Origin of the sequence: Escherichia sp. E14S1 (assembly GCF_004211995.1) — a bacterium.
GTDB lineage: Bacteria > Pseudomonadota > Gammaproteobacteria > Enterobacterales > Enterobacteriaceae > Escherichia.
The window spans coordinates 173,014-230,684 of sequence record NZ_RHJQ01000005.1 but is presented as its reverse complement, the minus strand read 5'-3'; the positions used below and the strand labels follow the sequence as shown (position 1 = coordinate 230,684).

General features: G+C 54.7%; 40 protein-coding genes, 1 tRNA gene and 1 pseudogene (2 of these 42 only partly in view). 23 read left to right on the top strand and 19 right to left on the bottom strand.

Annotated features, from left to right (window positions below; translation table 11 throughout):
* The 3 genes from nfrA to D9734_RS07060 form a co-directional block, all read left to right on the top strand.
* On the top strand, positions 1–1,523 hold the 3' portion of the coding sequence (nfrA, locus tag D9734_RS07070; protein WP_130206383.1) for a bacteriophage adsorption protein NfrA. The gene continues 1,450 nt to the left of window position 1, outside the view; the window shows 1,523 of its 2,973 coding nt (coding positions 1,451–2,973); its start codon lies off the left edge, out of view; it ends in the stop codon at positions 1,521–1,523.
* A complete protein-coding gene (locus D9734_RS07065; RefSeq protein WP_130206381.1) occupies positions 1,524–2,414 on the top strand; it encodes a DUF4434 family protein in 891 nt (296 codons plus the stop codon).
* A 227-nt stretch (positions 2,415–2,641) separates the two neighbouring features.
* The gene (locus D9734_RS07060; protein WP_130206379.1) at positions 2,642–3,319 is read left to right on the top strand and encodes a hypothetical protein; all 678 of its coding nucleotides are present in this window, start codon (positions 2,642–2,644) and stop codon (positions 3,317–3,319) included.
* 103 nt (positions 3,320–3,422) lie between these two features.
* Here D9734_RS07060 and emrE read toward each other — a convergent pair whose 3' ends face one another.
* A complete protein-coding gene (gene emrE / locus D9734_RS07055; RefSeq protein ID WP_001070440.1) occupies positions 3,423–3,755 on the bottom strand; it encodes a multidrug efflux SMR transporter EmrE in 333 nt (110 codons plus the stop codon).
* 93 nt (positions 3,756–3,848) lie between these two features.
* Between emrE and D9734_RS07050 the strand changes: the two are divergent.
* A pseudogene (locus D9734_RS07050) lies at positions 3,849–3,992 on the top strand (integrase); the annotation flags it as partial.
* 42 nt (positions 3,993–4,034) lie between these two features.
* Here the strand turns inward: D9734_RS07050 and D9734_RS07045 are convergent.
* Positions 4,035–4,111 (bottom strand) — tRNA-Arg (locus D9734_RS07045).
* A 57-nt stretch (positions 4,112–4,168) separates the two neighbouring features.
* Here D9734_RS07045 and D9734_RS07040 point away from each other — a divergent pair.
* The 4 genes from D9734_RS07040 to D9734_RS07025 all read left to right on the top strand — a co-directional run bounded on the left by D9734_RS07040 (position 4,169) and on the right by D9734_RS07025 (position 6,192).
* A complete protein-coding gene (locus D9734_RS07040; RefSeq protein WP_130206377.1) occupies positions 4,169–4,411 on the top strand; it encodes a hypothetical protein in 243 nt (80 codons plus the stop codon).
* A gap of 71 nt (positions 4,412–4,482) precedes the next feature.
* Entirely contained in the window at positions 4,483–5,349 is an 867-nt protein-coding gene (folD, locus tag D9734_RS07035; protein ID WP_130206375.1) for a bifunctional methylenetetrahydrofolate dehydrogenase/methenyltetrahydrofolate cyclohydrolase FolD, read from the top strand.
* Position 5,350: 1 nt separating this feature from the next.
* Positions 5,351–5,563, top strand: coding sequence for a ribosome-associated protein YbcJ (ybcJ, locus tag D9734_RS07030; protein WP_130206373.1), 213 nt, complete (start codon positions 5,351–5,353; stop codon positions 5,561–5,563).
* 107 nt (positions 5,564–5,670) lie between these two features.
* A complete protein-coding gene (locus D9734_RS07025) occupies positions 5,671–6,192 on the top strand; it encodes a metal-dependent hydrolase (protein ID WP_112036600.1) in 522 nt (173 codons plus the stop codon).
* Between the two features lie 35 nt (positions 6,193–6,227).
* Here D9734_RS07025 and cysS read toward each other — a convergent pair whose 3' ends face one another.
* Positions 6,228–7,613, bottom strand: a complete 1,386-nt coding sequence (cysS, locus tag D9734_RS07020) for a cysteine--tRNA ligase (protein WP_000912345.1) — start codon at positions 7,611–7,613, stop codon at positions 6,228–6,230.
* 173 nt (positions 7,614–7,786) lie between these two features.
* Here cysS and ppiB point away from each other — a divergent pair, with 173 nt between their 5' ends.
* From ppiB to purK, 5 genes are all read left to right on the top strand, one after another.
* Complete coding sequence (gene ppiB / locus D9734_RS07015; protein ID WP_000256002.1) at positions 7,787–8,281, top strand: peptidylprolyl isomerase B; 495 nt, start codon at positions 7,787–7,789, stop codon at positions 8,279–8,281.
* Positions 8,282–8,283: 2 nt separating this feature from the next.
* Positions 8,284–9,006, top strand: a complete 723-nt coding sequence (gene lpxH / locus D9734_RS07010; RefSeq protein ID WP_130206371.1) for a UDP-2,3-diacylglucosamine diphosphatase — start codon at positions 8,284–8,286, stop codon at positions 9,004–9,006.
* Between the two features lie 111 nt (positions 9,007–9,117).
* Positions 9,118–9,447 carry a hypothetical protein gene (locus D9734_RS07005; RefSeq protein WP_130206369.1) on the top strand — a complete coding sequence of 110 codons (330 nt, stop codon included), beginning with the start codon at positions 9,118–9,120 and terminating at the stop codon, positions 9,445–9,447.
* A gap of 95 nt (positions 9,448–9,542) precedes the next feature.
* On the top strand, positions 9,543–10,052 hold the full coding sequence (gene purE, locus D9734_RS07000) for a 5-(carboxyamino)imidazole ribonucleotide mutase (RefSeq protein WP_001295318.1): 510 nt from the start codon (positions 9,543–9,545) through the stop codon (positions 10,050–10,052).
* Positions 10,049–11,116: a 5-(carboxyamino)imidazole ribonucleotide synthase gene (gene purK, locus D9734_RS06995; protein ID WP_130206367.1), complete on the top strand. Its 1,068-nt coding sequence runs from the start codon at positions 10,049–10,051 to the stop codon at positions 11,114–11,116. Before purE ends, purK begins: the two co-directional genes overlap by 4 nt.
* Before the next feature lie 36 nt (positions 11,117–11,152).
* On the opposite strand, the gene D9734_RS06990 is transcribed toward purK, so the two are convergent.
* From D9734_RS06990 to allA, 5 genes are all read right to left on the bottom strand, one after another.
* On the bottom strand, positions 11,153–12,454 hold the full coding sequence (locus D9734_RS06990; protein WP_130206365.1) for a uracil/xanthine transporter: 1,302 nt from the start codon (positions 12,452–12,454) through the stop codon (positions 11,153–11,155).
* A gap of 106 nt (positions 12,455–12,560) precedes the next feature.
* A complete protein-coding gene (gene hyi, locus D9734_RS06985) occupies positions 12,561–13,337 on the bottom strand; it encodes a hydroxypyruvate isomerase (RefSeq protein ID WP_130206363.1) in 777 nt (258 codons plus the stop codon).
* A gap of 12 nt (positions 13,338–13,349) precedes the next feature.
* The gene (gene gcl, locus D9734_RS06980) at positions 13,350–15,131 is read right to left on the bottom strand and encodes a glyoxylate carboligase (RefSeq protein ID WP_130206361.1); all 1,782 of its coding nucleotides are present in this window, start codon (positions 15,129–15,131) and stop codon (positions 13,350–13,352) included.
* A gap of 89 nt (positions 15,132–15,220) precedes the next feature.
* Positions 15,221–16,036 carry an HTH-type transcriptional repressor AllR gene (gene allR, locus D9734_RS06975; RefSeq protein WP_000141275.1) on the bottom strand — a complete coding sequence of 272 codons (816 nt, stop codon included), beginning with the start codon at positions 16,034–16,036 and terminating at the stop codon, positions 15,221–15,223.
* Positions 16,037–16,113: 77 nt separating this feature from the next.
* Positions 16,114–16,596, bottom strand: coding sequence for an ureidoglycolate lyase (gene allA / locus D9734_RS06970; protein ID WP_130206359.1), 483 nt, complete (start codon positions 16,594–16,596; stop codon positions 16,114–16,116).
* A 229-nt stretch (positions 16,597–16,825) separates the two neighbouring features.
* Between allA and allS the strand changes: the two genes are divergently transcribed.
* Together allS and mnmH are read left to right on the top strand one after the other, a co-directional pair.
* Positions 16,826–17,752, top strand: coding sequence for an HTH-type transcriptional activator AllS (gene allS, locus D9734_RS06965; RefSeq protein WP_130206357.1), 927 nt, complete (start codon positions 16,826–16,828; stop codon positions 17,750–17,752).
* Between the two features lie 68 nt (positions 17,753–17,820).
* Positions 17,821–18,915, top strand: coding sequence for a tRNA 2-selenouridine(34) synthase MnmH (mnmH, locus tag D9734_RS06960; RefSeq protein WP_130206355.1), 1,095 nt, complete (start codon positions 17,821–17,823; stop codon positions 18,913–18,915).
* A gap of 343 nt (positions 18,916–19,258) precedes the next feature.
* Here the strand turns inward: mnmH and ybbP are convergent, their stop codons facing one another.
* Positions 19,259–21,673 carry a putative ABC transporter permease subunit YbbP gene (gene ybbP, locus D9734_RS06955; protein WP_130206353.1) on the bottom strand — a complete coding sequence of 805 codons (2,415 nt, stop codon included), beginning with the start codon at positions 21,671–21,673 and terminating at the stop codon, positions 19,259–19,261.
* Positions 21,670–22,356: a putative ABC transporter ATP-binding protein YbbA gene (gene ybbA / locus D9734_RS06950; protein WP_032237096.1), complete on the bottom strand. Its 687-nt coding sequence runs from the start codon at positions 22,354–22,356 to the stop codon at positions 21,670–21,672. The genes ybbP and ybbA overlap by 4 nt, the downstream gene beginning before the upstream one ends.
* On the opposite strand from ybbA, the gene tesA reads away from it, so the two are divergent.
* The 3 genes from tesA to cnoX are packed head-to-tail and all read left to right on the top strand — an operon-like array spanning position 22,327 to position 24,664.
* On the top strand, positions 22,327–22,950 hold the full coding sequence (gene tesA, locus D9734_RS06945; RefSeq protein ID WP_001295836.1) for a multifunctional acyl-CoA thioesterase I/protease I/lysophospholipase L1: 624 nt from the start codon (positions 22,327–22,329) through the stop codon (positions 22,948–22,950). The two genes, ybbA and tesA, sit on opposite strands and share 30 nt — an antisense overlap.
* A complete protein-coding gene (ybbO, locus tag D9734_RS06940) occupies positions 22,940–23,749 on the top strand; it encodes an NADP(+)-dependent aldehyde reductase (RefSeq protein ID WP_130206351.1) in 810 nt (269 codons plus the stop codon). The genes tesA and ybbO overlap by 11 nt, the downstream gene beginning before the upstream one ends.
* Before the next feature lie 60 nt (positions 23,750–23,809).
* Positions 23,810–24,664 carry a chaperedoxin gene (cnoX, locus tag D9734_RS06935; protein ID WP_001295322.1) on the top strand — a complete coding sequence of 285 codons (855 nt, stop codon included), beginning with the start codon at positions 23,810–23,812 and terminating at the stop codon, positions 24,662–24,664.
* A 62-nt stretch (positions 24,665–24,726) separates the two neighbouring features.
* Here cnoX and fetB read toward each other — a convergent pair whose 3' ends face one another.
* Both fetB and fetA read right to left on the bottom strand, forming a co-directional pair.
* Complete coding sequence (gene fetB / locus D9734_RS06930; protein ID WP_130206349.1) at positions 24,727–25,506, bottom strand: iron export ABC transporter permease subunit FetB; 780 nt, start codon at positions 25,504–25,506, stop codon at positions 24,727–24,729.
* Entirely contained in the window at positions 25,493–26,170 is a 678-nt protein-coding gene (gene fetA, locus D9734_RS06925; RefSeq protein ID WP_130206347.1) for an iron ABC transporter ATP-binding protein FetA, read from the bottom strand. The genes fetB and fetA overlap by 14 nt, the downstream gene beginning before the upstream one ends.
* Positions 26,171–26,315: 145 nt before the next feature.
* Between fetA and D9734_RS06920 the strand changes: the two genes are divergently transcribed.
* Positions 26,316–27,233: an SPFH domain-containing protein gene (locus D9734_RS06920; RefSeq protein ID WP_000904498.1), complete on the top strand. Its 918-nt coding sequence runs from the start codon at positions 26,316–26,318 to the stop codon at positions 27,231–27,233.
* On the top strand, positions 27,230–27,688 hold the full coding sequence (locus tag D9734_RS06915) for an NfeD family protein (protein ID WP_130206345.1): 459 nt from the start codon (positions 27,230–27,232) through the stop codon (positions 27,686–27,688). The genes D9734_RS06920 and D9734_RS06915 overlap by 4 nt, the downstream gene beginning before the upstream one ends.
* Positions 27,689–27,839: 151 nt before the next feature.
* Here D9734_RS06915 and D9734_RS06910 read toward each other — a convergent pair whose 3' ends face one another.
* Positions 27,840–28,202, bottom strand: a complete 363-nt coding sequence (locus D9734_RS06910) for a hypothetical protein (RefSeq protein ID WP_001001643.1) — start codon at positions 28,200–28,202, stop codon at positions 27,840–27,842.
* 365 nt (positions 28,203–28,567) lie between these two features.
* Between D9734_RS06910 and D9734_RS06905 the strand changes: the two genes are divergently transcribed.
* From D9734_RS06905 to D9734_RS06895, 3 genes are read left to right on the top strand one after another with little or no spacing between them, the layout of a single operon-like run.
* The gene (locus tag D9734_RS06905) at positions 28,568–29,584 is read left to right on the top strand and encodes a YadA family autotransporter adhesin (protein WP_130206343.1); all 1,017 of its coding nucleotides are present in this window, start codon (positions 28,568–28,570) and stop codon (positions 29,582–29,584) included.
* A 53-nt stretch (positions 29,585–29,637) separates the two neighbouring features.
* The gene (locus tag D9734_RS06900) at positions 29,638–30,060 is read left to right on the top strand and encodes a hypothetical protein (RefSeq protein ID WP_130206341.1); all 423 of its coding nucleotides are present in this window, start codon (positions 29,638–29,640) and stop codon (positions 30,058–30,060) included.
* Positions 30,057–30,260, top strand: a complete 204-nt coding sequence (locus D9734_RS06895; protein WP_024257417.1) for a hypothetical protein — start codon at positions 30,057–30,059, stop codon at positions 30,258–30,260. Before D9734_RS06900 ends, D9734_RS06895 begins: the two co-directional genes overlap by 4 nt.
* Positions 30,261–30,263: 3 nt before the next feature.
* On the opposite strand, the gene cueR is transcribed toward D9734_RS06895, so the two are convergent.
* From cueR to D9734_RS06865, 6 genes are all read right to left on the bottom strand, one after another.
* Positions 30,264–30,671: a Cu(I)-responsive transcriptional regulator gene (gene cueR / locus D9734_RS06890; protein ID WP_130206339.1), complete on the bottom strand. Its 408-nt coding sequence runs from the start codon at positions 30,669–30,671 to the stop codon at positions 30,264–30,266.
* Positions 30,668–31,843 (bottom strand): HlyD family type I secretion periplasmic adaptor subunit, encoded by a 1,176-nt coding sequence (locus tag D9734_RS06885; protein ID WP_130206337.1) that lies wholly within the window; start codon positions 31,841–31,843, stop codon positions 30,668–30,670. The genes cueR and D9734_RS06885 overlap by 4 nt, the downstream gene beginning before the upstream one ends.
* Positions 31,840–34,002 (bottom strand): type I secretion system permease/ATPase, encoded by a 2,163-nt coding sequence (locus tag D9734_RS06880; RefSeq protein ID WP_130206335.1) that lies wholly within the window; start codon positions 34,000–34,002, stop codon positions 31,840–31,842. Before D9734_RS06880 ends, D9734_RS06885 begins: the two co-directional genes overlap by 4 nt.
* Before the next feature lie 3 nt (positions 34,003–34,005).
* Positions 34,006–55,674: an Ig-like domain-containing protein gene (locus tag D9734_RS06875; RefSeq protein WP_130206333.1), complete on the bottom strand. Its 21,669-nt coding sequence runs from the start codon at positions 55,672–55,674 to the stop codon at positions 34,006–34,008.
* Between the two features lie 108 nt (positions 55,675–55,782).
* Positions 55,783–57,138 carry a TolC family outer membrane protein gene (locus D9734_RS06870; RefSeq protein WP_130206331.1) on the bottom strand — a complete coding sequence of 452 codons (1,356 nt, stop codon included), beginning with the start codon at positions 57,136–57,138 and terminating at the stop codon, positions 55,783–55,785.
* A gap of 342 nt (positions 57,139–57,480) precedes the next feature.
* Positions 57,481–57,671 carry the 3' end of an APC family permease gene (locus tag D9734_RS06865; protein WP_130206329.1) on the bottom strand. The gene runs 1,102 nt beyond the window's last position, so only the last 191 of its 1,293 coding nucleotides appear in the window; its start codon lies beyond the right edge, outside the window; the stop codon is at positions 57,481–57,483.

Genomic DNA, 57,671 nt, shown 5'->3' with positions numbered 1-57,671 from the left:
ACCGCCTGGCGAAGTGTTATCGGGAAACACTTCCCGGCGTGGCGTTATATGCATGGCTTCAGGCGGAAAAAAGGCAACCGAACGCCTGGCAACACCGCGCAGTGGCTTATCAGGCATACCAGGTGGAAGACTACAACACCGCCCTGGCAGCCTGGGAGAAAATCAGCCTTCACGAAATGAGCAATGAGGATCTGCTCGCCGCCGCCAATACCGCTCAGGCGGCGGGAAATGGCGCGGCTCGCGATCGCTGGCTTCAACAGGCAGAACAACGCGGGCTGGGAAACAATGCCCAATACTGGTGGCTGCATGCGCAACGTTATATCCCAGCTCAGCCAGAACTTGCACTGAACGACCTCACTCGCTCAATTAACATTGCGCCTTCTGCCAATGCTTACGTCGCGCGGGCAACGATTTATCGGCAACGTCATAATGTCTCAGCGGCAGTGAGCGATCTGCGCGCCGCGCTTGAACTGGAGCCCAATAACAGCAACACCCAGGCGGCGCTCGGCTACGCCCTGTGGGATAGTGGTGATATCGCGCAGTCGCGGGAGATGCTGGAACAGGCGCATAAAGGACTACCGGACGATCCGGCACTGATCCGACAACTGGCCTACGTGAATCAACGTCTGGATGATATGCCTGCGACGCAGCACTACGCACGGCAGGTGATTGATGACATTGATAATCAGGCGCTGATTACACCGCTAACGCCGGAACAAAATCAACAACGCTTTAATTTCCGTCGTTTGCATGAGGATACCGGTCGCCGCTGGAGTTTTAATTTTGATTCCTCTATCGGGTTACGCTCAGGGGCAATAAGCTCGGCAAGCAATAATGTCGGCGGTTCGGCGCCAGGTAAAAGCTATCGCAGTTACGGGCAGCTGGAAGCGGAGTACCGCATCGGGCGCAATATGCTGCTGGAAGGCGACCTGCTCTCGGTTTATAGCCGCGTCTTTGCCGATACCGGAGAAAACGGAGTGATGATGCCGGTGAAAAATCCGATGTCCGGCACCGGATTGCGCTGGAAGCCGCTGCGCGATCAGATCTTTTTCCTCGCCGTTGAACAGCAGTTCCCACTAAACGGGCAAAATGGCGCCTCCGACACCATGCTGCGTGCCAGCGCCTCGTTCTTTAACGGCGGAAAATACAGCGATGAGTGGCACCCGAACGGTTCTGGCTGGTTTGCGCAAAACCTGTATCTCGATGCGGCGCAATATTTTCGTCAGGATATTCAGGCGTGGACGGCAGATTATCGAGTTAGCTGGCACCAGAAGGTAGCGAACGGGCAGACTATTGAACCTTACGCTCACGTACAAGGTAACGGCTATCGGGATAAAGGTACTCAGGGCGCGCAGGTGGGCGGCGTCGGCGTTCGCTGGAACATCTGGACCGGCGAGACGCACTACGACGCCTGGCCGCACAAAGTCAGTCTCGGCGTCGAATATCAACATACCTTTAAGGCGATTAATCAACGTACAGGGGAGCGCAACAACGCGTTTCTCACCATTGGAGTGCACTGGTAAATGCGTAAGTTAATTTTCGTATTGCTGACACTTTTGTTGGTCAGTCCTTTTTCCTTTGCGATGAAAGGTATTATCTGGCAGCCACAAAATCGCGATAGTCAGGTCACCGACGCCCAGTGGCGTGGGTTGATGAGTCAGTTGCATTTGCAAGGATTCGACACCCTGATTCTGCAATGGACCCGTTACGGCGATGCGTTCACCCAGCCAGAACAGCGGGCATTATTGTTTAAGCGTGCCGCAGCTGCGCAACAAGCTGGCCTGAAGCTGATTGTTGGTTTGCATGCCGATCCGGAATTTTTTCTGCATCAGAAGCAGTCGTCCGCGGCGCTGGAGAGCTATCTTAATCGCTTGCTGGTCGCCGATCTCCAGCAGGCCAGATTATGGAGCGCCGCACCCGGCGTTACGCCGGATGGCTGGTATATCAGCGCAGAAATTGACGACCTGAACTGGCGCAGCGAAGCCGCTCGCCAGCCATTGCTGAAGTGGTTAAACAACTCACAACGGCTGATCAGTGATGTTTCGGCGAAACCGGTTTATATCAGTAGCTTTTTCGCCGGAAACATGTCGCCCGATGGCTATCGGCAACTGCTGGAACAAGTGAAATCTACTGGCATCCACGTCTGGGTTCAGGATGGTAGCGGCGTCGATAAACTTACTGCCGAACAGCGTGAGCGTTATCTGCAGGCCAGTGTCGATTGCCAAACTTTCTCCCCCGCCAGCGGCGTTGTTTATGAACTGTTTGTCGCCGGTAAAGGTAAAACCTTTGAAGCAAAACCAAAACCGGATGCAGAAATTGCTTCGCTGTTAGCGAAACGTTCCTCCTGCGGCAAAGACACGCTCTATTTTTCCCTGCGCTATTTGCCTGTCGCTCACGGCATTCTTGAGTATTAATGATTTAAGGGAGCAACTTTGCTTGCTCCTTTCCTTTTCACTTTCCTGGTCAGAATCCTGTAAATATTAATTGGACACAAATAATCGGTGTAGCCACTACTCAGAGGCATTATATAATCATATTCATGCCACCATATAATCTTTAAATAAGAACAATTACTCATCAGTTGCATTAGTATATTTCTTTACACGGAAATATACTTTTATCTAATACACAAAGAGAGTCAATGATGAGTAAAATTACAGGTGTTTTAGTTGATAACCATATCTATGATATTAAAAATGATATGAAGGGTGGTTACAATTTTCCTAATAGCCTGTTCCCAGGCGCCACCTTCAAGATGGTCATTGATAATGACCCCGTTAATAATGACAAGGTAATATGGAGCTGTAGCACTGATGCAGGCAATAATGCTCTGGCGGTTAGTCAGGATGGCACAGTGACTTTTCCGAATGTAGATGAAAGGTGCGTTTGGAAGATTTTTGCTATTTTTGCCACTGATAAAATAACGAATAAATCCGCCGGCGCTTATACTTTTCTCGTGAAGCGTTTTTTCAAATACAGCATTGAAAATTATAAATCAGTTAAAAATATTTTACCGTGGATTGAAAACATGAACGGAGAATTTCCTGAAGCGCAGGATATCGACAGTTACGATTATAATGATCATAATTCAGGACATATTATCAAGCGAGAAGTTAACGCAGGACTTTTCCAGGAATGGGGCAATGTAGCTAATAGTGGATGGAACACAAATAGTGAGTGTGCAGGTATTTGTAGAATTTACGCTTTTAATAAAGAAAACAATACTTATTATTGGCTGAAAAATGATGGGTTCAGACAGGAATTGAGCGGGGGGTTCACTGCTCAGGCAGTTGCATCCTACAGTGAACCCATCGACTGATTGTGCTTTTTGTCCACTATCACTTGAATTATTGCAGCGTAAAAAAGCAGCCCGTATAAACATACGGGCTGATGCATTTTATTAAATTTGAACGAAACTATTTTTAATGTGGTGCGCTTCGTGACAATAAGTTAATTACCAACACTCCGGCACAAATCAACATCATGCCTATAATGGCTGGCAGGTCCAGCCGTTGGCCAAAAAATCCCCAGGACAGTAAACTAATCAGGACGATACCGACTCCTGACCAGATAGCATAAGCAATCCCTGTAGGAATATAAGCCAGCGTCTGAGCTAATAACCAGAATGATGCACAGTAACAAATAATTGTACCAACAGAGGGCCATAACCGTGTAAACCCCTCTGAAAACTTCATTAAGGTTGTACCAATGACCTCTGCAAGTATTGCACCACCAAGATAAATATAAGGGTTCATAGCCTATTCTTTCCTGTTAATACCGAAGAGAATTGTACTACAGTTTGAACTTAACTCACTGGTTTCTGCTGGTGCATTCATTGACGTTCTTCATCAGTGCTTCAGGAAATGGGCGGATGGGAATCCATAGAAATGGTGCGTAGATATGCTCACCTTGCGCCTAATCATTTGACAGAGCACGCGAGGAAAACTGACGACATTTTTGGTGATGATGTCCCAAAGATGTTCCATGTCTGAAATTATGGGGAAATAAAGAAGGCGTAACTGATTGAATTGTAATGGCGCGCCCTGCAGGATTCGAACCTGCGGCCCACGACTTAGAAGGTCGTTGCTCTATCCAACTGAGCTAAGGGCGCATTACACCGCGAGATGCTGTAATCGCGTGAATTATACGGTCAACCCTTGCTGAGTCAATGGCTTTTGAACCGGTTGCTGAACAAGTGTACGGCGGTGTCTATTTATCTCACCATGAGAGCAAGGAAACACATATCCGCCCTCAGTCTGGGACAGGTAAACCTGTTTTCATTGATAAAGAGTACAATTTTCTTACGTTACGAAAAATTGTGCGTTTATATGAGCCGGGTAACTATCAAACCAGCAACTCTCTGTTGCCAAAAAAACAGCGGATTACAGATAGTCCAGAAAACGAAACCTGACAGCGCGCCCCGCTTCTGACAAAATAGGCACATCCCCTTCGACCTACGTAACAGATGGAATCCTCTCTCTGATGGCAGCAAAGATTATAGATGGTAAAACGATTGCGCAGCAGGTGCGCTCTGAGGTTGCTCAAAAAGTTCAGGCGCGTATTGCTGCCGGACTGCGGGCGCCGGGACTGGCCGTTGTGCTGGTGGGTAGCAATCCTGCATCGCAAATTTATGTCGCAAGCAAACGCAAAGCTTGCGAAGAGGTGGGATTCATCTCCCGCTCATACGACCTTCCGGAAACCACCAGCGAAGCAGAGCTGCTGGAGCTTATCGATGTACTGAATGCCGACAACACCATCGATGGCATTCTGGTACAACTGCCATTACCGGCGGGTATTGATAACGTCAAAGTGCTGGAACGTATTCACCCGGACAAAGACGTGGACGGTTTCCATCCTTACAACGTCGGTCGTCTGTGCCAGCGCGCGCCGCGTCTACGTCCCTGCACTCCGCGCGGTATCGTCACGCTGCTTGAGCGTTACAACATTGATACTTTCGGCCTCAACGCCGTGGTGATTGGCGCATCGAATATCGTTGGTCGCCCGATGAGCATGGAACTGCTGCTGGCAGGTTGCACCACCACCGTGACTCACCGCTTCACTAAAAATCTGCGTCATCATGTAGAAAACGCCGATCTGTTGATCGTTGCCGTCGGTAAGCCGGGCTTTATTCCAGGTGACTGGATCAAAGAAGGCGCAATTGTGATTGATGTCGGCATCAACCGTCTGGAAAATGGCAAAGTTGTGGGCGACGTAGTGTTTGAAGACGCGGCTAAACGCGCCTCCTGGATTACGCCTGTCCCCGGCGGCGTTGGCCCGATGACGGTTGCCACGCTGATTGAAAACACGCTACAGGCGTGCGTTGAATATCATGATCCACAGGGTGAGTAACATGGCGACATTTTCTTTAGGTAAACATCCGCACGTTGAGCTGTGCGACTTGCTGAAACTGGAAGGCTGGAGCGAAAGCGGCGCGCAGGCGAAAATCGCGATTGCAGAAGGCCAGGTAAAAGTCGACGGCGAAGTTGAGACGCGTAAACGTTGCAAAATCGTCGCCGGTCAGACTGTGAGTTTTGCGGGTCACAGCGTACAGGTTGTTGCCTGATCCCTTTCCCGGCCTGTATCAACAGGCCGGTTCTCTTTTCAGACTTTTGCCCTCTACGCCCCGTTCATCCATGCTGATAGCATCGACATTTTGCCGAAGCGACCATCATGCCAACCGTTATTACGCACGCAGCCGTTCCCCTATGCATTGGTTTAGGGTTGGGTTCGAAAGTCATCCCTCCGCGTCTGTTATTTGCCGGAATCGTCCTGGCGATGCTGCCCGATGCCGATGTATTGTCGTTTAAATTTGGCGTTGCTTACGGCAATGTTTTTGGTCATCGCGGGTTTACCCATTCGCTGGTGTTTGCGTTTGTTGTCCCGCTGTTATGCGTACTGATTGGGCGTCGATGGTTCAGGGCTGGGCTGATTCGCTGCTGGCTGTTTTTAACCGTCTCGTTGTTATCGCACAGTTTGCTGGATTCGGTAACAACTGGCGGCAAAGGCGTTGGCTGGCTGTGGCCGTGGTCAGATGAACGCTTTTTCGCTCCCTGGCAGGTGATTAAAGTCGCGCCGTTTGCGTTGTCTCGTTACACCACGCCGTACGGACATCAGGTGATAATTTCTGAATTGATGTGGGTGTGGTTGCCGGGGATGGTGCTGATGGGAATGTTGTGGTGGCGCAGGCGATAACCGGATGCGAGAACTCGCATCCGGCAATAGCGCAATTACTTACGACGCCAGGTGGTCCCTTGCGGGCCATCTTCCAGCACGATCCCCATCTCGTTAAGACGGTCACGCGCCGCATCTGCCGCCGCCCAGTCTTTCGCTTTACGGGCATCCAGACGCTGTTGAATTAACGCTTCAATCTCAGCCACTTCGCTGTCGTCTGCCTGCGCACCGCTTTGCAGGAACGCTTCCGGTTCTTGCTCCAGCAGGCCCAATACAGCGGAAAGTTTACGCAGGTGAGATGCCATTGCGTTCGCCGCTGCCATATCTTCTGCTTTCAGACGGTTCACTTCACGCGCCATATCAAACAGCACGGAATAGGCTTCCGGGGTGTTGAAATCATCGTCCATCGCTTCAATAAAGCGCGCTTCAAACGCTTCGCCACCAGCAGGAGCAACGGTTTTGTCTGTACCGCGCAGCGCAGTGTAGAGACGCTCCAGCGCCGCACGCGCCTGCTTCAGGTTCTCTTCGCTGTAGTTCAGCTGGCTGCGATAGTGGCCCGACATCAGGAAGTAACGCACGGTTTCCGCGTCGTAGTATTTCAGCACATCGCGCACGGTAAAGAAGTTACCCAGCGATTTGGACATCTTCTCGCGGTCAACCATCACCATCCCGGAGTGCATCCAGTAATTCACATACTGACCATCATGGGCACAGGTGGACTGAGCGATTTCGTTCTCGTGGTGCGGGAACATCAGATCTGAACCGCCGCCGTGGATATCAAAGTGGTTACCCAGCTGCTTGCAGTTCATTGCCGAACATTCAATGTGCCAGCCAGGACGGCCCGCGCCCCACGGAGACGGCCAGCTCGGTTCGCCCTCTTTCGACATCTTCCACAGAACGAAGTCCATCGGGTTGCGTTTGTCGTCGACCACGTCAACGCGCGCGCCTGCCTGCAGCTGGTCGAGATCCTGACGTGACAGCACGCCATAAGTCGGATCGGTCGGGACGTCGAACATCACGTCGCCGTTGTCAGCCACATAAGCGTGACCTTTGGCGATCAGTTGTTCAGTGAGTTCAATAATTTCTGCGATATGGTGCGTCGCGCGCGGCTCCATATCCGGGCGCAGAATGTTCAAAGCATCAAAATCTTTGTGCATTTCGGCGATCATGCGATCCACCAGCGCCACAAAGCTTTCGCCATTTTCATTGGCGCGCTTGATGATTTTGTCGTCGATATCGGTAATGTTACGCACATACTTCAACTTATAGCCGAGGAAACGCAGGTAACGCGCAACCACGTCAAAGGCAACAAAGGTACGCCCGTGACCGATATGACAGAGATCGTAAACGGTGATTCCACACACGTACATGCCGACTTCCCCGGCGTGAATAGGCTTAAATTCCTCTTTTTGGCGTGTCAGAGTATTGAAGATTTTTAGCATCGAAGATTCCGTTTAGACATGTGTGGGTAATTGAGTTGCGTATAATACCCATATTTCCCGCGCGAATCAGCATACATTGCGAGATGATCCGATCGTGCGGTTATGCTATAACACCACCCTATATATGACCCGAACCGGGTTGAAGCACCAATCAAACGGAACAGGATGCAAAAATGGTTACTTTCCACACCAATCACGGCGATATTGTCATCAAAACTTTTGACGATAAAGCACCTGAAACAGTTAAAAACTTCCTGGACTACTGCCGCGAAGGTTTTTACAACAACACCATTTTCCACCGTGTTATCAACGGTTTTATGATTCAGGGCGGCGGTTTTGAGCCGGGCATGAAACAAAAAGCCACCAAAGAGCCGATCAAAAACGAAGCCAACAACGGTCTGAAAAACACCCGTGGTACGCTGGCAATGGCCCGTACTCAGGCACCGCACTCTGCAACTGCCCAGTTCTTCATCAACGTGGTTGATAACGACTTCCTGAACTTCTCCGGCGAGAGCCTGCAAGGTTGGGGTTACTGCGTGTTTGCTGAAGTGGTTGAAGGCATGGACGTAGTCGACAAAATCAAAGGTGTCGCTACCGGTCGTAGCGGTATGCACCAGGACGTGCCAAAAGAAGACGTTATCATTGAAAGCGTGACCGTTAGCGAGTAATCGTGGCGACACTCTTTATTGCAGATCTTCATCTCTGCGTGGAAGAACCGGCGATCACCGCCGGTTTTCTGCGTTTTTTAGCGGGAGAAGCCCGCAAGGCCGACGCGCTGTATATTCTTGGCGATCTGTTTGAAGCCTGGATTGGCGACGACGATCCCAGCCCGTTTCATCGCCAGATGGCGGCAGCGATCAAAGCGGTATCCGATTCCGGCGTTCCCTGTTATTTCATTCATGGCAACCGTGATTTTCTGCTCGGCAAACGCTTTGCCCGTGAAAGCGGCATGACGTTATTGCCGGAAGAGAAGGTGCTCGAACTTTATGGTCGTCGGGTATTGATTATGCATGGTGACACGCTGTGCACTGACGATGTGGGTTATCAGGCTTTTCGCGCTAAAGTCCACAAACCCTGGTTGCAAACGCTATTCCTCGCCCTGCCGTTGTTTGTGCGCAAACGTATTGCCGCGCGAATGCGAGCAAACAGTAAAGAAGCCAACAGCAGTAAATCGCTGGCGATCATGGACGTTAACCAAAACGCGGTGGTCAGTGCGATGGAAAAACATCAGGTGCAATGGCTGATTCACGGGCATACCCATCGCCCGGCAGTGCATGAGCTCATCGCCAATGCGCAACCGGCTTTTCGCGTGGTACTCGGTGCCTGGCATACGAAAGGTTCAATGGTGAAAGTCACGGCAGATGACGTTGAATTAATTCATTTTCCCTTCTGAACACGAATGAATAGATTCTGAAAAAGCGCCGGACTAACGCAACCTGTATATCTTTTTCTGAGCCAGCAAGGTAATAAATCCCTGAGTGAAATAACAACAGAGAATATTATTATGCAACGCTGCAACGGATTTTTTATTTCTGGCATCGCCCTTACGGCAGGTGCACCTCTGTGTATTAGCTGGTTCGGTCTTGTCGGCTTCTATTTTGGCGCATTGTCACTGGTAGCTGCGGCGGTCATTTCGTGGATAGTCTATTTCTGGCTCATTTATTTAGTACTCACCCGCCCTCACAACCAACGCTTTGTAGAAAGATTTATATTGATTGTTGGTATTTGCTTTTTTCCGTGGAGCATTGTGCTGATATGGGCATTCTTTGCCAGTTCAGCCAGAGCGCATAATCAACACGCAGAGCAGACTAAAAACTCAACAACTGACGGTTAATTCCGCCTACGCAACCGTTTTCCTTGCTCTCTTTCCGTGCTATTCTCTGTGCCCTCTAAAGCCGAGAGTTGTGCACCACAGGAGTTTTAAGACGCATGTCTTCCCGCAATAATCCGGCGCGTGTCGCCATCGTGATGGGGTCCAAAAGCGACTGGGCTACCATGCAGTTCGCCGCCGAAATCTTCGAAATCCTGAATGTCCCGCACCACGTTGAAGTGGTTTCTGCTCACCGTACCCCCGATAAACTGTTCAGCTTCGCCGAAAGCGCCGAAGAGAACGGTTATCAGGTGATTATTGCGGGCGCAGGCGGCGCTGCACACCTGCCGGGCATGATTGCCGCCAAAACGCTGGTGCCAGTGCTGGGCGTGCCCGTACAGAGCGCCGCACTGAGCGGTGTCGATAGCCTCTACTCCATCGTACAAATGCCGCGCGGCATTCCGGTGGGTACACTGGCGATTGGTAAAGCGGGCGCGGCAAACGCGGCGTTACTGGCAGCACAAATTCTTGCGACTCATGATAAAGAACTGCACCAGCGTCTGAATGACTGGCGCAAAGCCCAGACTGACGAAGTGCTGGAAAACCCGGACCCGCGAGGTGCGGCATGAAACAGGTTTGCGTCCTCGGGAACGGGCAGTTAGGCCGTATGCTGCGCCAGGCTGGCGAACCGTTAGGCATTGCTGTCTGGCCGGTCGGGCTGGACGCTGAACCGGCGGCGGTGCCTTTTCAACAAAGCGTGATTACCGCTGAGATCGAACGCTGGCCGGAAACCGCATTAACCCGCGAGCTGGCGCGCCATCCGGCATTTGTGAACCGCGATGTGTTCCCGATTATTGCCGACCGTCTGACTCAGAAGCAGCTTTTCGACAAGCTTCACCTGCCGACCGCGCCGTGGCAGTTACTTGCCGATCGTAGCGAGTGGCCTGCGGTGTTTGATCGTTTAGGCGAGCTGGCGATTGTTAAGCGTCGCACTGGTGGCTATGACGGACGCGGTCAATGGCGTTTACGCGCCGATGAAACCGAACAGTTACCGGCAGAGTGTTACGGCGAATGTATTGTCGAGCAGGGCATTAACTTCTCTGGTGAAGTGTCGCTGGTTGGCGCACGCGGCTTTGACGGCAGCACGGTGTTTTATCCGCTAACGCATAACCTGCATCAGGACGGTATTTTGCGCACCAGCGTCGCTTTCCCGCAGGCCAACGCACAGCAGCAGGCGCAAGCTGAAGAGATGTTGTCGGCGATTATGCAGGAGCTGGGCTATGTGGGCGTGATGGCGATGGAGTGTTTTGTCACCCCGCAAGGTCTGTTGATCAACGAACTGGCACCGCGTGTACATAACAGCGGTCACTGGACGCAAAACGGTGCCAGCATCAGCCAGTTTGAGCTGCATCTGCGGGCGATTACCAATCTGCCGTTACCGCAACCGGTAGTGAATAGTCCGTCGGTGATGATCAACCTGATTGGTAGCGATGTGAATTATGACTGGCTGAAACTGCCGCTGGTGCATCTGCACTGGTACGACAAAGAAGTCCGTCCGGGCCGTAAAGTGGGGCATCTGAATTTGACCGACAGCGACACATCGCGTCTGACCGCGACGCTGGAAGCGCTGATCCCATTACTGCCGCCGGAGTATGCCAGCGGCGTGATGTGGGGGCAGAGTAAGTTCAGTTGAGCCATATCGGGTGGCTAATTCTCGTCACCCGTCACCTCATTTCAGCCGATGCCACGGAATCAGATTATCCATTAACACCGCCAACAAAATACTAACCAGCAATCCGTTACTTAATAATGGGCGAAGCGTTAATGGCAGATCCTGTAAATAGACAGGCGGTAATCCCATTAAAAAGATCCCAACAAATAACGGTAGTGCGAGTCGATAAACATTACGCGCCGTAAAGTTAATTTGTTGGCTAAAAAGTAGCGCAGAAAAGAGTAATGGCAAATAAGACACTAACATTACCGCACTCGTTACCGGCAGCGGAATACTGCTGAATAAGCGCGTCAGTGGCGGAGTCATCGCTACCAACAAACAAATCGCACTACCGTAGAGAAATGAACGACGTGTCGCATCGCCAGTTTGCGTTAATAAACCAATAGACGAAACGAACGGCGAAAAGGGAATAATAGCCATCGGCACCGTCACCAGCGTCATCACCCCTGTGACAACGAAACTTCGACGATAACGTCTGTTTCCCGCCCCTTGTTGTGGGTAAAAAATATCAGTACCCCGGACTGCGCCATAAGTATTGCTGATATTAACCAGACCGGTAATTACCGCCGTCACAATAATCCCTGGGGATAACTTGCCTCCGCTCCCCAAGGGAAACCATTGCCAGTGCAGTTCAGAATGAATGATTGGCGATGAAGGAAAGCAGAAACGCCAAAGTAGCCAACCTAGTATTGTCCCCACCAATACCCCATAACGTGCCAAACGCTGGGGAAGAAAAATAATCATCGCCAGCACCAGACACATTACCGCTACCGACAGAGCAAACGCTGGAAACTGAATTTTAAAATTTGGGTCGGCAATACCAAACGGCAAACCTAACATTCCCTTAAAGAAGATAGTGGTAAGCTGCGCGCCCAGCATCAACATAAAAACGACCATCACGGTTGGGGTGAACAAGCGTGCCAGACGGTGACCTAACCCACTAATACCAATTAAAATAGTCAGTACGCCGGAAATCGCAATTCCTGCTACCAGACTATTGGCAATATCATTGAGCGGTGTACCTCGCGATGATTCACCCAACGTGATGGTGAGGATCGTTCCCCACCATAAACCTCCAGGCCCTTCCATAATAGCGCGGCGATGACCGAAAAATGCCTGAGCGATACAGGCTAATGCGGTTGCCAGAAATGCATATTGCGTCAGTGTCAGCAAACAGCTTTGCGGTAGCTGAAATGCCGAAAGCAACGTTGGCGGAACCACTACGGTGTTACAAAAAATGAAGAAAAACCACTGAAAACCAGACAACATATTTTCGCGGTTAAATGAAATATTAAACATAGGAACACCTGTTAAAATCGCGCCAACTGCTATCATTTATCGAATACAGATAACTTCATTCCCCACCAGCCAGGTATTAAAAACCTTGTCTGCAGCATATTTTAATTTAGCAGTAAGGGGTAATCCACGCTAATCCCTCTTCCGTAGTGGTCTTCGGTTTATATTCACATCCTACCCACCCATCGTAGTTTGATTGTGCAATTACCGTAAAGAGATATTCGTAATTAATTTCTCCGGTTCCCGGTTCGCCGCGATGCGGATTATCAGCAATTTGCAGGTGACCAATTTTATCGGCCCACTGAGTCATGGTATTGGTTAATTCACCTTCCATCCGCTGCATGTGATAAATGTCATACTGAATTTTCAAATTGCAGCAACCAACACCATCAATCAATTTCAGCGCCTGCCGAGTACCGGTGAGATGGAAACCAGGAATATCAAAATGGTTAATAGGTTCAATCAGTAATAAAATATCTTCTTTCATCAGCATATTCGCGGCATAACGCAGGTTTGCTACAAGCGTTGCGTGAATCTGTTCACTGCTAAAACCTGCCGGCGTTTTACCGACCAGACAGTTAATTTTTTTATTACCCAGCGCACGAGCATAACGAATCGCTGCTGCTACGCCATCCCGAAACTCTTCTTCACGGCCAGGAATACAGGCAATACCCCGCTCGCCCGCCGCCCAGTCACCTGCCGGTAAATTGTGCAGCGTATGTTCGAGTTTATTACTCGCCAGCACCTGTTTTAATTCTTCAATGTCGTAGTCATAAGGGAACATAAATTCAACGCCACGAAAACCACACTGTGCAGCTTTCTCAAAACGGGCGAGAAAATCATATTCACCAAATAACATCGATAAATTAGCAGAGAAACGTAACATTATTTATCTCCCTTATTCATAGTGCATGAAGCAGGTTTCAGTCGGTGCATCCGCTGCGTTATCGGCGATATCTTCAAATTCCATGACGTTATCCAGTTCACTGCCCATCGAAATATTGGTTACACGTTCCAGCATAATTTCCACCACCACCGGGACACGGTACTGCGCCATTAAGGCTTTCGCCTGTTCAAAGGCAGGAGCAATATCTTCCGGTTTGAAAACGCGAATCGCTTTACAACCTAAACCTTCCGCTACTTTCACGTGGTCAACGCCATAACCGTTCACATCACTGGAGTTAATATTTTCGAACGCGAGCTGTACGCAGTAATCCATATCAAATGCGCGTTGTGACTGACGAATCAGGCCGAGATAGGCGTTATTCACCAGCACATGGATGTACGGAATGTTGAACTGTGCGCCAACGGCTAATTCTTCAATCAGGAACTGGAAGTCGAAGTCACCGGAAATCGCCACCACATTACGTTCTGGATCAGCAGCACACACGCCCAGCGCAGCCGGAATGGTCCAGCCCAGCGGGCCTGCCTGACCACAGTTGATCCAGTGACGGTCTTTAAAGACATGCAGCATTTGCGCCGCAGCGATTTGTGACAGGCCGATGGTGGTGACATAGCAAACATCACGTCCAAAGGCTTTGTTCATCTCTTCATACACGCGCTGCGGTTTCACTGGCACGTTGTCGAAGTGGGTTTTGCGCAGCAAAGTGCGTTTGCGCTGCTGGCACTCAGCAACCCACTCTTTACGGCATGGCAGACGTCCTGCTTTTTGCATCTCCTGCGCCACTTCAACCAGCAGCGTCAGCGCCGCTTTGGCGTCGGAGACAATGCCGAGATCCGGACACAGCACGCGGCCAATTTGCGTCGGTTCAATATCGATATGAACGATTTTGCGCCCTTCGGTGTATTTCTCTACCGAACCGGTATGACGGTTAGCAAAACGGTTACCGATACCAAACACCATGTCCGACGCTAGCAGCGTTGCGTTACCGTAGCGATGCGCGGTTTGCAGACCCACCATCCCGGCCATCAGTTCGTGATCGTCCGGAATACAGCCCCAGCCCATCAGCGTTGGGATCACCGGAACGCTGGTCAGTTCGGCAAACTGTTGTAACAGCGCCGCGGCATCGGCGTTGATCACCCCGCCCCCGGCAACAATCACCGGACGTTCGGCCTGAATTAACATTTCTACCGCTTTTTCGATCTGCATACGGCTGGCTGCAGGTTTGTAGACTGGCAGCGGTTCGTACATGTCAGGATCAAACTCGATTTCCGCAACCTGAACGTCGAACGGTAAATCCACCAGTACCGGACCCGGACGCCCAGAACGCATCAGGTGAAATGCCTGTTGCAGCACACGAGGCACCAGCGCCGCTTCACGAACTGTAACCGCCATTTTGCTGACCGGTTTAGCAATTGCTTCAATATCTACGGCCTGAAAATCTTCTTTATGCAGACGGGCTCTCGGTGCCTGGCCGGTGATGCACAAAATAGGAACGGAATCAGCAGAAGCGGAATAGAGCGCGGTGATCATGTCCGTGCCCGCAGGACCAGAAGTCCCCAGACAAACGCCGATATTCCCAGCCGTTGCGCGGGTATAGCCTTCCGCCATGTGCGACGCACCTTCCACGTGACGCGCCAGAATGTGACGAATACCGCCGTGCTTACGCATCGCTGAGTAGAACGGATTGATTGCAGCTCCCGGAACGCCGAAGGCGGTGGTGATACCTTCTTTCTCCAGCACATACATTGCCGCGTCAACGGCTCTCATTTTTGCCATTTTATTCCTACCTCTATTAATTGGAAAAATTTTCCAACTTTCAAATTTTGTCAAAAAAACCCGCTCCGCAGAGCGGGATGCGACAGACACTATGGATGTGCTTTCAGTCCCAACGCCGTGCTGATATCGCGGGCGGTGTCTCTGACCAGCTCACCCTGACTGACAAAACGATCTTCTGTCAGTCTTGATGAAGGCCCGGAGATGGAGATAGCGGCAACAACACTACCTACATCATCGTAAATTGCTGAAGCTATGCAATTCAGGCCTACAACATGCTCTTCTTTATCTACGGTATAGCCCAGTTCACGCGCTTGTTCCAGGTCCTTCAGCAAGGTAGGCATATCCACAAGCGTCGTTGGCGTAAACTGCTGCAAACCGGTTTGCAGAATGATGCTCATCAACTCCTCTTCCGCCAGCGGATAAAGCAGCGCCTTGCCCGCACCGGAAGCATGCAGCGGTAGACGACTGCCCAGCGGCGCACACATCCTGACCATCGATTTACACTCTAACTGACCAATTAATACCGCTTCATTGCCGTTACGAATCGCGACATTGACCGTCTCGCCGGAAAGCAGCATCAGGCGGCGCATAAACGGCCCGGCAACGGAGAGGACATCACGGTTATGGATGTACGCCGCGCCGACGTTAAAGACACCTAATCCTATATGCCACCAGCCTAACTGACTGTCCTGATAGACAAAATCCGCTGCCTGTAAAACCTTTAACAGGCGAAAGGTCGTCGAGAGCGGCAAATCCAGATTGAGAGAAATATCGCTAACCGACGAACTTCCCCCACTTTTTTCCAGATATTGCAGAATCGCAATTCCCCGCTCTAACGCCTGTGCGCCCTTCTGTGCCACAGGCTCCGCCTGTCCTGGCCTGCCGCGCCGTCTAACTTCCGTCATACCTACGTTAACTCCGACCTACAAGTGAGCATAAACAATGAACAATTAGTTTATCTTATGCAAGTCGGTTGCAGGCGTCACGCAAAACAGAGTTCCTGTTCAGGAATACTTTCAACATCACAGTTGTCACTGCCGCCGCGATCGATAGTCAGAAAATCGGTGACGCGCTGCCAGGCGAAAAGCGGGTGATGCCAGACGTTACGATGATAATTCACCCCCTGCTCACCGTTGGTGATAAACGCCCGCAGCGTTGACAGGTCTGGTTTATCGTCACCTGACGCCACGACCACTACAAACACTTCACCTTTCATCGGGATAAATGCCTGAGTACCCAGCGGGTGACGTTCGAGTTCGTGGATGGTCAGCGGCAGATTCGCCGGTTGCGCGCGGTTAATGCTGATAAGCGTACGGTCTTGCTCAAGAATCTCAACCAGCGCCAAATCGTGATAGCGCTCCACCAGGCCATTGTTAATATGGAAAAAATCCCGTTGCTGCGTTTCGATAACGTCGCCATAAGCACAGAAGGCTTCCTGACTTAACGGTAATACCTGAAGTTTCATCTTTTTGTCCTTGTAACATAATTCCGTTCAACCACCGCCGACCGGTCAGCCAGGTTTCAATAACAGGCAATCTAAAACCTTAAGAGAACAACATCAATACAAAAGTTGGAATATTTTTCCAAAACTAGATTTAGCCCACAAATCACGCAGGGTTATCATGTGAAAATACAGGTAAATCAACGAACAGGAAAATCACGCAACCTGCGGATTTAAAAGGGGATACCTGAAGATGTTTGATCCAGAAACTTTGCGGACTTTCATTGCTGTTGCCGAAACGGGAAGTTTTTCAAAAGCGGCAGAACGATTATGTAAAACCACGGCGACCATCAGTTATCGCATTAAGCTTCTGGAAGAGAATACCGGAGTGGCGCTGTTTTTCCGCACGACTCGCAGCGTAACGTTGACAGCGGCTGGCGAACATCTGCTTTGTCAGGCCAGAGACTGGCTGAGCTGGCTGGAAAGCATGCCGAGCGAGCTACAACAGGTGAATGATGGCGTGGAACGCCAGGTGAATATTGTCATCAACAACCTGCTCTATAATTCCCAGGCCGTCGCCCAGTTGCTGGCGTGGTTGAATGAACGTTACCCCTTTACCCAGTTTCACATCTCCCGACAAATCTATATGGGCGTCTGGGACTCGCTATTGTACGAAGGTTTTTCACTGGCTATCGGCGTCACGGGAACAGAAGCACTGGCAAATACTTTTAGCCTTGATCCCTTAGGTTCGGTGCAATGGCGCTTTGTCATGGCGGCAGATCATCCACTGGCAAAGGTTGAAGAGCCGCTAACAGAAGCGCAATTGCGGCCCTTTCCGGCGGTCAATATTGAAGACAGCGCCCGCACCTTAACCAAACGCGTCGCCTGGCGTTTGCCGGGACAAAAAGAGATTATTGTTCCTGATATGGAAACGAAAATCGCCGCCCATCTGGCGGGCGTTGGCATTGGTTTTTTGCCAAAATCACTTTGCCAGTCGATGATTGATAATCAACAACTGGTCAGCCGGGTAATCCCAACAATGCGCCCGCCTTCGCCATTGAGTCTGGCATGGCGTAAATTTGGCAGCGGCAAAGCGGTGGAAGATATTGTGGCCTTGTTTACCCAGCGCAGGCCGGAAATCAGTGGATTTTTAGAAATTTTCGGCAACTCACACAGTTAAAAATCAAGTTTCCTTGCGCGTTGGCGCGTAAAATAGCGCGCAAGCTGATTTGAGGTTCACTTTTTACTATGCAAGAGAGACACACGGAACAGGACTATCGTGCCCTGCTGATTGCTGATACGCCCATTATTGATGTTCGCGCCCCCATCGAGTTTGAGCAAGGCGCAATGCCCGCCGCTATCAATCTGCCGTTAATGAATAATGATGAACGCGCCGCCGTTGGCACCTGCTATAAACAGCAAGGGTCTGACGCGGCGCTGGCGCTGGGGCATAAACTGGTGGCGGGTGAAATTCGTCAGCAGCGCATGGACGCCTGGCGGGCAGCGTGTCTGCAAAATCCGCAAGGTATTCTCTGCTGCGCCCGTGGCGGTCAACGTTCACATATTGTGCAACGCTGGCTGCATGAAGCGGGGATTGATTATCCGCTGGTGGAAGGCGGTTATAAGGTACTGCGCCAGACTGCGATTCAGGCGACCATTGAACTGGCACAAAAACAGATAGTGCTGATTGGCGGTTGTACTGGCAGCGGTAAAACGCTGTTAGTGCAACAACAGCCGAACGGTGTTGATCTGGAAGGGCTGGCGCGCCATCGCGGTTCTGCTTTTGGTCGCACATTGCAGCCGCAACTTAGTCAGGCGAGTTTTGAAAACCTGCTGGCTGCCGAAATGCTAAAAACCGACGCCCGTCAGGATCTGCGCCTGTGGGTGCTGGAAGATGAAAGCCGGATGATCGGTTCGAATCACCTGCCGGAATGCCTGCGCGAGCGAATGACTCAGGCGGCGATTGCGGTGGTAGAAGATCCGTTTGAGATCCGTCTTGAACGCCTGAACGAAGAGTATTTCTTGCGTATGCATCATGATTTTACCCATGCGTACGGCGACGAACAGGGCTGGCAAGAGTATTGCGAATACCTGCATCATGGGCTTTCAGCGATTAAGCGTCGGCTGGGGTTACAGCGCTATAACGAACTGGCTGCAAGGCTGGATGCAGCGCTGACAACGCAACTCTCAACCGGCACAACCGACGGTCATCTGGCCTGGCTGGTGCCGCTGCTTGAAGAGTATTACGACCCGATGTATCGCTATCAGCTTGAGAAAAAAGCGGAAAAAGTTGTCTTTCGCGGTGAGTGGGCGGAAGTGGCTGAATGGGTTAAGACACGGTAATGGGCGGTATTCTGAAACGGCGATTGTCGTGAGAACAGAATGGTTGCACCAGAATACAGAAATAAAAAAACCGACATGACAGTCGGTTTTTTTATTTTTTCCGCCCAAGACTTGGTGGTTCCGGGCAGAAATGAAACAGTCCTCATCTAGCAAGTGAATTATAAGTCAGGATGCCTACATATTCAAACAGCTATGTTGGCGATACAATCCCGACGCTAGTAGCAAGACTGCCGGATGCGGCGTAAACGCCTTATCCGGCCTACACAATCTTGCAAAATCAATATATTGCACGATCCTCGTAGGCCTGATAAGCGTAGCGTATCAGGCAATCTAACGCTTGTCATCACCCCGCAAACTGCCTGAACAGCGCCTTACCCTTAACCAGTCGCGCGCCGAGCCAGCCGCCGCAAAGTGACAGCAGCAGTGCACCGCTGCACGGCAGCACAATCCACAACCGCCAGTCCGGTTCCCACGGGAAGTCGAACACTTTCGCCTGCAACACTGCCAGCGCCGTTTCCGCACCAGTTGCGGCCACCAGACCAGAAACAAACCCGAGCATGGCGAACTCACTCCACAATGTTGTGCGCAGCAGTTTTTTCCCCGCACCGAGTGTGCGCCACACCACCAGCTCCTGATGACGCTGACGCATTCCCACCTGCACCTGTGCCAGCAACAGCAACATACCGCAGGCGGTGACCAGCACTACCATCACTTCCAGCGCCCGACTTACCTGCTCCAGCACCTGACCGACCTGTTTTAAAATCGCGCCAATGTCTAACAGGCTAATGGTCGGGAACTGACGGTTGAGTTGCGTCAACATGCCGTTGTCATTCTCCCAGCGGAAACTGGTGAGCCAGCTTTGCGGCTGCCCATCCAGCGCCCCTTCCGGGAAAATAAAATAGAAATTAGGCCGCAGACTTTCCCAGTCCACTTTGCGCAGGCTGGTCACTTTAGCGCGGAACTCCTGGGTATCGCCCATAAAAGTCACGGTATCGCCGAGGGCAACGTTTAAGCGTTTCGCCAGCCCCTCTTCCATCGACACTTCATCGGCTTTTGGCGGCCAGTTACCGGCGACAATCGGATTATGATCGGGCCGCGTATTTTGCCAGGTAAGATTGAGTTCGCGGTTAAGCGCCTCATCGTCATTACCTTCTGTCGGCTTGTCGTTAATCGCCGTCAGCCGCGCACGCACCACTGGATAAAATGATTCCGGGACTATCTGATGTTCCGCGAGGAACGCTTTTAGCGGCGTAACCTGTTCTGTGGCGATGTTGATTAAAAAGTAGTTCGGGCTTTCTGGCGGTAGCTGCTGCTGCCAGCGGTCAAGCAGATCGCCACGCAACACCAGCAGCAGCGCCAGCAGCATAAAGGAGAGCGAAAATGCCGAAAGCTGGCTTAACGTTGACCACGGCTGACGTAACAGGCGGCTGACCGCCAGGCGCAGAGGCAGCGATTTCAGCGTCATGCGGCGAAGTACATACAGCAGCATCCAGCCCAGCACACCGCACAGCAAAGCCAGCACCACCGCGCCCGCCAGCACCGCCCACAGCAGCATACTGCCGCCCATCAGCCCGACGAGCAGCAGCACAACCACCACAGTGACAACCGGCAGATAAAACTTCAGCGGCCAGACGTTCGCTACCACATCATTACGTAGTACGCGTAAAGGCTGCGTTGCCAGCAACAGGCGGTACGGTCGTAGCCCCACCAGCAGCGAGATGACTGTCATGGTGCCGAGCGCCCACAGCCACGGCCAGAGGCTGGCAGGCGGTAGTGCGGCAGGCAGAACGGGCTTGAGCAGTACCATCAATACGCTTTCGAACAACAGGCCAATCGCCCCGCCGGTAACGGCTGAAAGCACCAGAATCATCAACCACTGACCGACGATTAACTTACGCAGTTGCGCTCGCCCTGCCCCCAGCGTTTTGAGGATCGCCACCAGATCGTAGCGACTGCGACAGTAATGATTCATCGCCACCGCCACCGCAGCCACTGCCAGCAGCAAGGTCAGAAGCGCCGAAAGCAGCAGGAACTGTTGCGAGCGTTCCATCGAGCGCCCCAGCGCGCCTTCGTCCTGTTCCAGACCGTACCAGCGTTGTTCGGGTTTAAGCTGGGGTAACAGCCATTTCTCATAGCCGTCGAGCTGATTCTCGCTGCCACCAAATTTATAGCGCCAGGTGACCCGACTCCCCGGCTGCACGGCTCCGGTTTTATCGACATCCGCCAGATTCATCATCAGGCGTGGGGCTATCTGGAAGGGGTTAAAACCGGAGTCCGGTTCCTGAATCACTTCTCCGGCGATCCGCAGCGTGGCATCGCCCACGTCGATGGTATCGCCGATTTTCAGGTTAAGCAGTGCCATCAGGCGTGGGGCCAGCAACACGCTGCCCGCCTGCGGTTTCAGGCCAGGGGGATTAGTTTGCAGATCGCCATACATCGGGTAGATCTCATCCACCGCTTTGACGTTCGCCAGCTGCGGTGTGTCGCCTGCAAATGTCATCGTGGCGAAAGTCAGCTGCTTGCCGACTTTCAGGCCGCGCTTTTGCGCTTCCTCCAGCCACGCTTGCGGCACTTCGCGCGAACTGCGCAACGCCCGATCGCCCGCCATAAACTCCCGGCTTTGCTGGCTTAAACCTTTCTCCATGCGATCGCTGATATTGCCCAGCGCCAGCACGCAGGCCACCGCCAGGCTTAGCGCCAGCCAGACAATTAATAGCGACGGCGAGCGCCATTCGCGCCAGAACCAACGTGCAATCATGCTTCCTCCTGCAACTGCCCGTTCACCAGCCGTAAGCAGCGGTCGCAGCGTGCCGCCAGTTGCAGGTCGTGGGTCACCATAATCAACGTGGTGCCATGCTCACGGTTAAGGGAAAACAGCAGGTCGGCAATTTTATCGCCCGTCTGGCGGTCAAGATTGCCGGTAGGTTCATCAGCAAATAGCACATCTGGCCGACCGTTAAAGGCACGCGCCAGCGCGACACGTTGCTGTTCGCCGCCGGAAAGCTGTGCCGGAAGATGATCAAGACGTTTGCCCAGCCCTAACTGTTCGAGCAATGCTTTCGCCCCGTTACGACTTTCCGCGCTACTCTCACCGCGCAGCAGCGCCGGAAGCTCGACGTTTTCCAGCGCGTTAAGGGTCGGAATTAACATAAATGACTGAAAAACAAAGCCTACATGCTTCGCGCGCAACTTTGCCCGCGCTTCTTCGTCCATATTATGTAGCGGTTGTCCTACCAGATTCACTTCGCCACTGCTACCGTCATCCAGCCCGGCGAGGATCGCCAGCAAGGTTGACTTACCCGATCCCGACTCGCCCACCAGCGCGATGGTTTCGCCACGTTTGACAACCAGCTCAACTCCGGTGAGGATGGAGAGTTCATGCTCCCCCTGACCGACGGACTTCTTAAGATGATGAACTTCAACAATGTTTTCCGCTGGCATTTGCCCTTCCTGTTCCTGGTCCTGTTAACTTTCCGTGCCGCCGCAGCGGACACGTTATTAATTCTGGGTGATAGCCTGAGCGCCGGGTATCGAATGTCTGCCAGCGCGGCCTGGCCTGCCTTGTTGAATGATAAGTGGCAGAGCAAAACGTCGGTAGTCAATGCCAGCATCAGCGGCGACACCTCGCAACAAGGGCTGGCGCGCCTTCCGGCTCTGCTGAAACAGCATCAGCCGCGCTGGGTGCTGGTTGAACTGGGCGGCAATGACGGTTTGCGTGGTTTTCAGCCACAACAAACCGAGCAAACGCTGCGCCAGATTTTGCAGGATGTCAAAGCCGCCAACGCTGAACCATTGTTAATGCAAATACGTCTGCCTGCAAACTATGGTCGCCGTTATAATGAAGCCTTTAGCGCCATTTACCCCAAACTCGCCAAAGAGTTTGATGTTCCGCTGCTGCCCTTTTTTATGGAAGAGGTCTATCTCAAGCCACAATGGATGCAGGATGACGGTATTCATCCCAACCGCGACGCCCAGCCGTTTATTGCCGACTGGATGGCGAAGCAGTTGCAGCCTTTAGTAAATCATGACTCATAAAGCAACGGAGATCCTGACAGGTAAAGTTATGCAAAAATCGGTCTTAATTACCGGATGTTCCAGTGGAATTGGCCTGGAAAGCGCGCTCGAATTAAAACGCCAGGGTTTTCATGTGCTGGCAGGTTGCCGGAAACCGGATGATGTTGAGCGCATGAACAATATGGGATTCACCGGCGTGTTGATCGATCTGGATTCGCCAGAAAGTGTTGATCGCGCAGCCGACGAAGTGATCGCCCTGACCGATAATTGTCTGTATGGGATCTTTAACAATGCCGGATTCGGCATGTATGGCCCCCTTTCCACCATCAGCCGTGCGCAGATGGAACAGCAGTTTTCCGCCAACTTTTTCGGCGCACACCAGCTCACCATGCGCCTGTTACCGGCTATGTTGCCGCACGGTGAAGGGCGTATTGTGATGACCTCATCGGTGATGGGATTAATCTCCACGCCGGGCCGCGGCGCTTACGCGGCCAGTAAATATGCGCTGGAGGCGTGGTCAGACGCACTGCGCATGGAACTGCGCCACAGCGGAATCAAGGTCAGCCTGGTTGAGCCAGGTCCCATTCGTACTCGTTTCACCGACAACGTCAACCAGACGCAAAGCGATAAACCGGTCGAAAACCCCGGCATCGCCGCCCGCTTTACGTTGGGGCCGGAAGCGGTGGTTGCCAAAGTGCGCCATGCTTTTATCAGCGAGAAGCCGAAGATGCGCTATCCGGTGACGCTGGTGACCTGGGCAGTCATGGTGCTTAAGCGCCTGCTGCCGGGGTGCGCGATGGATAAAATATTGCAGGGGTGAGTTGAAGCGCGCGCTTAAGCCCCCATGTCAAAGAAAATATCGACAACAGAGAGCGACTCCATGTCCGTAGAAAATATTGTCAACATTAACGAATCTAACCTGCAACAGGTTCTTGAACAGTCAATGACCACACCTGTGCTGTTCTATTTTTGGTCTGAACGTAGCCAGCACTGTTTGCAGTTAACCCCAATTCTGGAAAGCCTCGCGGCGCAGTACAACGGGCAATTTATTCTGGCGAAGCTGGACTGCGACGCGGAGCAGATGATTGCCGCCCAGTTTGGTCTGCGCGCGATTCCGACCGTGTATCTGTTCCAGAACGGGCAACCGGTAGACGGCTTCCAGGGACCGCAACCGGAAGAAGCGATCCGCGCCCTGCTGGATAAAGTGCTGCCGCGTGAAGAAGAGCTGAAAGCCCAGCAGGCGATGCAACTGATGCAGGAAGGCAATTACACCGACGCCCTGCCATTGCTGAAAGACGCCTGGCAGTTGTCGAATCAGAACGGGGAAATCGGTCTGCTGCTGGCAGAAACGCTGATTGCGCTGAACCGTTCTGAAGATGCAGAAGCCGTGCTGAAAACCATTCCGTTGCAGGATCAGGACACCCGCTATCAGGGGCTGGTGGCGCAAATCGAACTGCTGAAGCAGGCGGCAGATACGCCGGAAATTCAACAGCTGCAACAGCAGGTGGCGGAGAACCCAGAAGATGCCGCACTGGCGACGCAACTGGCACTGCAACTGCATCAAGTTGGGCGCAATGAAGAGGCGCTGGAGTTACTGTTTGGGCATCTGCGTAAAGATCTCACCGCCGCAGACGGTCAGACGCGTAAAACGTTCCAGGAGATCCTCGCTGCGCTGGGTACGGGGGATGCACTGGCGTCGAAGTATCGCCGCCAGCTGTATGCGTTGTTGTATTGATTTTCCGTTGATCGGCGCATGAACCACAACGCCGGATGCGATGCTGCGCATCCGGCATCACATTATTTCTTCTTCAATTGCGTCACCACCAACTGGTGGCGCGAATTGTAAAATTTACGATAGGTTAAATAACAGGCAATAATGGTCGACAGGCTGGCGGTTGAGAGCAACATAAAGGTCACCATAATCTGATATTTAATCGCCTTCACTGGATCAATCCCGGCAAATATCAGTCCGGACATCATTCCCGGTAAACTCACTAAGCCAACCGTTTTTGCTGAATCGACCGTCGGAATTAAAGCCGCGCGAATACTGTCGCGAATCAATATCGCTGAAGCCTGTTTCGGCGTCGCCCCAAGACTCAGTTTCTCCTGAATCTGTTGCTGTTCGCTGATAAACCGCTGCCCGAGATTGTTATAACACAGCCCGACTGCCACCATCGCGTTACCGGCTATCATCCCGGCAATAGGGATCACCTGCATCGGGATAAATTCAATCGACCCTGAGAGAATCAGCACCGCCAGGGTAATTCCCGCCCCGACCGTAATGGCAATAAACGATGAGATAAACGCTTTAGCAATATATTTACTGCGTTTTTGCGCATTCCACGCCGCATTAAAGCAGATAAATAACACCATCAATAATGTCAGGCTGGCATCATCAACGCTGAAAATATATTTCAATACATAGCCGACAATAATCAGCTGAATTATCGCGCGCCCCACACTCCAGAGAATATCTTTCTCCAGCGCCAGTTTTTCTTTATGGCTAATTAAGATTGCGACAACCACCAGCATTAATGCCAGTGCCAGTGACTCGTTGGTAATATTATGCGTGTTCATAGCGTGCTTCCTGCATTTCTCCGGCATGCGGTTGCAGTGTAATCACTTTATCCGCATGATTAATTTCGTCTTTATCGTGCGTCACCCACAACACAGCAATATTTTGCTCACGTACATAGCGGTGGATCATCTCATTGACGTTGCGTTTGTTGCTTTCATCCAGCGCACTGGTGATTTCGTCGAGCAATAAAACCTTCGGCATAAATTGTAGGTTACGAATCAATGAGATGCGTTGTTTTTCACCACCAGATAGCTCGGCGATATTTTTCGTCAAAATGGTGTCCGGCAAGGAAAAACGTTCGAGAAAATCGAGAAAAATGGCCGGTTCAGGCTGCTGGTTACGGATCTGCCAGGGAAAGATCAGGTTATCGTAGACCGTGTCGCCAAACAGAGCCGGCGTTTGGGCGCAGTAAGAAACTTGTTGGCGATAGGTTTCTGGCTTTAGTGTGCTGACATCCTCACCTTCAAACAGTAACGTTCCGCAGGTCGGGCTGATTAATGAAGCAACTATTTTTAGTAGCGTACTTTTACCGCAGCCAGAAGGGCCGGTAATTAACTTAAATTCGCCAGCACGCAGCGAAAAATTGATGTTATTGAGAATCTTCGTATCGCCCGCCTGATATCCAACATTTTGCAGTTGGAGCAAAAGACTATTTTCCTGCATTACCCATCCCTTTTTCTGATTTTTACTAAAAACAGTTTATCCTCCGCAAGAATAAGGGGGAACTCTCTTTCAGTAATCAGGTATAATTTGTTTAATCAAGCAGCAATTTTGCTCTTTATGGACGGTACAACAGGAGGTTTTTCCGATGCTAATTTTTATCCCGATTCTCATTTTTGTCGCGCTGGTGATTGTTGGCGCGGGCGTCAAAATCGTGCCGCAGGGCTATCAGTGGACGGTAGAACGATTTGGTCGTTATACCAAAACATTACAGCCGGGGCTAAGTCTGGTGGTGCCGTTTATGGACCGCATTGGTCGTAAGATCAATATGATGGAGCAAGTACTCGACATCCCATCCCAGGAAGTTATCTCGAAAGATAACGCCAACGTCACTATCGATGCCGTTTGCTTTATTCAGGTGATTGATGCCCCGCGCGCGGCTTATGAAGTCAGCAATCTGGAACTGGCAATCATCAACCTGACCATGACCAACATCCGTACCGTTCTGGGTTCGATGGAACTTGATGAAATGCTCTCTCAGCGCGACAGCATTAACTCGCGTCTGCTGCATATTGTCGATGAAGCCACTAATCCGTGGGGGATAAAAGTCACCCGTATTGAAATTCGCGATGTGCGCCCGCCGGCTGAACTTATCTCTTCAATGAACGCGCAGATGAAAGCGGAACGTACCAAACGCGCTTACATCCTTGAAGCAGAAGGGATTCGTCAGGCGGAAATCCTCAAAGCCGAAGGTGAAAAACAGTCACAAATCCTGAAAGCGGAAGGTGAACGTCAGTCGGCATTCTTACAGGCCGAAGCACGTGAACGTTCTGCCGAAGCGGAAGCCCGCGCGACCCAAATGGTGTCTGAAGCCATTGCTTCTGGTGACATTCAGGCGGTGAATTACTTCGTGGCGCAGAAATACACCGAAGCGTTACAGCAGATTGGTTCCTCCAGCAACAGCAAAGTGGTGATGATGCCATTAGACGCCAGTAGCCTGATGGGATCGATTGCCGGGATTGCTGAACTGGTGAAAGACAGCGCGAACGAGCGAAATAAATCATGATCGAGATGATAGCTATCCATCCGCATATTTTTTGGCTGAGTCTCGGCGGTCTGCTGCTGGCAGCCGAGATGTTGGGCGGCAATGGTTATCTGTTGTGGAGCGGTGTCGCGGCGGTGATTACTGGCCTGGTGGTCTGGTTGCTGCCGCTGGGTTGGGAGTGGCAAGGGGTGATGTTTGCCGTCCTGACGCTACTTGCCGCCTGGCTGTGGTGGAAATGGCTGGCACGAGGCGTGCGCGAACAAAAGCACAGTGACAGTCATTTAAACCAGCGCGGACAGCAATTGATCGGCAGACGATTTGTGCTGGAATCACCGTTAGTCAACGGGCGCGGTCATATGCGCGTCGGCGACAGTTCATGGCCCGTCAGCGCCAGCGAGGATCTCGGTGCAGGTACGCATGTTGAGGTTATTGCGATTGAAGGGATAACGCTGATCATCCGTGCGGTCATCGCCTGATGCGACGCTGACGCGTCTTATCATGCCTACAAATCTGTGCCTGAACGTAGGCCGGATAAGGCGTTTACGCCGCATCCGGCAGTCGCGCACCGACGCCTGATGCAACGCGGGCGCGTCGGCCGCCTCCGCCATATTAACTGGCATTGGCAAATTACTCGTCACTGCCTTTATTCATGTTTTTTTGGTCCTCATCCGGATAGTGTTTTTTTAGATATTCCAGGACGTTTTTATTGACCTTGTGTTGGGTATACACCCACCCTTTCCAGTAATCAGGCTGGTCCAGGTAAACTTCTGGCGGAATGGTGAAATCAGAAAGCGTTAACCATTCGGCTAACAGATCGGGGTTTCTCTTCTGGATCAACTGCAACAGCATGATCAGCGACATGGCAGAGGCAGGAGCCGTACTATCGCCGCTTAAATACTTCCACACCGTAGAGCGATTCGAACGAAAAAGGATGGGGAGCAGCGCCCTGTCCAGATTCATTTCATTAAAAATCTTCTCAAATTCATTCATTTAATTTTCCTGCCTGGCGTAAACCTCTTAAAAATTGAGATTTATCAAAGAAACGCATTCTAGCACACATCAGAAACAGCTTCACGTTTAGCCAAGAAACAACATTTATTTCGCTTATCAAAACAAGTCTTTACTCTTTTTTACATTGAAAGAGCACAAAATGATTTTCTATTTTATTTATATAAGAAACATTTTTTGTTTCTTATTGGTGGTGTTTACGCTTACACCAACCAAAAATGCGCTTTACATCACACAAATGGCGACGTAGATTTCGATTAAATTGCAACGTAGTTTATTTCTTAAAATAATATTATTTGTTTCTTATAGAAACACTAATGCGACTTATTTTTCACGAGAGAAAATGAATGAAAACTGTAAACGTAGCTTTACTGGCACTCATAATTTCAGCAACATCCAGCCCTGTTGTTTTAGCTGGTGATACCATTGAAGCGGCGGCAACAGAGCTTTCAGCCATTAACTCTGGCATGTCGCAATCGGAGATTGAGCAGAAGATTACCCGCTTTTTAGAACGCACAGACAACAGCCCCGCTGCGTATACCTATTTGACTGAACATCACTACATCCCTTCTGAAACATCTGATACCACTCAGACTCCCCCTGTCCAGACAGATCCTGACGCAGGACAAAAAACCGTTGCCGCTACAGGTGATGTACAGACAACTGCCCGTTATCAGAGCATGATCAACGCCCGACAGTCTGCGGTAACTGATGCCCAGCAAACGCAAATTACAGAGCAACAGGCGCAGATCGTAGCCACACAAAAAACGCTCGCTGCGACTGGAGATACGCAAAATACCGCGCATTATCAGGAGATGATTAATGCCAGACTGGCGGCTCAAAATGAGGCTAATCAGCGCACTACCACTGAACAAGGGCAGAAAATGAATGCGCTGACAACCGATGTGGCAGCACAACAGCAAAATGAAAGGACTCAATACGATAAACAAATGCAAAGTCTGGCGCAGAAGTCAGCCCAGGCACATGAGCAAATTGAAAGTCTGAGACAAGATTCCGCACAAACGCAGCAACAGTTAACCAACACCCAAAACCGGGTCGCTGATAACAGCCAGCAGATTACAACGCTCAATAACAATTTCAGTTCGCTGAAAAACGAAGTTGAAGATAACCGTAAAGATGCTAATGCGGGGATCGCGTCAGCCATTGCCATTGCCTCACAGCCGCAGGTGAAAACCGGTGATTTAATGATGGTGTCAGCGGGAGCAGGAACGTTCAACGGTGAATCTGCGGTGTCTGTCGGAACATCTTTTAATGCCGGAATTCATACGGTAATTAAAGCGGGAGTCTCAGCGGATACACAATCTGATTTTGGCGCAGGTGTCGGCGTGGGATATTCGTTCTAATTTTAATAGCAATTTCTTATTCGCAATTATCCGCACATTATTTAAGGTTAACAATGATGAATAGCACCATTAAATCGTTTTCCCTGCTGGCGGTTATATTACTGGCTGGCTGTAGCTCCCCCACTTCCCGCATCGCAGATTGCCAGGCGCAGGGCGTCAGTCATGACACCTGTTATCTCGCAGAACAACAGCGTCAGGCGGCTATTTTAAATGCATCCGAGGCGCAGGCATTTAAAAATGCAGAAGCCGCACAACATGCCCAGGCCGCTAAAAAATCCATTTATAAAGGATTTGGCCTTACCTTCAGAATGAGCAGTAAGAACTTCGCTTATCTCAATGATTCATTATGTGCCATAGATGAAGATAATAAAGATGCCACCGTATATCAGTCGGGTCTGTATAACGTCATTGTTTATCATCACACAGGAAAAGTCGCCTTAATGAAAGAAGGCCAGTTTGTGGGCTATTTAAAATGAAGGAGCAAAAGAAAATAGCCATGACGCATATTATGATTATCGGTGCATTTATTTTTGCCTTCCTGCAAGTGGTGTTATTAGCCTCCCTGGTTCACGCTGTAAATGTTAACAACGAAATCCAGGAAGGCTTATTTCAGTCGGGGCGCATTATGGTAGAAAGTTTGCAGCATATTCTTTCAGTGCAAACGGGGATTAACTGATTTTCACCCCGCCCGATGGTGACAGCAGCCGGAGAGATTTTCGATAATCGGGCAGTCGGCGCTGTCATCGCCGGGGCAGGCATTCGCCAATGCCAGTAGCTGGTTGCGCATGGCTTGCAGTTCTTCGATATGTCGCTCGATCTCCGCGACTTTCTCCAGCGTGCGCCGTTTTACATCGGCGCTATGACGCTGCGGGTCGTTAAACAGATTCACCAGTTCGCCGCTCTCTTCCAGGTTAAAGCCCACCTGGCGTGCCTGGCGCAGTAAGGTCAGTTCGTTGAGATGCTGCTGCGTGTAGGTGCGATAACCGTTTTCGCTGCGCATCGGCGGTGTCACCAGTCCCTTCTCTTCATAGAAGCGAATGGCTTTGCTGGTCAGGCCGGTAATTTTTGCCACATCGCTAATGTTCATCGTTCGCGCAACGCCTCCTGTGCTTTGTTAAAGGGTTTCAACAGATAATCCAGCACGCTTTTTTTACCCGTGCGGATATCGACCGTCGCCACCATACCGGGGAATATCGGAAACTGCTGTTTATGTTTATTTTCCAGATGGTTGCTGAAGGTGCGAATGTACACTCGATAGTAATAAACATCGCGCCGTACTTCATCCTGAATGGTGTCCGGTGAAATCACCGCAACTTCTCCTGGTAAGCCGCCATAGATGGAGTAATCGTAAGCGGTTATTTTCACCAGTGATTTTTGCCCCGGATGGATAAACGCCACATCGCGCGGGGAGATTTTCGCCTCAATCAGCAGTTGCTCATCCAGCGGCACGATGGTCATGAGTTTACCACCTGGGGCGATGACGCCGCCAACCGTAGTGACGTCAATGTCTTTGACAATGCCACGCACCGGCGCGGTAAAGTCCAGCCTGGTGAGAGAGTCTTCCCGCCCGCGGATCACCGAACGCTGGGTTTCGACCTCTTCGTTGGCTTTTGCTAACTCTTCCCGTGCCTGAACGTAATATTGCGTGCGCACGTCGCTGAGTTTGTTTTCCAGTTCATTGGCCTGTCGTTGCAAACGCAGCACTTCGACGCTGCTCGCCGCCCCCTGTTTCACCAGCGGCTGGGTCATCGCCAGTTCGCGATTGACCAGGCTAATTCCTTGTGTCAGCCCGGTGGTGGCTTTGTTCAGCCCGTCGCGGCGAGTGTTGTACAACGCCGTTTCCGACTCGATAAGCTCGGGGAATTTATTCAGTTCGTCGGGGAACACCAGCGGTTTATTGCTGACTTCCGCCCGCAGCCGTGCCGAGGTTGCCAGCGCCGCGTACAGCCGCGACATTGCTTCCTGCACGTCGGATTCGGTTTTGGTGCGGTTAAGCTGCGCCAGCGGCTGGCCTTGCTCAACAATATCGCCCACCTTCACGTCGAGATGATACAAAATCCCGCCTTCCAGCGACTGCACCACCTGTTCACGCCCGGAAGGTTCTACGGTGCCGCTACCGGTAGTGACTTCATCAAGCTGGAAATACCACGCCCAGCCGAGAAAACAGAGCAGCATGACGACGGTCACACGTACCGCCAGCGCCGAACGCGGCAGACGGGGTTCAGTCAGGCCACGGTTATATTGCAGTTGTCCGTTCATGCGGCAGACCCCTTATTCTTCTCCTGCAACACCACCCGTCGCGCCGTGGGTTCGCCCTGTTCACGCAAAATGGCCTCTTTCGCGCCATCCATCACAATCCGCCCCTGATCCATCACGATTATCCTGTCCACCAGTTGCAGCATCGCCGTGCGGTGAGTGGCGATGACCAGCGTGCGATGTCCAATCCACTGTTTCAGTTGTTCGATTAAGTGCGCTTCCGCCATTTCGTCCAGCGAAGCGCTGGGTTCGTCGAGCAGGACGATATTCGGTTGAGAGATGAGGAGCCGCGCCAGCAGCAGCGTTTGCCGCTGGCCGCCAGAAAGACCAAATCCCCCTTCCTGAATCATGTAGTTGAGGCCGTTTTTCTGCTTCTGCACAAACGGCAGCGCCCCGCTGAGGGTTAACGCGCGTTCGATATCTTCATCGCTGGCTTCCGGCATCCCCATGGTGAGGTTTTCCCGCAGCGAGCCGAAGAACAGTCGTCCGGTCTGGCTGAGCAGCCCCATGTCGCGGCGCAGATCCGCCGGATCAAGCTGCCCGATGCTGATGTTATCCAGCAACACCTGCCCCTGCTGGGCGATACGCATTCCGGCGAGCATTTGCAGCAGCGTTGATTTACCCGCGCCGTTGCGGCCAAGAATGGCGATTTTCTCTCCGGCCTGAATGTTGAGTTTGCCAATCGCCACATCGGCAATTTTCTCTTCTTCGTCGTAATAAAACACCGCGTTGCTGAACTGATAATTACCGTGCAGCACCGCTTTATGCACCAGTTTGCCGTGTTCCGGCTGATCCACCGGGCGCTTCATCAGTTCATCAAGCCCGTTACGCGCTACTTTCGCCTGCTGCCAGCGCGAGAGCACGCCGGATATCTGCGACAGCGGCGCGATGGTGCGCGAAGCCAGAATCGTCGTCCCGACCAGCGCACCGGTGGTCATGTCGCCGTTCATCACCATAAAGCAGCCCACCAACAGCACCACCACGTAGACGATGGATTGCACTTCCTGCGTCCAGGTAAGCAGTAGCCCGGTGAGAAAACGTTGCCTCATGCTGATGGACGAGGCCACGTCGTTGGTGTGGTTCCACTGATTCTGAAAACGCTGTTCGGCGCGCAGCAGTTTAATGTCTTCAATCGACTGCACGGCTTCCACAAGCGTAGCGTTGCGTACCGCTGACTCGCGCATCCCTTCGTTCGCCAGCCGCGCCAGCGGGCGTTGAATCAGCAGACCGGGGATCACCAGCAACGGCAGCGCCAGCAAAACCACCAGCACCAGCCAGCCGCCGATCATCCACAGAATAAAGACAAACAACAGGAAGAACGGCAGATCCGCCACCGCGCCAATGGTGGTGGAAGTGATCAGCTCCCGCACTGATTCCAGTTCGCGGATCTGCGAGATAAACGATCCGGTGGATTTCGATCGCACGTTGTTTTTCAGCCGTAATGCGTGACCAAAAACGCGATCCGAAATGCGCAAATCCGCCCGCTTGCCAATCATATCTGAGAGGTGCGTGCGCACCATGCGCATACAGAACTCAAACAGAATCGCCATCATCACCCCGGCGAACAGCACCCACAGCGTCGGGTACGATTGCGCCGGAACGACGCGGTCGTAAACCTGCATCGAGAAAATCATCGCCGCCAGCGCCAGCACGTTCGCCACCAGTGAGGCCAGCATAATATCGCCGTAGCGCCGCCAGTCTTTCAGCGACAAACTCCAGAACCAGTTCGCCTGATACGGGCGAATGTAGTCATCCACCCGCGCATCAGGGATGGCGCTAAGCGGGCGCAGTAGCGCCAGTTCGACGATTTTATCTTCAATATCCGCGACGTTCAGCGTGGTTTCCAGCCCTTCGTCACCGCTGAACTGAACGCTGATATTGTCGTGATTGTCGCGGCGGGTGATTACGCCAATCTGTTGATTATCAAACACCGCAATCAACGGCAGCCGCCACGGGTTAAGCGAATCGGCGGAAAACTCCACCAGCCGTAACCCCATCCCCAGTTGCCGCGCCATGTCGGTGAGCAACTCTTCCCGCTTACTGTCGCGCTCCCAGTTGACGGTTGCGCGCACGTTCTCCTGAGAAAAATCGAGGCGGTAATAACGCGCCACGACGATCATCGCCTCCAGCCAGGCTTCCACGGACTGGGCATTTTTTTTCATTATCTACACCACCATCAACTGATGATTCGCCAGCAAAGTGGCGAGGTCGGTATGCACGCCCGTCAGCGTGACCACGTTAGTTGCCGCAAAAGTGCCGCCCGTGCCGTCGCGGTCGATCTGCACGATGGTGTCGCTGCCGCTCTGGGTAACTTTGACAAAATCACTGATGTTTCCGGCCTGCGCATCCAGCGTTGCCACGCCGTTGACGTAGCTGGCTTTGCCGTTGCCGGTATAGCCGCTGCCCTGTAACAGCTCGCGGATATCAATGCGATCGGTGTCGGCGGTGCCTTCCCATGTCCCTACCGTAAAGCCATTCACCACGTCCGAGCCATTGCCACCAGTGGCGTCGCTGGCGTTGAGCAGTTTATAGAGCAAGGTGTCATGGCCCCCGTTGCCGATGTTGATGGTGTCGTTACCGCCGCGCCCTTCCAGTTGGTTATCGCCGCTGCTGCCCGTCAGGGTGTCGTTAAAGTTGGAGCCGGAAATGCCTTCGATATTGGTAAATGTCGAGGTGTTAAAGCCGGTCGCCTGGGCAGTGGTGATGCTTAAGTTGGCGGTGATCCCCACTGTGGAGAGGCGGAAATCGACCACGTCCATCCCGCCGTTCGCCAGCCAGGTTCCGGTGCCGGAGCTGTACACCCAGCCGCCGGAACCGTCATAGGTGTCGGTACCTGCGGTAGCGAAGAAGGTATCGTTATAGCCGGTACCAACGAACTTACCGTTGTTGCTCGCCGTGCCTGCTTCGGCGCTGAGATCGTAAGCGTGGGTAGCATCAGTGGCATGTAAACCGCCCCAGCTGGTATTCACCGTCTGGTCGATATTGCTGGCAGTGGTGCCGGTGGATTTGATCAGCACCGCGTTGTAAGTTTCCCCGGCATTCAGTCCGTAGAAATTGACCAGCGCCGAGGTGTCGTTGACGCCCATCCCCGACTGCGGGTTGATGATTTGCGTAGCGACCAGCACTCCCGCCGAGTTGTAGAGTTTTACGGTATTACCGTAATAGACGTTAATGCCGTTGGGATCGGTGATGCGCAGGTGCAGCGAGGTACCGTAGCTCACCGTGTTAGTATTGCGGATCAGGAACACGCTGCCCGACTGTTTGGTCACCAGCACATCCACCGCGCCGTCCCAGTCGTAATCCATTGCCGCCACGCCGCTGGTGATACCGCTCTGGCTGCCGCCGAGGGTAGATTGTGTCCAGTTACTGGCATTACTGACGTTAGTATAGAGGTACGACTGCCCGGTCTGAGCAATACGCGCGATATCCATTAACCCGTCATGATCCCAGTCCACTGCCACGCTGAACTGGCTGGCATAGGTTGTACCCGTTGCCCCCACCGCCACCGGATTCCCCAACACGCCGTTGGTATTGAATAACAGCGAGCCGTAGTTAGCTCTTCCCTGGCTGGCGGGCAGGAAGAGGTCCATATCGCCGTCACCATCGAAATCTGCCCAGGTCATGGACACAGACGTCGAGTTGCCGCCGCTGCCTGCAACGCTGAGGAAGGTGTTGATGGTGTTCTGCCCCCAGACAAACGTGCCGTTGCCCTGGCTGATGAGCGATGAAAGGGTGTAGTAGTTATTCAGGTTGAAGGTGTGCTGAACCAGGTCTACCCTGCCGTCATTGTTGAGATCGACGCCGGAACCTTCGTTAAGGGAAAGATAGCCGTTCACCACCCCACCGACCGTGGCGCTCCCTCCGTTGTTGGCGGTGGTGGAGTTGCCTACCAGAGTGCCTGCGTTATTCCACAGGAAGGTATTAGAGTCCGGCCCGCCCGCGTCGCCAATCCAGAAATCGAGATAGCCGTCGCCCTCTTTATCAAACGCCACAATCGAGCCATACCACGTCAGCGTGCCGACGTTCACCTGAATCGCGCTGGAAAAGGTGCCGTCGCCGTTATTGGTAAAGCCGTTGATATAGCCCGTACCGTAGTCATCACGGGTGATAAACAGATCGCCCGTGCCGTTACGGTCATAATCGGCAATTGAACTGGTGGCGTAGTTGTTGCCGCTTTGCACCAGCGTCAGTGCGGTCTTCGACCAGGTGAGCGGATCGGTTGATTGCATAATTTGCTGGTTAGCCAGCACCGTCCACATCCCGTGGTTGTCGAGGCCGTAGGTCAGCCCCCAGGCGGTCGTTTTATTGGCAGTTGTCCAGGCGGGCGTGTAATCAATCGCCGCGTTGACCGTCACCGTGCCGTTGCTGACGTTGGCGGTGTTGCCGTTGCCCGCCGAGCTTTTTACCTGCGCGGTGACGTTATAGGCGGTCGCGGACACCGCCAGCACATCGGTATCCGGCAGTTGCACATACCAGGTGTTGTGCGCCGGATCGACCACTACCGCACCGCCCGGTTGCGAGGTGTAGGTTTTGCCATTGATGACCACTTCGACATACTGCCCACTGGCGAGCGCGGCAGTGATCACCCCGCTGATAATCGGCGTGGTATCGCGCGTGGTCTGGCTGGTGATTTGCGCCAGCGTGGTCGGAATAGAAGTATCGACCGTCAGGATAAAATCACTGGAGGAGGTGATATTCCCTGCCAGATCCACCACCCGCGCACTGTAGGTATAGGCGCCGCTGACCAGACCGCTGTCGCTGTAGGTCCAGTTCAGCGCACCTACCATCGTCACCGCGCCTAACAGCAGACCGTTACGGTAGAGGTAAACCACTTCACCGCTGGCCAACGGGCCGGAGAGCACACCGTTCAGCAACGGAGTGGTATCGTCAGTGGCCTGCGAACTGCTTAACGTCCCCTGCCGCTGCCCGACATCATCGGTGTACGACACAATAGTTGGCGTGGCGGTGGGGTTAATCGTATCGACCACCACCGTTTTCGACACCACCGGGCCGGTGTTCCCCGCCAGATCCAGCACCCGCACCTGATAAACATAGCTGCCATCGGTCAGCGTGCGGCTGTCGGTGTAAGTCCACTGCGTGCCGTTGGTAGTGAGCGTGGTCCAGGTCGCACCGCCATCAAGGCTAATCTGCGCCACTTCGCCGCTGGCAAGCCCCGCCCCCAGCGAACCGGTCAACGTGAGCGTTGTATCACTGGTGATAAAGTCGGTGGACGAACTCCCCGTGTCGGTGCTAATGCTGGCGATGGTCAACACCTGCGCCGGGTTAACGGTGTCAATCTGCGCCGACTGGCTGCCGGTTGCGCCAACGTTGCCCGCCAGATCGACCACTCGTACCTGCCAGGTCGTCGTGCCATTCGTTAGCGTGCGTCCGTCAACGTAACTCCAGTTCAAGCCGTCTGCCGCCAGCGTTACGTTCACCCAGGTTGCACCGTTGTCGGTGCTGATTTGCGCGAATTCATTAGTGCCGAGCGCCGCGCCCAGTACGCCGCGCACGGTAAGCGAGGTATCGCTGGTAATAAAATCGCTGCTGCTGGCTCCGGTGTCATCGCTGATGCCGGTAATGGTGATGCTTTTCGCCGCTTCCGGGCTGGTGGTGTCGACCACCACGTTTTGCGTTGCGGTCTGCCCAACATTCCCCGCCAGATCCACCACCCGCACCGTGTAGTTCCAGGTGCCGTCGGTCAGTGTGCGACCATCGGCATAGCTCCAGCTGGTGCCGATAACGGTTAAGGTTGTCCAGGTGACACCGCCGTCGAGGCTGATTTGCGCCCGTTCATCAGCGGCCAGCGCCGCACCGAGCGTCCCGCGCACGGTCAGCGTGGTATCGCGGGTAACAAAATCGCTGCTGCTTAACCCGGTGTCATCGCTGATGCCCGCAATGGCGATGGTTTTGCTCGCCAGCGGCGCGGTGGTGTCAACGGTGACAATCTGGCTGGCGGTCGCACCGATATTTCCGGCGGTGTCGATCACCCGCACCTGATAGTTGTAGTTACCGTCAGCCAGCGTGCGTCCGTCAAGGTACGTCCAGGTTAATCCGCTTACCGACAGATTCTGCCAGGTGGTGCCGCCGTCGATGCTGATTTGCGCGAACTCACCGGCAGCCAGCGTCGCCCCCAGCGTGCCGCTTACCGCAAGCGTCGTGTCGCTGGTGACAAAATCGTTAGTGATCAAGCCGGTATCGGTAGTGATCGCGCTGATGGCGATGGTTTTCACCGCTGGATCTGGCGCGATGGTGTCGATCACCACGTTCTGGCTGTCGGTCGCGCCAACGTTGCCCGCTGCGTCAATCACCCGCACCTGATAGAGATAGTTGCCATCGGTCAGCGTGCGGCTGTCGTTATAGCGCCAGGTCGTGCCAGTGACGGTAAGCGTGGTCCAGGTTGCGCCGCCGTCGATACTGATTTGCGCCGTCTCGTTACTGGCAAGCGCGGCGGTGAGCGAGCCGTTGACCACCACCGGACTGACGCTGGTGATAAAGTCGCTGGCGCTAAGCCCGGTGTCTGCTTGCAGGGAATCAATATTAATGCCCATCGCCGGGGCGCTGAGATCGACGGTAATAGTGTGATTACTGATGCCGGTGTTGCCAATGGCGTTGCTCACCGAGGCGTTAATCACGTAGGCGTTGCCGTCCGCCAGCGCAGTGACATCGGCGCTGCCGAGCGTGTAGCTCCAGCTACCGCCCGTCTGCACGGTGGTGGTGTAGGTTTTGCCGTTTAAGGTCAGGGTCAGCGTCTGCCCAACTGGGGCGGTGGTGGTGCCGCTGATCACCAGCGACGAGCCATGTTCCGCCGCGTTCACTACATCGTCGCCCGCAAAAGTGTTGATGGTGACGGTAGGCACATCGCCGTTCAACGTCACGCCACGGCTGGCGCTACCGGGGTTTCCCGCCTGATCGCTGACCGTCGCGCTAATGGTGTAGCTGCCGTCGCTTAATCCGGTAAACTGCTGCGCCGGAATAAAGACCGACCAGCTTCCGCCGCTGCCGACCGTGGCGGTCCAGCTCTGACCGTTAAAGGTGACGGTCACCGTCTGACCCACTTCGGCGGTGGTGGTGCCGCTGATGGTCTGCCCGGCAAGCTGCTCGGCGTTGTTGATAATATCGTCACCCGCCACGGTGGCGATGGTCACCGTTGGCGCAACGGTGTCAACGGTCAGAGCGTGCGTGGCCTGTCCGGGGTTGCCCGCGCGATCGTTCACGCTGGCGGTAATGGTCTGCGCGCCCTGCCCGAGCGCTGCCAGATCCGCCGCAGGCACGTTCAGCGCCCAGGTGCCATTGGCAGCAACCGTGGCGGTGTAGGTTTTGCCGCCAAAGGTGACGGTGACCGTCTGCCCCACTTCCGCGCTGGTCGAGCCGTTAAGGGTTAACGGCTGCTGTTGTTCTGCGGCGTTGAGTCGATCGTCCGTCGAAACGGTGTTAATACTGATAATCGGTGCGGTGAGATCCACCGCTACGCTGCGCGAGGCCGTGGCGCTGTTTCCGGCGCTGTCCTGAGCGGAAGCGCTGACCGTGTAGCTGGTACCATCCGCCAGCGCCGCGACGTCTGCCGCTGGCACGTTCACGCTCCAGCTCCCGTTGCTTTGAATAGTGGCGCTATAGCCTTTGCCGTTAAGCAACACGGTCACCACTGTGCCTGTCGCAAAATTAGTGCCAGTGCCGCTCAGGGTCAGCGCACTGCCTGCTTCGGCGGCATTAATAAGGTTATCGCCGCTGATGGTGCTGACCGAAAGTGACACTGCCGCCGTATTGACCTGCACGTTGTGCGTCTGAGTGCTGCTGTTACCTGCGCTATCGGTGATGGTGGCGCTGATGGTCACCGTGCCGTCCGCAAGGCCGGAAATCACGCTGGCAGGCACGCCGACGCTCCAGTTGCCGCTGGCATCGGTGCTGGTGACATACTGCTGCCCGGCGATGGTCACCACCAGGCGGTCGCCCGCGACCGCGCCCGTGGCGGTGCCGCTGATAATCTGCGCCTGAGTATGTTCGACGTTGTTAATCACATCATCGCCCGCCACGGTGTTAAAGCTGATGACGGGCGCGGTGGTATCGACGGTCACGCCTTTGCTTGCGCTGCCGGGGTTACCCGCCAGATCGCTGACCGTGGCGGTCAGGGTGTAGCCGTTATTAGCAAGCATGGTTAAGGCGCTGGCAGGCAGCGTTAAGCTCCAGCTACCGTCCGCCTGCACCGTGGTCTGGTAGTTACTGCCGTTAAGCGTGACGGTGAGCGTTTGCCCCGTTTCCGCCGTACTGGTGCCAGACACCGTTACGCCCGCCGCGGCTTCGCTGGCGTTGATGATGTTATCGCTGGCTATCGTGTTGATGGTGACGATCGGCGCGACGCTATCGACGCTGTATTCATGTGTTGCCGTGGCGCTGTTGCCATTAACGTTGGTCACCCGCACCTGAGCGCTGGCATCACCGTCACGCAACGTCGCCATATCCGCAGCCGGAACGGTGGTGCTCCAGCTACCGTTTGCTGCCACCGTGGTGGTGTAGGTTTTGCCACCAAAGGTCACAGTAACGGTTTGCCCCACTTCGACGCCGGACGTACTGCCGGAGAGCGTTAGCGCCGCGCCTTTTTCGGCGGCGTTAATCACATCATCGCTGGTGATGCTGTTCATGCTGATGGCGACGGTAGTGAGATCAACCGTGACCGGATGGGTAATGCTGGTTTGTGTTCCGGCACTGTTCGCACCGCTAACGCTAATGTTCAGCGTTCCCGCAGGCCAGTTGCTGACATCCGCCGCCGGAACGCCGACGCTCCAGGTGCCGTTTGCCAGCACCGTGGCGGCGTAAGTTTGGTTATTAATCACCACCGTCAATGCCGTCCCTGCGGCAAAACCGGAACTGCTGCCAGTAATCACCTGCGCCTGACCGTGTTCAATAATATTGACCACATCATCGCCTGCAACGGTATCGACTCGCAGACCTGGCAGACTGGCATCGATGGTGATATCGCGCGTGCCGCTGCCGGTGTTGCCAACGGCGTTGGTCACCGAGGCGTTAACGGTTAACTCACCGTTACCCAGCGCCTGCCAGTCGGCTGAGGGGACACTCACGCTCCAGCTTAAATCTGGCTGGACGGTGGCGCTGTAGGTTTTGCCGCCCAGCGCAACGGTGACAGTGCTGCCCGCCGCCGCACCGGTTACCTGACCGCTGATGGTTTGTGCGCTGCCTGCTTCAGCGGCATTGATAATATCGTCCGTCGCCACCGGATTAATGGTCACACCCGGCAGCGCGGTATTGACCTGCACGTTATGGCTGGCGGTGCTGCTGTTGCCCTGGGCGTTGGTGACGCTCGCCGTCACGCTGTAGGTCGCTTCGCCCAGCGCACTGACTGCCGAGGCGGGTACGGTAACGCTCCAGTTGCCGGAAGCGTCGGTGGTAGTGCTGTAGTTTTGTCCGTTCAGCGTCACGGTGATCGCCGTGCCCGCAGGTTGATCGCTGGTGCCGGAAAGCGCCAGATTCGATCCTTTTTCAGTGGCGTTGATCACGTCATCACCCGCGATGGTATTGATGCTAATCACTGGCGCGGTGAGACTGACGGTCACGGTGCGGCTGGCATCATCGCTGTTGCCCGCCCGATCGCTGACGCTGGCGGTGATCGTCTGCGCACCGCTACCGAGTGCCGTAACATCCGCCGCCGGGACGCCGACGCTCCAGTTGCCGGAGGCATCCAGGGTGGTGGTGTAGGTTTTGCCGTTGAGCACAACGCTCACCACATCGCCCGCTTCCCCGCCCGTGCTGGTGCCGGAAATCACCAGCGCCTGCCCGTGTTCGGCGTCGTTGATGATGTCATCGCCCGCCACGGTGTTAATGGTGAGAACGGGCGCGGTGGTGTCTACCGCCAGATTATGGCTGGCGCTGCCGGGGTTACCCGCTTTGTCATTGACTGTGGCGCTGACGGTGTAATTGCTTGCGGTCAGCGCACCTAAGGCTGAAGTGGGAACACTGACGCTCCAGCTACCGTCCGCCTGTACATTGCCGCTGTAGGTTGCGCCATTAAGGGTGACGGTGACCGTCTGGCCGGTTTCGGCGGTGCTGGTGCCGCTGATGGTGAGCGGGCTTCCGGCCTCTGTGGCGTTAAGGATGTCATCGCTGGCGATGGTGTTTATGGTGAGCGTCGGTGCGCTGGCGTCAACGCTATACGCATGGGTCGCCGAGGCACTGTTGCCGCTCGCGCTGCTGACGCTGGCCTGCACGTTCGCCGCGCCGTCTGGCAGAGTTGCCAGATCCGCCGCCGGAACCGTTACACTCCAGCTCCCGTTAGCGGCGACGCTTGCGGTGTAGGTTTTGCCGCCAAAGGTGACGGTAACGGTTTGCCCGCTTTCAATCCCGCTGGTGCTGCCGGAAAGGGTCAGCCCGGCACCTTTTTCGGCGGCGTTAATCACGTCATCGCTGGCAACCGTATTGATGCTGATCGCCACCGTCGTTAAATCGACGGTGAACGGATGGCTGACGCTGACCGGATTTCCGGCGCTGCTTTGTCCTGCCACGTCAACGGTTAACGGCCCCGCAGGCCAGGCGCTGACGTTTGCCGCCGGAATGCCGACACTCCAGCTCCCATCCGCCTGTACCGTGGCGGCATAGGCCACACCGTTGATGGTGACCGTCAGCGCTGCGCCTGCATTCAGGCCGCTACTACCGCCGGTGATCACCAGCGCCTGCCCGTGTTCGATACTGTTGACGATATCATCGCCCGCCACCGTATCCACGCGCAGCCCCGGCAGGTTGGCGTCAATGGTGATATCCCGCGTGCCGCTACCCGTATTGCCATTCGCGTTGGTGACCGAGGCGGTAATGGTCAAATCACCATTGCCCAACGCCTGTAAATCGGCTGCCGGAACGCTGACGCTCCAGCTTAAGTTGCCCTGTACCGTAGCGGTGTAAGTGTTGCCGCCCAGCGTCACGGTGACCGTATCGCCAGCGGCGGCGCGGGTAACCACCCCGCTGATGGTTTGATCAGCGCCCGCTTCGGCGGCGTTGATAATATCGTCGCCTGCCACAGTGTTGATGGTGACGCCCGGCAGGCCGCTGTCGACCAGTAAATTCGCCTGGCTACTGGCGGTGTTGCCTGCCGGACTGGTGGCGCTGGCGCTGACCGTATAGTTTGCCTGGCCTAAAGCCGCCAGATCGCTCACCGGAACCGTTAAGGTCCAGTTGCCTGCTGCGTCGGTGGTGGCGCTGTAGTTATGACCGTTGAGCGTGACGGTAACCTGTGCGCCTGTCGCCAGCCCCGTACTGCTACCGCTAATGGTCAACGGCTGGCCTTTTTCATCGGCGTTCAGGACGTTATCGCCGCTGATGGCGTTAAAGGTAATTGATGGCAGGCCAGTATTGACCGTCACCTGATGCGTGGCGCTGCCGCTGTTTCCGGCGGCATCGGTGACGCTGGCGTTAATGGTCACCGTGCCGTTCGCCAGTGCCGAGACGACGCTTGCCGGGACACCGACGCTCCAGTTACCGCTGGCATCCAGCACGGTGGTAAAGGTGTTTGTGCCGATAGTCACCGTCACGGTGCTACCGGTTGCCGCGCCAGTAGCGGAGCCGCTGATAATCTGCGCCTGGGCGTGTTCCGTCGCGTTGATCACATCATCGCCCGCCACCGTGTTGATGGTGACGACCGGAACGGAAGTATCCACCGTCAGGTTGTGATTAACCGAGGCCGGGTTTCCGGCCTTGTCGCTCACTGCCGCGCTGACGGTGTAGTTGCTGGCGGTCAGGGCGCTTAAGTCGGCTGACGGCACGCTGACGCTCCAGCTGCCGTCCGTCTGTACCGTGCCGGTATAGTTTGCGCCATTGAGCGTAACGGTCACCGTCTGCCCCGCTTCCGCCGTGCTGCTGCCAGTAATGGTCAGCGCCGCACCGGCTTCGGCGGCATTAAGAATGTCGTCGCCCGCGATAGTGTTGATGGTCACCGTTGGCGCGCTGGCATCGACGCTGTAAGCGTGGGTCGTGGTGGCGCTGTTGCCGTTAACATTGCTGACGCTGGCCTGCGCGCTGGCATCACCATCACGCAGGGCTGCCATATCTGCCGCCGGAACCGAGGTGCTCCACGAACCATTCGCCGCGACGCTTGCAGTGTAGGTTTTGCCACCAAAGGTGACGGTAACCGTTTGCCCGGTTTCCACGCCAGAGGTGCTGCCGGAGAGCGTTAACGCCGCGCCTTTTTCAGCGGCGTTAATCACATCATCGGCGGTAATGGCGTTGATGCTGACGGCAATCGCCGAGAGATCGACAGTCACCGGATGCGTAACGCTGACCGGGTTTCCGGCGGTGGTGTTGCCGCTCGCCGTAATTGTGACCGTCCCCGCAGGCCAGGCGCTGACATCCACCGCCGGAACGCCGACGCTCCATGAGCCATCCGCCAGCACCGCCGCAACATAGGTTTGCCCGTTGATGGTCAGCGTAACGTTGCTGCCCGCCGCCAGACCGGAGCTGCTGCCAGAAATCACCAGCGCCTGCCCGTGCTCGATAATGTTGACCACGTCATCGCCAGCGACAGTATCGACCCGCAGACCGGGAAGATTCGCGTCGATGGTGATTTCCCGCGTGCCATTTCCAGTATTGCCTACGCTGTTCGTCACCGAAGCCGAAATGGTCAGCTCGCCGTTGCCCAGCGCCTGTAACGCGGAGGCCGGAACATTGACGCTCCAGCTTAAATTCGCCTGCACCGTGGCGGTGTAAGTCGCCCCGCCGAGCGTGACGGTTACCGTGTCGCCTGCCGCAGCACCCATCACCTGACCGCTGATGGTCTGGCCCGCGCCTGCTTCGGCGGCGTTAATGATATCGTCGCTCGCCACAACGTTAATGGTGACGCCCGGCAGCGCAGTATTGACCTGCACGTTATGGCTAGCGGAACCACTGTTGCCATCAACGTCAGTAGCGGCGGCGGTTACCGTGTAAGTCGCTTCACCGAGCGCGCTCACGGCGGATGCCGGAACGGTCACGCTCCAGTTACCTGAGGCATCGGCAGTAGTGGTGTAATTTTGCCCGTTGAGCGTAACGGTTACCTGCGTACCCGCAGGCTGGTTGCTGCTGCCGGAAATCGCCAGATCCGCGCCTTTCTCCGTGGCGTTGATAATGTCATCGACGGCAATGGTGTTGATGCCGAGCACGGGTGCGCCGAGCGCCACGCTGACAGTGTGCGAGGCCGTGCCGCTGTTACCTGCGGAGTCGGTGACCGTGGCGGTAATGGTCACATCGCCCTGCGCCAGCGCGGAAATCACGCTGGCAGGCACGCCGATGCTCCAGTTGCCGTTGGCGTCCAGCACGGTGGTATACGTGTTGGCGCCAATCGTCACGGAAACCGTGTTACCCGTCGTCGCGCCCGTTGCCGAGCCGCTGATAATCTGCGCCTGAGCATGTTCCGTGGCGTTGATGATGTCATCGCCCGCCACCGTGTTAATGGTGACGACTGGGGCAACGAGATCTACCGTCAGATTATGCGTTGCCGAGGCCGGATTTCCGGCTTTGTCGCTGACCGCCGCGCTCACCGTATAGGGGCTTGCGGTGAGGTTGGCTAAATCGCCAGTTGGTACGCTGACGCTCCAGCTACCGTCAGCCTGTACGTTCCCGCTGTAACTGACGCCGTTTAGCGTCACGGTCACCGTCTGCCCGGCTTCTGCCGTACTGGTGCCGCTGATGGTCAGCGCCGTTCCGGCTTCAGCGGCATTAAGAATATCGTCCGAGGCGATGGTGTTGATGGTAACGGAGGGCGCGGTGGCATCAACGCTGTAAGCATGTGTTGCCTGGGCGATGTTGCCAGCTACGTTGCTGACGCTGGCTTGTACGTTTGCTGCGCCGTCCGGCAAGGTTGCGAGATCGGCGGCTGGGATCGTCAGCCCCCAGGTATTATCCGCGGCAACCGTAGTGGTGTAGCTTTTGCCGCCGAAAATAACGGTGATGGTCTGCCCCGCTTCCACGCCGGAGGTGGTGCCGGAGAGCTGCAAATCGCTGCCTTTCTCGGTGGCGTTAATGACATCGTCAGTGGAAAGGGTGTTGATGGTGATCGCCACGGTAGCGAGATCGACAGTCACCGGATGAGTAATGCTGGTTGTGGTTCCGGCGGTATTAGTGCCAGAGACGGCAATATTGACCGTCCCCGCAGGCCAGTTTGCGACATCTCCCGCCGGAACGCCGACGCTCCAGCTGCCATCGGCGAGTACCGTTGCGCCGTAGGTGACGTTGTTGATTTCCACTGTCAGTGGCGTTCCCACCGCCAGTCCGGTACTGCTGCCGGTTACCACCAGCGCCTGACCGTGCTCGATAATATTGACCACATCATCGCCTGCTACGGTATCGACGCGCAGACCTGGCAGGTTGGCGTCTATCACGATGTCGTGTGTGGCGGTGCCGGTATTGCCTGTGGTGTTGGTGACCGAGGCGGTGATGGTCAGCTCACCGTTACCTAACGCCTGCAAATCTGCCGTCGGTACGCTGACGCTCCAGCTTAAATCTGGCTGCACGGTGGCTGTGTATTGATTACCGCCGAGCGTGATAGTGACCGTGTCCCCTGCTGCTGCCGTCCCTGTAACCTGACCGCTGATGGTCTGGTTAACGGCAATTTCAGCGGCGTTGATAATGTCATCACCTGCTACGGTGTTAATGATTACCCCAGGCAGGAGTGATTCGACATTCACCGTATGGGTGGTACTGCCGCTGTTGCCTGCGCTGTCGGTGGCGCTGGCGCTAATTTGATACACTGCCTCGCCCAAGGCACCGACTGCCGAAGCTGGCACGGTAACGCTCCAGTTGCCGGAACCGTCGGTGGTGGCGCTGTAAGCCAGGCCGTTCAACATCACGGTGACCGTGGAGCCCGTCGCCAGGCCGCTGGAGCCGCCGCTGATGATTAGATCCTGGGTTTTCTCTGCATTATTAATAATGTCATCACCGGAGACAGTGTTGATGGTCAGCGTCGGGCCGCTGAGATCAACGGTCACATCGTGAGTCGTGCTGTCGCTGTTGCCCGCGCGATCGCTCAGGCTGGCGGTAATGGTCTGGCTACCGGTCGCCAGCGCCGTGACATCCGCCGCCGGAATACCGACGCTCCAGTTACCGGAAGCGTCCAGCGTGGTGGTGTAGTTTTTGCCGTTGAGCGTGACGGTGACCACATCGCCGGGTGCCGCGCCCGTGCTAGTGCCGCTCACCACCAGCGCCTGCCCGTGTTCGATAGCGTTGATAATGTCATCGCCCGAAACGGTGTTAATGGTGAGATCCGGCGCGGTGACATCCACCGCCAGCGCGTGGTCGGCGCTTGCCAGGTTACCCGCTTTATCGCTTACCGTGGCGGTCACGGTATAACTGCTGGCGGTCAGTCCGCTTAAATCCGTTGCCGGAACATTCACGCTCCAGGTGCCATCCGCCTGAACGGTGGTCTGGTACGTGTTGTTATTGAGCGTGACGGTCAGCGTCTGCCCGGCCTGCGCCGTGGTGGTGCCGCTGATGGTGATCCCCGCGCCCGCTTCGCTCACATTAAGAATATCGTCGCTGGCGATGGTGTTGATGGTAATGATCGGCGCGGTGCCATCGACGCTGAAAGCATGAGTCGCCTGGGCGCTGTTGCCGTTAATATTGCTGACGTTCGCCTGCACGTTGCCCGCGCCGTCCGGCAACGCAGCGAGATCGGCAGGCGGTACATTCACCGTCCAGCTACCGTTGGCTTCCACGGTGGTGGTGTAATTTTTGCCGCCAAAGGTGACGGTCACCGTCTGTCCGGCTTCCACGCCGCTGGTGCTGCCGCTTACGACCAGCGTTTCGCCTTTTTCGACGGCGTTGATCACATCATCGCCCGAAAGGGTGTTAATGGTGATGGCGACTGCCGCCAGATCGACGGTAACCGAATGGGTAATGGTGGAGGTTGTTCCGGCGCTGTTAGTGCCGCTTACAGTAATATCCACCGTACCCGCAGGCCAGTTGCTGACGTCGGCCGCCGGAACGCCGAGATTCCATGTGCCATCGGCTAAAACCGTGGCAGCGTAAGTGACGTTGTTGATCACAACCGTTAACGCCGTTCCTGCCGTCAGTCCAGTGCTGCTCCCGGTAATCACCAGCGCCTGATTGTGCTCAATGCTGTTAATAACATCATCGCCCGCCACGGTATCGACCCGCAGGCCAGGCAAATTGGCGTCGATTGTGATATCCCGCGAGCCGCTACCGGTATTACCAACGACGTTGGTGACCGAGGCGTTAACCGTCAGGGAGCCGTTGCCCAGCGCCTGAATATCAGCCGCTGGCACGCTAACGCTCCAGCTTAAATTAGCCTGCACCGTGGCGGTGTAGGTGTTGCCACCCAGCGTAACGGTGACCGTATTTCCCTGCGCCGCGCCCGTGACCTGGCCGCTGATGGTTTGCGCATTGCCCGCTTCGGCAGCGTTGATAATGTCATCGGTCGCCACCGCGTTAATGGTGATGGCAGGCAGCGCGCTGTTGACCAGCACATTATGGCTGGCGGAATTACTGTTGCCTGCCGTGTCAGTGATGTTTGCGGTTACCGTGTAGTTGGCCTCACCCAATGTACTGACCGCTGACGCTGGCACCGTGGCGCTCCAGTTGCCGTTGCTATCGGTAGTGGCGGTGTAATTTTGCCCGTTTAGCGTCACCGTAATGGTGGTGCCTACGGGCTGATTACTGGTGCCGGTGATTTGCAGATCCGCGCCTTTTTCCGTGGCGTTAATCACGTTATCCGTGGCAATAGTATTGATACCAATGGTTGGCGAGGTCAGATTCACGGTGACCGTGCGGCTGGCGTCATCGCTGTTGCCTGCCGCGTCGGTAATGGTGGCAGTGACGGTTTGCGGGCCGCTGCCCAGCTCGGTGACATCTGCCGCCGGAACGCCGACGCTCCAGTTACCGGAGGCATCCAGCGTGGTGGTGTAGGTTTTACTGTTTAACGTGACGGTGATGATATCGCCCGCTTCGCCGCCAGTGCTGGAACCGGAGATCACCAGCGCCTGTCCGTGTTCGGCGGCATTAATAATGTCATCGCCGGAGACGGTGTTAATGGTCAGCACTGGCACGGTGAGATCCACCGCCAGGCCGTGGGTGGCGGTCGCCGAATTACCTGCTTTATCGCTTACCGAGGCGCTGACCGTGTACTGGCTGGCGGTCAGATTGCCGAGATCCGCCGTCGGTACGCTGACGCTCCAGCTGCCGTCCGCCTGGACGGTGCCGCTGTAAGTCACGCCATTAAGCGTGACTGTTACCGTCTGCCCCGCTTCGGCGCTACTGCTGCCGCTGATGGTTAACGGATTGCCCGCCTCGGCGGCGTTAAGAATATCGTCGGTGGCGATGGTGTTAATGGCAAGCGTCGGTGCCGTGGCGTCGACGCTGTAGGCGTGGGTTGCCGAAGCCGTGTTGCCGTTAATAGTGCTGACGCTGGCCTGCACGGTGGCGTCGCCGTCGCGTAACGCGCTGAGATCGGCGGCGGGTACGGTGGTTGTCCAGCTACCATCGCCCGCTACGGTGGCGGTGTAGGTTTTACCGCCAAAGGTGACGGTGACGGTTTGCCCCGCTTCCACGCCGGAAGTGCTGCCGGAAAGGGTTAAATCGGCCCCTTTTTCGGCGGCGTTAATCACATCGTCGCCGGAAACGGCGTTAATGGAAATAGCCACCGCCGCCAGATCGACGGTGACCGGATGGGTGATAGTGACCGGGTTTCCGGCGCTACTGGCGCCTGAAACCGTGATATTCACCGTCCCCGCAGGCCAGTTGCCCACATCTGCCGCCGGAACGCCAACGCTCCATGTGCCATCGGCTAATACCGTCGCAGCGTAAGTGACCGTGTTAATCACCACCGTCAGCGCCGCGCCCGCCGCCAGCCCGCTGCTGCTACCGGTTATCACCAGCGCCTGAGCGTGCTCGATGCTGTTGACCACATCATCGCCCGCCACGGTATCAACGCGCAGACCAGGCAGGTTGGCATCGATAGTTATATCGCGCGAACCGCTGCCGGTATTGCCAACTCCGTTGGTCACCGAGGCGTTAACCGTGAGGTCGCCATTACCGATGGCCTGAATATCCGCTGCCGGAACGTCCACGCTCCAGCTTAAATTCCCCTGCACGGTAGCGGTGTAGGTTTTACCGCCAAGCGTTACGGTAACGGTATCGCCCGCCACCGCACCCGTCACCTGGCCGCTGATAGTCTGCGCCACACCCGATTCGGCGGCGTTAATAATATCGTCGCTCGCTACCGGATTAATGGTGACGCCAGGCAGCGCGGTATTGACCTGCACGTTATGGCTGGCGGAATTGCTGTTGCCCGCGCTGTCGGTGACGTTCGCAGTCACCGTGTAACTGGCTTCGCCCAGCGCACCGACGGCAGAGGCTGGCACCGTGGTGCTCCAGTTGCCTGCGGCGTCCGTCGTGGCGGAGTAATTTTGCCCGTTAAGCGTCAGCGTAATTGTGGTGCCTGCGGGCTGATTGCTGGTGCCGGAAATTTGCAGGTCCGCGCCTTTTTCGCTGGCGTTAATCACGTCATCGGTGGCGATGGTGTTGATGCCAATGGTCGGTGCGGTAAGGTTAACGGTAACCGTGTGCGTCTCGCTGTCGCTGTTACCTGCCGTATCGGTAACGGTCGCCGTCACGGTTTGCGGGCCGCTGCCCAGCGCCGTGACGTCCGCTGCCGGAACGCCGACGCTCCAGTTGCCGGAGGCATCCAGCGTGGTGGTGTAGGTTTTATTGTTTAACGTGACGCTGACGACATCTCCCGCTTCTCCGCCTGTGCTGGAACCGGAAATCACCAGCGCCTGCCCGTGCTCGGTGGCGTTAATAATATCGTCGCCCGCAATGGTGTTGATGGTCAGCACCGGAACGGTGAGATCCACCGCCAGATTATGCGTGGTGCTCGCCGGGTTGCCCGCTTTGTCATTGACCGTCGCCGTCAGGGTGTGGCTGCCATCCGTCAATGCCTCAAGATCTGCCGCTGGAATATTAATACTCCAGCTGCCGTCGGCCTGTACCGTTGCCTGATACGTCTGCACGGTCGGGCTATTGAGCGTTATCGTAACGATCTGCCCTGCCTCGGCAGTGGTGGTGCCGCTCACCGTCACGCCCGCGTCAGCTTCGCTGGCGTTAACGATATTGTCGCTGGCAACGGTATTGATAATGATGGTCGGCGCGCTGCTGTCGACGCTGTAGTTATGCACCGCCGAGGCGCTATTGCCATTGATATTGCTGACGCTGGCCTGCGCGGAGGCGCTGCCATCGGTTAATGACGCCAGATCGGCGGCGGGAACGGTGGCGGTCCAGCTACCATCGCTCGCCACGGTAGCGGTGTAGTTTTTACCGCCAAAGGTCACGGTGACCGTTTGCCCGGCTTCTACATTCGTGGTGGTGCCGGAAAGCGTTAAATCAGCGCCTTTTTCTGCGGCGTTAATCACATCGTCCGTGGCGATAGTGTTGATGGTGATAGCCGCCGGAGTGAGATCCACCGTTACCGGATGCGTAATGCTTATCGGATTTCCGGCGCTACTTTCCCCGGAAACGGCAATATTAACCGTCCCCGCAGGCCAGGCGCTAACCTGCGCCGCCGTGACGCCCACGCTCCAGCTACCATCGGCCTGCACCGCAGTGGTGTAGTCCACATTATTAATCGTAACGGTAAGCGGCGTGCCTTCTGCCAGCCCCGAGCTGCTGCCGGTGACAACCAGCGCCTGCCCGTGTTCGATGATATTGACCACATCATCGCCCGCCACCGTATCGACCCGCAGACCGGGCAGATTAGCGTCGATGGTGATATCCCGCGTGCCGCTGCCGGTGTTGCCGTTTTGATTGGTGACCGAGGCGCTCACCGTTAAATCGCCATTACCCAGCGCCTGAATATCTGCCGCCGGAACGCTCACGCTCCAGCTTAAATTGGCCTGCACGGTGGTGGTGTAAGTATTACCGCCCAACGTAATCGTTACTGTGTCGCCAACGGCGGCTCCAGTAACCTGCCCGCTGATGGTTTGCGCAACGCCCGCTTCGGCGGCGTTAATAACATCGTCGGTTGCCACTGGGTTAATGGTCACACCGGGCAGCGCGCTGTCGACCAGCACGTTATGGCTGGCGGTGGCGCTGTTGCCGATACCGCTGGTCACCGCCGCCGTTACTGTGTAGTTGGCCTGGCCCAGTGCGGTTACCGCCGATGCCGGAACCGTGACGCTCCAGTTGCCGGAGGCGTCGGTCGTGGTGGTGTAATTTTGCCCGTTCAGCGTCACGGTGATAGCGGTATTGGCTGGCTGATCGCTGGTACCGGTAATCTGGACATCGGCCCCTTTTTCGCTGGCGTTTATCACATCATCGCCAGCAATGGTGTTAATACCAATTACTGGCGCGGCGGTATCGACCGTGACGGTCAGTGACTGGCTGCCCGTGTTTCCGGCACGGTCAGTCACTGAAACATTGACAGGATAACTGCCGTCCGCCAGCCCACTGACCACCGAGGCCGGAACGCCCAGACTCCAGTTGCCGGAAGCATCCACCACGGTGGTGTAATTCACATTATTCAACGTCACAGTGACGATATCGCCAGCCTGCGCGCCAGCGACCGTGCCGCTGATGATTTGCGCCTGGGTGTGTTCCGGCGTGTTGATGACGTTATCGCTCGCCACCGGATTAATGGTCACCACGGGCGGCGTGGCATCCACCAGCGCCACACGTGAGACGCTGGTCGGGTTACCTGCGACATCGTTCACGCTGGCGGTGACCGTGGCGTTGCCGTCAGCCAGTGCGCCAACGTTGGCGGCAGGTACGGTCACACTCCAGGTGCCGTCTGCCTGCACGACGCCCTGATACGTCTGCCCATTCAGCGTGACGGTCACCGTCTGCCCCGGCTGGGCGTCAGTGGTGCCAGTGATTTGCAGATCCTGACCACTTTCGGCGGCGTTGATGACGTTATCGGCGGTCAGCGAATCGATACTTAAGGCTGGCGCCTGACTGTCGACGGTAATGGTGCGGGAGGTGTCGCCAGTGTTACCGCTGATATTAGTGACGGTCGCGGTGATTTCTGCTGCGCCATCGGGCAGGCTGCTTACCGCACTGGCGGGAACGGTCAGGCTCCAGGAACCGTCATTCTGAACAGTGGTCGTCAGGGTTTGCCCGGCAAATTTCACGACTACCGTTTGCCCGGCCTCTACTCCTTGAGTGGTGCCGGTCAGCGTCAGCGGCGCACCTTTTTCTGCGGCATTGATAATGTCATCGCCGGAGACGGTATTGATAACAATCGCCACGCTACCCGCATCAACCCGCACATTATGGTTGATAGAAACTGGGTTACCTGCCGGATCTTCCGCACTGGCGGTAACAATAACCGTGCCCGCAGTGAGCGCCTGCAAGTCCGCAGCTGGAACACCCACCTGCCAGTTGCCGTTGCTGTCGGTCACGCCCTGATAGCTTTCGTTGCCGAGTGTTACCGTCACGGTAGTGCCCGCAGGTAAATGGCTACTGCTGCCAGAAATGACCAAATCCTGCTGCTGTTCGAGAGCGTTAATAACGTCATCGCCGGAGACAGTATTGATACGCAGTCCCGGCAGCGTGGCGCTGATGGTGATATCACGCTCACCATTACCAGTGTTGCCATGCCCGTTCGTCACAGAAGCATTTATCGTTAACGCCCCATCGCCCAGCGCCTGTAAATCCGCCGTCGGTACGTTCACACTCCAGGTAAGGTTGCTGCCCACCGTCGCCGTGTAGGTATGACCGCCCAGTTCAATAGTGACGGTATCGCCCTGCACCGCACCCACGACGCGCCCACTGAGGGTTTGATCTGCCGCTGCTTCGGCGTTGTTAACAATGTTGTCGCCTGCAAAGATGTTGATGATCACCTGCGGCAGCACCGTATCGACCAGCAAATTGCTCTGCGCGGTGCCGGTGTTGCCGGTCACATCGGTGGCGCTGGCGGTAACGGTGTAATTGGTGTTTGCCAGATTCAGGACATCGCTCACCGGAACATTCAGCGACCAGACGCCGCCGCTGACCTGAGCGCTATACGTGACATTATTCAGCGTCACGTTAACCGTGCCGCCGTCAGGTAAATTGCTAGTGCCGCTTAACGTGAGCGGCTGCTGAGATTCCAGCGCATTCAGTACGTTATCACCGCTGATAGTATCTATTGCCACCTGCGGCGCGACGCCTGCCAGCGTGATGTTATGGGTCGCTGTACCGGTATTTCCAGCGGCATCAGTAACCGTGACGATGATGTCGTTAGGGCCACGCGCCAGAGTACGGGTTACCGCCGGATCAAGCGCTACGTTCCAGCTGCCGTCTGCCTGTACCACGCCTGTCAGAACTGTGGCACCTAACTTCACGGTGACGATATCCCCCGGAGAAGCCCCACTGACCTGACCGGAAATAATCTGCGCCACAATCTGTTCAGCGGTGTTAAGAATATCGTCGCCAGCGATGATGTTAACGCTGACCACTGGCGCAGTGGTGTCTACCGTGAAATTCGCATTGTTACTGGTGGTATTTCCTGCCCGGTCACTGACGCTGGCATTTACGGCGTAGTTGCCATCGGCCAGCGCCTGCACTTCAGCGGCAGGCAGCGTCACTTGCCAGGTTCCGTCGCTACCGACGGTTGCTGTGTGGGTGACGCCGTTCAGGTTCAGGGTTACGGTTTGCCCCGCTTCCGCATTCGATGTACCGCTTAACACCAGCGCGGCGTTATGTTCCGCGGCACTGACAATGTTGTCCTGGGCGATGGTGTTGATAGCAAGTGTCGGCGGTTGGGTATCGACCGTTAACAGTTGCGCGCCAGTGACCGTATTGCCCGTGGCATCTTTCCCACTGACCAGCACCGCCTGATTCCCTTCGCCTAACGCCTGTGCATCGGCGGTCGGTACTTGTACGCTCCAGACACCGTTAGCCCCAACGGTGGTGGTGTAGGTTTTGCCGTTTAGCGTAACGGTGAGTTCTGTTCCCTGTGCCAGATGGCTACCGGTGCCAGAAAGCGTAAATCCAGCGGCCTGTTCGCTGGCGTTAATAATGTTATCGCCTGCGGTGGTGGCGAGCTGTATGGCGGCCTGACTATTGTCGATGGTTAACGTTATCGACCCGGCGTTGGTAATGGTGCTACCGACGATCTGCACCACTGACCAGGTATGTTCGCCCGCGCTTTGCGTGGGCAAATCGACGCTCCAGCGTCCATCGCTACCGACCTGAGTACTGGCGATGGTGTCACCATTGCTGTCTTTAATCTGGATGGTCGCCCCCGCCTGCCCGCTGCCGCTAAAGGTTGGCGTAGTGTCATCGGTGGTATCGTTGGCGGAAAGAATACCGCGTTGATCGCCCTGATTATCGGTTACCAAAAACGATGGCGTGGCGTTGCCGGGCTCGGCTGGCGGTGGGTTGTTAACCACTTCAGTTTTTGAGCCATCACCGCCACCGCTTGCCAGTAAAGCGCCAAGCGCGCCGCCACCTACCGCCGCCCCCGCCAGCCATCCCCACGGGAAAGCCGTCGTCTGGCCGACGATATCAAGGTACGGCGCAATGCTTTCAATTGCGGTGGTCTGAGCGGTCAGCTCCACAGGCGCTAATCCACCTGCCGCGGTATCGGCAAAGGTGACATGAGTCAGCTGTTGACCATCGGCAAACACCAGTTCGGATTGTTCGCTGGTATTTGCCGCTTGCAGGAAATAACCGTTGCAGCGGATCACCGTGCCGTCCTGCATATAGATCAACAAGTCATTTCCGTCACGAACATAACGCGCAACGGCAGATGCCTGAGCATGAACCTGCACCACAGAGGGCTCATAAATGACAACCGTAACGTCGCCAGGATTGATCAGCGTTTGTTTGACGGATGTTTTTCGCGAAATAACATCAATAATCAGGCTCATAATGGCATTCCTGATAAATGGCGCACATCCTTAGCGAGTCCATTTATCTAAATAAGACAAAGGTAATCACTCAACAACGATGCATACCTGATATTAATAATGGCAGGATTATTTCAAGTCGGGTAAGTCGTTGTATAAGCCCTGTTTAATTCCCGCTAATGGAATAAGGTTATTAACCGCAGCGGCATAATTCACTGCGGCGACCCAGCCATCATAATTGGCATTTATTTCAGCCGATTGCGCCTGAAAGACATCTTGCTCGACGGTTAATAGATCATTCAGGCTGCGTTTACCCAATTTATATTCATTTTGGTACACATCTCTCGTTTTGTGCGCACTTTCAGATTGCGCTAACCCAGCCTCTTCACGACCCCGTGCGCCAGTCCAGTTGGCATACGCCACCGACGCTCGTTGAAGCACGTCCAGTTTTGCCTGCTCAACCTGCGAAGCAGAGATTTTTTGTTGCCCTTCGGCCTGTTGCACCTGGGCTGAAACCGCGCCGCCCTGATACAGCGGCGCGTTGACGTTCAGTTGTAACTGATCATCCCAATACGAGCGGTCGCTGGTCTGGTAGCGCGTTTTGCCGCCCTGAATACTGAGCGTAGGCCAGTATTGCGATTTGGTTTTCTCCACGCCGTACTGGGCAGACTGGCGTAAGTTTTCTGCCGCCAGTACCAGCGGGATGGACTGATAGTCGATATTTTTTAGCGACACTGGCTGTTCGGCTAGTGCGGCTGGCGGCGAAGCTATCGCCTCCGGCTGTACGCCTGTGAGCACCGCCAGCTGTGCTTTGGCGCTTGTCATCTGTGCCTGATATTGTTCCAGCGTCGAGCGCATTCCCGCTATACGCGTTTGCGCCTGTAACTCATCGGATGATGAATTAAGCCCAGCGTTGGCGCGTAGTGCGGCCATGTTGTAGACGTTTTCCAGAGAGTGAATGTTACGTTGCGCTGCGTCGCACAAATCCTGATAACGACTGACTTCCATATAGGTCGTCGCCGTCTTTTCGGCTACGTCGGTTAAGGTTGCCATCAATTTAAAGCGGTAGCTGTCACGAGCAGCAGTTTGCAGTTTGATATCGTTACTGGTTTTACCAAAGTCATACACCAGCTGCGTCAGGGTTATGCCATAAGAAACGTTGTTATCCAGCCTGCCGCTGGAGTCCGTTTGCCGGGAAGGCCCCGCATTACCCGTTAAACCGATGTGCGGATACCAGGCGCTTTTGGCTTCATCGATTTGCGCTTCACCAATACCTATCTGCGCCGCCTGTTGGGTGACGTCGGGGTTTCGCGCAAAGGCACGCAATATGCTTTCCTGTAACGATAAACTGGCAACCGGCGTAACCGCAGGAGCATTGGCCCATTGCGGTAATGGCGCAGCAAGCGCGTCTCCACCCATCACAATAAAACTGATTAAAAATATCAGACCTTTATTTTTACGGTTTTTTAATTGTAATCGCGCCATAGATAAGTCACTTCCTTCCAGGTCATTATTTTAACTGATCTTTATAACCAGCATCATTTTATTTAAGAAGGGTAATAACTTGTGCATCTCTTTTGTTTTTACTTCCCCCATTAAAAGAAATGCAGTGAAAAAGCTTATACGTTATTTATTAAGAATACACTACGACTTTTAGTTTACCATCATCCTCGTTAAGAATAATCCACGATAAGAAGTGATAGAAATCACAGTTTTATCGTCTATATATCTTTTTGGTGTGAATTATTTATTAAAAGCATAAGCAAGGGATTAAATTAAGGATAAAAAATAAAAGCGCAGTGCAGAAAGCACTGCGCACAAGAAGGTTTATACCGTTTTATTCCGTTTCATTACCATTGCCACAATAAGGCTTAGTAATAGTGCGCCTATAATCCACATCAGCGCACTGCTGCCCTGGGACCACAGGCTGTAAATAAAACCGATGATCACCAACAACATAACCAGCGTGCCAACGATGAGGATTGGCAACGAGGCGTGGATATCATGACGCAGGCGGA

Excerpts from the sequence above, each read along its gene's own strand:
- D9734_RS07065 (WP_130206381.1), top strand. The coding sequence starts at position 1,524 with ATGCGTAAGTTAATTTTCGTATTGCTGACACTTTTGTTGGTCAGTCCT.
- D9734_RS07060 (WP_130206379.1), top strand. The coding sequence starts at position 2,642 with ATGATGAGTAAAATTACAGGTGTTTTAGTTGATAACCATATCTATGAT.
- emrE (WP_001070440.1), bottom strand. The coding sequence starts at position 3,755 with ATGAACCCTTATATTTATCTTGGTGGTGCAATACTTGCAGAGGTCATT.
- D9734_RS07040 (WP_130206377.1), top strand. The coding sequence starts at position 4,169 with ATGGCTTTTGAACCGGTTGCTGAACAAGTGTACGGCGGTGTCTATTTA.
- folD (WP_130206375.1), top strand. The coding sequence starts at position 4,483 with ATGGCAGCAAAGATTATAGATGGTAAAACGATTGCGCAGCAGGTGCGC.
- ybcJ (WP_130206373.1), top strand. The coding sequence starts at position 5,351 with ATGGCGACATTTTCTTTAGGTAAACATCCGCACGTTGAGCTGTGCGAC.
- D9734_RS07025 (WP_112036600.1), top strand. The coding sequence starts at position 5,671 with ATGCCAACCGTTATTACGCACGCAGCCGTTCCCCTATGCATTGGTTTA.
- cysS (WP_000912345.1), bottom strand. The coding sequence starts at position 7,613 with ATGCTAAAAATCTTCAATACTCTGACACGCCAAAAAGAGGAATTTAAG.
- ppiB (WP_000256002.1), top strand. The coding sequence starts at position 7,787 with ATGGTTACTTTCCACACCAATCACGGCGATATTGTCATCAAAACTTTT.
- D9734_RS07005 (WP_130206369.1), top strand. The coding sequence starts at position 9,118 with ATGCAACGCTGCAACGGATTTTTTATTTCTGGCATCGCCCTTACGGCA.
- purE (WP_001295318.1), top strand. The coding sequence starts at position 9,543 with ATGTCTTCCCGCAATAATCCGGCGCGTGTCGCCATCGTGATGGGGTCC.
- purK (WP_130206367.1), top strand. The coding sequence starts at position 10,049 with ATGAAACAGGTTTGCGTCCTCGGGAACGGGCAGTTAGGCCGTATGCTG.
- D9734_RS06990 (WP_130206365.1), bottom strand. The coding sequence starts at position 12,454 with ATGTTTAATATTTCATTTAACCGCGAAAATATGTTGTCTGGTTTTCAG.
- hyi (WP_130206363.1), bottom strand. The coding sequence starts at position 13,337 with ATGTTACGTTTCTCTGCTAATTTATCGATGTTATTTGGTGAATATGAT.
- gcl (WP_130206361.1), bottom strand. The coding sequence starts at position 15,131 with ATGGCAAAAATGAGAGCCGTTGACGCGGCAATGTATGTGCTGGAGAAA.
- allR (WP_000141275.1), bottom strand. The coding sequence starts at position 16,036 with ATGACGGAAGTTAGACGGCGCGGCAGGCCAGGACAGGCGGAGCCTGTG.
- allA (WP_130206359.1), bottom strand. The coding sequence starts at position 16,596 with ATGAAACTTCAGGTATTACCGTTAAGTCAGGAAGCCTTCTGTGCTTAT.
- allS (WP_130206357.1), top strand. The coding sequence starts at position 16,826 with ATGTTTGATCCAGAAACTTTGCGGACTTTCATTGCTGTTGCCGAAACG.
- mnmH (WP_130206355.1), top strand. The coding sequence starts at position 17,821 with ATGCAAGAGAGACACACGGAACAGGACTATCGTGCCCTGCTGATTGCT.
- ybbP (WP_130206353.1), bottom strand. The coding sequence starts at position 21,673 with ATGATTGCACGTTGGTTCTGGCGCGAATGGCGCTCGCCGTCGCTATTA.
- tesA (WP_001295836.1), top strand. The coding sequence starts at position 22,327 with ATGAACTTCAACAATGTTTTCCGCTGGCATTTGCCCTTCCTGTTCCTG.
- ybbA (WP_032237096.1), bottom strand. The coding sequence starts at position 22,356 with ATGCCAGCGGAAAACATTGTTGAAGTTCATCATCTTAAGAAGTCCGTC.
- ybbO (WP_130206351.1), top strand. The coding sequence starts at position 22,940 with ATGACTCATAAAGCAACGGAGATCCTGACAGGTAAAGTTATGCAAAAA.
- cnoX (WP_001295322.1), top strand. The coding sequence starts at position 23,810 with ATGTCCGTAGAAAATATTGTCAACATTAACGAATCTAACCTGCAACAG.
- fetB (WP_130206349.1), bottom strand. The coding sequence starts at position 25,506 with ATGAACACGCATAATATTACCAACGAGTCACTGGCACTGGCATTAATG.
- fetA (WP_130206347.1), bottom strand. The coding sequence starts at position 26,170 with ATGCAGGAAAATAGTCTTTTGCTCCAACTGCAAAATGTTGGATATCAG.
- D9734_RS06920 (WP_000904498.1), top strand. The coding sequence starts at position 26,316 with ATGCTAATTTTTATCCCGATTCTCATTTTTGTCGCGCTGGTGATTGTT.
- D9734_RS06915 (WP_130206345.1), top strand. The coding sequence starts at position 27,230 with ATGATCGAGATGATAGCTATCCATCCGCATATTTTTTGGCTGAGTCTC.
- D9734_RS06910 (WP_001001643.1), bottom strand. The coding sequence starts at position 28,202 with ATGAATGAATTTGAGAAGATTTTTAATGAAATGAATCTGGACAGGGCG.
- D9734_RS06905 (WP_130206343.1), top strand. The coding sequence starts at position 28,568 with ATGAAAACTGTAAACGTAGCTTTACTGGCACTCATAATTTCAGCAACA.
- D9734_RS06900 (WP_130206341.1), top strand. The coding sequence starts at position 29,638 with ATGATGAATAGCACCATTAAATCGTTTTCCCTGCTGGCGGTTATATTA.
- D9734_RS06895 (WP_024257417.1), top strand. The coding sequence starts at position 30,057 with ATGAAGGAGCAAAAGAAAATAGCCATGACGCATATTATGATTATCGGT.
- cueR (WP_130206339.1), bottom strand. The coding sequence starts at position 30,671 with ATGAACATTAGCGATGTGGCAAAAATTACCGGCCTGACCAGCAAAGCC.
- D9734_RS06885 (WP_130206337.1), bottom strand. The coding sequence starts at position 31,843 with ATGAACGGACAACTGCAATATAACCGTGGCCTGACTGAACCCCGTCTG.
- D9734_RS06880 (WP_130206335.1), bottom strand. The coding sequence starts at position 34,002 with ATGAAAAAAAATGCCCAGTCCGTGGAAGCCTGGCTGGAGGCGATGATC.
- D9734_RS06875 (WP_130206333.1), bottom strand. The coding sequence starts at position 55,674 with ATGAGCCTGATTATTGATGTTATTTCGCGAAAAACATCCGTCAAACAA.
- D9734_RS06870 (WP_130206331.1), bottom strand. The coding sequence starts at position 57,138 with ATGGCGCGATTACAATTAAAAAACCGTAAAAATAAAGGTCTGATATTT.